The sequence below is a fragment of the Catellatospora aurea genome (assembly GCF_042663325.1).
Lineage (GTDB): Bacteria > Actinomycetota > Actinomycetes > Mycobacteriales > Micromonosporaceae > Catellatospora > Catellatospora aurea.
In genome coordinates, this window is the sequence record NZ_JBHTAC010000057.1 from 1 (window position 1) to 49,697 (window position 49,697).

A 49,697-nucleotide genomic window follows, 5' to 3' on the forward strand; every position below is an offset into this window, starting at 1 on the left:
AGGACTACGGCCGGCGGGCGCCCGGCGCGGGGAGGGGGTCCGCGCCGGGCGTCGCTCAGGTCAGAAGACCAGGCCGGCGCGGAAGCCGGCGGCCACCGCGTGGGCCCGGTCGCGTGCGCCGAGCTTGCGGAACAGCCGCCGGGCGTGGGTCTTGACGGTGTCCTCGGAGACGAACAGGTCGCGGCCGATCTCGGCGTTGCTCTGGCCGTCGGCCATGCCGCGCAGCACCTGCAGCTCGCGCTCGGTCAGCGTGACCGAACGCGCCGGGCGCACCACGCCGCCGGGCGGCGCCTCCCCCGGCAGGTCGCCGCGCTGAGCGGGCACCACCGCGGACGGTCCCGCGCCGGGGCTGCGGTTGGCGTACGGCACCGACATGCCCGGTCCCGCCGGAGGCATGGGCCGGCCGGGCCCGGCGGGCGCGCGGGACGCGCCTGCCATCACGCCGCTGACCGCGGGCCGCACGGCGTCGGCGGTCCGCGCGGCGGGCCTGCTGACCAGCAGCAGCGCCTTGGCGGCGGTGCTCACCGGATCGGGGTCGGTCCCGCCGATGAGCCCTCTGGCCCCGGCCCGGATGGCGGCCTGCGCGGCGGCGGGCTCCTCCGGGCCGAACAGCACCAGCTGGGCGTGTGGCACCGCGGTCATCACCTTTCGGGTGAATCCCACGGTATCGGGCCGAGTGAGCGCGGTGTCGGCCAGCACGATCCCGGCCGGGAACGCGGCAAGCTGCGCGATCGCCTCGGCGGCACTGGTCACGGTACGCACTCCAGCGGCCACGCCCAGCCGCTCGGCACACGAGGCGATGGTCGCGGCCGCAGCGGCGGTGCGGACGCATACGAGAACGGTCTGCACGGTGATCCCCCTCTCTCCTGCGAAGAAGACCACGAGACACCCAGATCATTACGCACTTTCCGGGGATTCCGTCGAAATCTCGGTCCAGCACTACCTGATCATCCACTGGATGGCGACAAGTGGACGTACGCGGAGTAACGTGCTGACGTTGCCTAAATCTCTTCGCTTGAACTCAAGCCTCCCATCCCCTAGGAGGTCAGATGGCTCACTTCCGCAGACTTCCCGGTCCGATAGCCGACGTTTGGGACTGGCAGCATCACGGCGCGTGCAAAGGCCGTGACAGCTTGCAGTTCTTCCACCCCGATGGTGAAAGAGGCTCATCTCGGGGACGCCGTGAAAGCGCGGCGAAACAGGTATGCGAACGCTGCCCGGTGCGGTCCGAATGCGCCGCGCATGCGCTTACCACCCGCGAGCCGTACGGCGTATGGGGTGGGTTCACCGAGAACGAGCGGCACCAGTTGTTGCAACTGGGCTGGCGCGAATGCGCCGACCGGCGCGGCGAGCGCGTCGACGTGCAACGGCTCGAAGCTCGGCTCTCCGAGGACGTCAGCGCACCTGCACGCTGATCGTGTGCCAGCCGGTCGCCCCGTCCGGGGCGGGATCGGCGCGGGCCTCCGTCTGGACCTGACCACTGGTGTCCGCCGCGCGCACGGCGAGCGTGTGCTCGCCCGGCGCGGCGTCCCAGCGGAACGTCCACTGCCGCCACGTGTCCGGTGACACGGTCCCGGCCAGGTCGGCGGGCTGCCACGGGCCGTCGTCGACGCGTACCTCCACCGCGGTGACCCCGCGGTGCTGGGCCCACGCGACCCCGGCCACGGTGACCGTGCCCGCGGTGACCGTGCCGCCCTCGCGCGGGGTGTCGATCCGGGACTCGGTCTTGATCGGCCCCTGCGCGGACCAGCCCCGGCGCACCCAGTACGCGTCGAAGTCGGCGAAGGAGCTCAGCTCCAGCTCGGTCACCCACTTGGTGGCGCTGACGTAGCCGTACAGGCCGGGGACCACCATGCGCACCGGGAAGCCGTGCTCGACCGGCAGCGGCTCGCCGTTCATCGCGACGGCGAGCATCGCGTCGCGCCCGTCGCGCAGCAGCGCGGTCGGCGTGCCGCAGTTCCAGCCGTCCACCGACCGGCTGACCACCTGGTCCGCGCCGTCCAGCGGACCCGCCTCGTCGAGCAGGTCCTTCAGCGGCACGCCGAGCCAGCGGGCATTGCCGATCAGGTCGCCGCCGACCTCGTTGGAGACGCAGGCCAGCGTCACGTACCGCTCGATCATGGGCCGGGCCAGCAGCTGCTCGAAGTTCAGCGTGATCGGCCGGGCCACCCGGCCATGGATGCGCAACTGCCACGTGGCCGGATCGACCTGCGGCACGACCAGCGCCGTGTCGATGCGGTAGAAGTCGCCGTTCGGCGTCACGTACTCGGACAGGCCCGCGACCGGCGGGTCCACCGTGCCGGGCAGGGCGGGCGCGGGGCTGGCCGGCTGCGGCAGGGCGACCGCCGCCCGAGCCTGCTGCACGTCCTTGCGGGCGGCCAGCGAGCGCCCGACGAAGCCGGCCACCGCCGCCGCCCCGATCCCGGCCACGCTCAGCCGCAGGAAGCGCCGCCGCCCCGCCGCGCGGGAGACCGCGGTCGCCGGGCTGTCCGGCAGGTCCTCGGTGCGGGCGGCCACGTCCAGCAGCGCGCCCAGCACACCCACCGCGGCGGCCGCGCCGACGGCGGCGGGCAGGAACGCGACAACCCCCGCGTTCGGGCGGGTCAGCGCCGCCGCGACCCCGATCAGGCCGAACAACCCGATCCCGGCCACACCCCAGCGGAAGTCCCGCCGCGCCGCCAGGCCCACCAGCGCGGCGAACACCACCAGCAGCAGCGACGTGCCGACAAGCAGAGCGATCTTGTCGTACACCCCGAAGACGCTGATCGCCGCGGCCTTGACCGGCTCGGGCACCAGGTCGATCACCGCACCGCCGACCGCGATCAGCGGCGCGCTGCGCGGCCCCGTCCACACCGCGACCAGCTCGCCCAGCCCCACCGCCACCGCGGCCGAGACCACGCCCGCGACCATCGCCCGTCCACGACTCACCACGCCCGCCAGTCTGCCCCGCATCACCCCGTCACGGCACGACCCGACGCCTTACCGTTCCCTTACCGCCGCCTACCCTGCATCCGCCTCGCCACAACGGGCCGCCCACCTCGCCGCCCCGCGGCCCCACGGCGGGGACGTCCTCGCCGCCCTGCAGTTTCCTTGAAAGTGCAGCCTGTTGCGGCCGCACCGGCCGCGGGAGCGGGCGCCGGATCACTGGAGCGGTTGGATGGGGATGTCGACGGCGATGTTGGGCGGTGCGTCGAAGCTGCCGTGGATGACGCTGAAGGACAGGCGCACCGAGTCGACGTGCGGGCCGAGCACGCCGTCGAAGACGATGACGCCGGTCGCCTCGCCGCCCGCGGGCACGGTCTCCGGCCAGGTGCTCGCGCCCGGGTCCGGCAGCAGCGTCTCGCCCGCGGCGGTGAGCTGGGCCCGGCCGAACGTCGGCAGCGTGAGCGCGTCGCCGCCGGTGTTCTCGCCCCGAATCTTGACCTTGGTGGCCTGGCTGGTGACCTCGACGCTCAGCACGGTGATGGTCAGCGGACCACCGGTCTCGGAGACCTCCGACGCCAGCCGTTCCTGGCCCGTCTCGTTGCGCTTGTTGATCCACGGCGGGGTGGCGAACTCGCTCAACTTCTGCACCCCGGCCTGTACCGCTGTGGTGGCCAGGTAACCGCCACCCGCGCACAGCCCGAGCAGCAGGATCGCGGTGAGCACCAGCCCGGCCCCGCCCCGCCGCGGCGGCGCACCGGTCGGCCGGGCGCTGCCTGGGCCGCCCGGGTATGGCGCGCTTCCGCCCGCCGGGTAAGGCGCGGCGTGGCCGCCCGGGTAGGCCGTGCTGCCGCCGGGAACGCCCTGACCTGCGGGATAGGCGGAGCCACTGCCGCCCGCGTGGCCGGGGGGCACCGCGTAGCCGCTCGGCGGGATCGCGCCCGGCCCCGCGCCGGCCGGTTCGGCGGTCGCGTTGCGGGAGTTGCCGCTCTTGGCCAGGTCGATCAGGCCGAGCAGCAGCGCCACGACCAGGCCGACGCCGCCGGAGATGGCCAGCGCCTTGGCCTTGCTCACCTCGGCCGCGGTCAGGTAGTCGGTCAGGCCGGTGCCCAGCGTCGCGACCAGGTAGGCCAGGCCCACCAGGCCGAAGTACCGCACCAAGCCGCGACCGGTCATGCGAGGACACTATCGACCGTGGTGCATGCCACAAAGGACGGAAAGGCGACAGCGGGCCCCGGCCGACGCCGGGACCCGCTGTCGAGGTCAGCCGCTCAGGCTCAGAAGCCCGGGCCGTGCTGGTGGCCGTGGCCGTGCGAGTGGCCGTGGCCGCCGTTGCCCGCGGGCTCGGCCTTGGCCGGCTTCTCGACCACCAGGGACTCGGTGGTGAGCAGCAGGCCCGCGATCGACGCGGCGTTGATGGCCGCGTTGCGGGTCACCTTCACCGGGTCGACGATGCCGGACTTGACCAGGTCGACGAACTCGCCCTTGGCCGCGTCGAGGCCGGTGCCCCAGTCGCTGCCCTGGACCTTCTGCACGATGACGTAGCCGTCGTGGCCGGCGTTCTGGGCGATCCAGCGCAGCGGCTCGACCAGCGCCTTGCGCACGATCGAGACACCGACCTTCTCCTCGCCGGTGAAGCCGAGGTCGTCGTCGAGCACGCTGACGATCTGCGCGAGCGCCGCGCCGCCGCCGGGCACGATGCCCTCCTCGACCGCCGCGCGGGTGGCCGCGATGGCGTCCTCGATGCGGTGCTTGCGCTCCTTCATCTCGACCTCGGTCGCGGCGCCGACCTTGATGACGGCGATGCCGCCGGACAGCTTGGCCAGGCGCTCGCCCAGCTTCTCCTTGTCCCAGTCGGAGTCCGAGGCCTCGATCTCCTTGCGGATCTGCGAGACCCGCGCGTTGACCTCGTCCTGCGACCCGGCACCGTCCACGATCGTGGTGGTGTCCTTGGTGATGACGGCACGGCGCGCCTGGCCGAGCTGCTCCAGGGTCACGCCGTCGAGCTTGTAGCCCAGCTCGGGGGCGATCAGCTCGCCGCCGGTGAGCACGGCGAGGTCCTGCAGCATCGCCTTGCGGCGGTCGCCGAAGCCGGGGGCCTTCACCGCGGCGACCTTGACGGTCTTGCGGATCGAGTTCACCACGAGGGTGCTCAGCGCCTGGCCGTCGACGTCCTCGGCCACGATCAGCAGCGGCTTGCTGGTCTGGAGAACCTTCTCCAGCAGCGGCAGCAGCTCCTCGATCGAGGAGATCTTGCTGGTGGTGATGAGGATGTACGGGTCGTCCAGCACCGCCTCGCCCGACTCGGGGTCGGTGACGAAGTGCGGCGAGATGAAGCCCTTGTCGAACTGCATGCCCTCGGTGATGTCGAGCTCGGTGGTCATCGTCGAGCCCTCTTCGACGGTGATGACACCGTCCCGGCCGACCTTGTCCATCGCCTCGGCGATCAGCTCACCGATGGTGGAGTCCTGCGCCGAGATCGTCGCGACCTGCGCGATGTCCGACTTGTCGGCCACCGGGGTGGCCTTGGCCAGCAGCGCGTCGCTGACCTTGGTGACGGCCGCGTCGATGCCGCGCTTGAGACCGGCCGGGTTGGTGCCCGCGGTCACGTTGCGCAGTCCCTCGCGGACCATCGCCTGGGCCAGCACGGTGGCCGTGGTGGTGCCGTCGCCCGCGACGTCGTTCGTCTTGGTCGCCACCTCCTTGACCAGCTGCGCGCCCAGGTTCTCGTACGGGCTCGACAGCTCGATCTCCTTGGCGATGGTCACGCCGTCGTTGGTGATCGTGGGCGCGCCGAACTTCTTGTCGAGCACCACGTTGCGGCCCTTCGGGCCGAGCGTGACCTTGACGGCGTCGGCGAGCGCGTTGACACCGTGCTCCAGCAGGTGCCGCGCGTCGTCGGAGAAGCTAAGGATCTTAGGCATCAATCGTCTCCCTTAAACGTCACGATGCCCCGGCTCACCCTCGCGGGCGGGCCGGGGCATCGCACGGATCACTTCTCGACGACCGCGAGGACGTCGCGGGCGGAGAGCAGCAGGTACTCCTCGCCGGCGTACTTGACCTCGGTGCCGCCGTACTTCGAGTAGATGACCTTGTCACCCACCTTGACGTCGACCGGGATGCGGTTGCCCTTGTCGTCGACGCGGCCGGGACCGACAGCCAGGACGGTGCCCTCCTGCGGCTTCTCCTTGGCGGTGTCGGGGATCACGAGGCCCGACGCGGTGGTGGTCTCAGCCTCGTTCGCCTGGACCAGGATCCGGTCCTCGAGCGGCTTGATCGCAACCTTCGTCGCGGTAGTCACGAGCATACCCTCCTGGGGTATAGCCCCGGGTTCTCGCGGCACGAGCCCCGGGTGTTGTCTTCTGGTCAAGTCTTCGCCCGAGCGCTGCCGTCGTCGCGGGTGTCGGCCTCGCCGGGCGGGTCATGCGTTAGCACTCTGCAGGGCAGGGTGCTAACTCCGAACATTATGCCGCGTCTAGCACTCAGTCAAGGAGAGTGCCAGCCGCCACTCGGTGAATTATCCGATTCACCAGGTGTCCAGCGCTCACCGGGGCGTGTCGCCGGGTCACTGTGACGTTCCCTGCCGCCACGAGCGGCGGGCGCGGCGAGCGCCGTCGGCCGCGACGCAGCCAGCACGGTCGCGCTGCGAGAATGGGGCCGTGGATCTCGATCAGCTGGCGCTGCTGCGTACCCCCGAAGGTGTCGCGGCGCTGGACCTGGCAGGTCAGCTGGCCGGGACCGACGAGCTGGCCGCCGCGTCGGCGCTGCGGGCCCGGGGCGTGCCGCCGGGCCTGGCCGCCGCCGCCCTCACCCAGGTCGCGCTGCGCGGCCGGGCCGCGGCCAAGTTCGGCGCGGACGCCGGGCGCGTCTTCCTCACCCGCGCGGGCCTGGAGCAGGCCACCCGCGAGATCGTCGCGGTACGCCGCGCGGCCCGCCTGCGCGCCGCCGGTGTCGCGGCCCTGGCCGACCTGGGCTGCGGCCTCGGCGCCGACCTGCGGGCCGTCGCCGCCACCGGCATCCGGGCGTACGGCGTCGACGCCGACCCGCTGACCGCCGCCTGCGCCGCGCTCAACGCCCCCGACGCGACCGTGACCTGCGGCGACGCCCAGGACTTCGACCTGAGCCTGGTCGACGCCGTGTTCTGCGACCCGGCCCGCCGCAGCGGCGGCCGCCGCGTGTTCCGCCCCGAGGACTACTCCCCACCCTGGGACTGGGTGGTCTCCCTCCCGCAGCGGATCCCGCACACGGTGCTCAAACTCGCCCCCGGCATCGACCAAGCACTACTGCCCGCGGGCTGCGAACTGGAACTGGTCTCCGTCGACGGCGACGTGGTCGAGGCCGCCGCCTGGTGCGGCCCGCTCGCGACCACGCCGCGCCGCGCGACCGTCTTCCGCGCCGGCGTCCCGCACGAGCTCACCGGCACCGGCGAGCAGTCCGCCCCGGTCGCCCCGCCCGGCCGCTACGTCACCGACCCCGACGGCGCCGTCGTCCGCGCCCACCTCGTCGCCGAGTTCGCCGCTGCCCACGACGGCTGGCTCGCCGACCCCAACATCGCCTACATCTGGTCCGACACCCCCATCGCCGCCCCCTTCGGCCGCTGCTTCACCGTCGACGAGGTCCTCCCCTTCTCCCTCAAACGCCTGCGCGCCACCCTCCGCGACCGCGGCGTCGGCCGACTGGAGATCCTCAAACGCGGCAGCGCCCTCGACGTCGAACAACTCCGCCGCGACCTCCGCCTCGCCGGCCCCAACCCCGCCTCCCTCCTCCTCACCCGCACCGCCACCACCCCCCTCGCCATCCTCGCCACCCCTTTCGAGCGTTGATCATGAACTTATGGCACGGTTCGGCGGCGTTTCGTGTCCAGAAGTCCCTGATCGATTCCGCCGCCCGCCACGGCGGTAGCATCGCGGCGTGGCCAGCCAGGGGACTCCCGCGACAGCACTGCTGACGAAGCAGAAGGTGAAGCACACGCTGCACACGTACGAGGTCTCGCCCGACTCCCCGAACTACGGCGCGCTGGTCGCCGACGCGATCGGGGCCGACCCGGCGCGCGTGTTCAAGACGCTGGTCACCGAGGTCGACGGCGCGCTCACCGTGGCCGTGGTGCCGGTGACCGGCGAGATCGACCTCAAGGCGCTCGCGGCGGCGGCCGGCGGCAAGAAGGCCGCGATGGCCGACCGCGACCTCGCCGAGAAGACCACCGGGTACGTCCGCGGCGGCATCAGCCCCCTCGGCCAGCGCAAACGCCTGCCTACGGTGATCGACCAGTCGGCGCTGGACGGCGACCTGATCTACGTCTCCGCCGGCAAGCGCGGTCTGCAACTCCGGCTCGCCCCAGCCGACCTGGTCCGCCTGACCTCCGCGACGCTGGCCGCCATCGCCCGCGCCTGACCCGCCCCAGGGCGGCCTACCCACGGCCGACTCCCAGCCGACCGATACCCGCCGCTTCCTTTCATGATCTGTTTTTGTGGACGCCCGGTGCCCCCATAGGGGCGTCCAGCGTCCACAAAAACGGATCTCCAAGCGGCAACCCACCCATATGTCCGCTTCGCCGCGACCGACACGCACCACTTGGCGCAACCGCTCGCCACACGACGCCAGACGATCCGGCTACCGGCTACCGCCCGAAGGCCCATCAGCGCACGCTCCGCACCCGCCGGCCCGCCACCACCAAGATCACGTTGATCTTGCGTGAACGGTTGTCCAATTGCCGGGATTGAGTGTGTCGTACCCACTGTTCGCGCAAGATCGGCGCGGCGGGAAAGAGCAGCGAGCGGGTGGGTTACGGGGACGTTGCTGAATTGTTATTGCCAACAACAAACCTTGGGCTTGCGCGTTTGCATTTGTTGCGCATACGTTGTCGCACACAACAAAACCCCGTGTGACCGGCCTCACGCACTGATGAACGCTGTTGGACTCGCCTGGTCCCGGAACCCGGCGGGGCCGCCCGCACCACCTGAATACACACCCCTGAATCCGAGAGGATTTGAGCAACGATGCGCAAAGGGATCCTGGCTGTAGCCATGACCGGCCTGATGGCCGTCACCGGCTTGGCCGCCTGTGCGGAAGACGCCCAGCCCGCCGACTCGAAGACGCCCTTCGTCGGCGTCATCCTGCCGGACAGCAAGTCCTCGGCCCGCTGGGAGACCGCGGACCGCAAGTACCTGGAGGAGGCCTTCAAGGCCGCCAACGTCAAGTACGACATCCAGAACGCCCAGGGTGACAAGACCCAGTTCCAGAGCATCGCGGACCAGATGATCACCAAGGGCGTCACCGTCCTGGTCATCGTCAACCTCGACTCCGGCACCGGCAAGGCCGTGCTGGACAAGGCTGCGGCGCAGGGCATCCCGACCATCGACTACGACCGGCTCACGCTGGGCGGCAACGCGAAGTACTACGTGTCCTTCGACAACGTCGCGGTCGGTCGCCTGCAGGGTGAGGGCCTGGTCAAGTGCCTCACCGAGAAGGGCGCCAAGAACCCGGCCATCGCGCAGCTGAACGGCTCGCCGACCGACAACAACGCGACCCTCTTCAAGGAGGGCGGCGTGTCGGTGCTGAAGCCGAAGTACGACGCCAAGGAGTACACCCTCGTCGATGACCAGGCCGTGCCGGACTGGGACAACGCGCAGGGCGGCGTTCTCTTCGAGCAGATGCTGACCAAGGCCAACGGCAAGATCGACGGCGTGCTCGCCGCGAACGACGGCCTGGGCAACGCGGCGATCTCGATCCTGAAGAAGAACAAGCTCAACGGCAAGGTCCCGGTCACCGGCCAGGACGCGACCGTGCAGGGCCTGCAGAACATCCTCCTCGGCGACCAGTGCATGACCGTGTACAAGGCCGTGAAGAAGGAGGCCACCGCGACCGCCGAGCTGGCGATCGCCCTGGCCAAGGGTGAGACCAAGTCCGTCTCGCAGACCACCAAGGACTCCGAGACCGGCAAGGACGTGCCCTCGGTCCTGCTGGAGCCGCAGGCGATCTACTTCGCGAACGTGAAGGACGTCGTCACCGACGGCTACGTCACCAAGGCAGAGCTGTGCACCGCCGACTTCGCGGCCAAGTGCACCGAGGCCGGCATCAGCTGACCTGATTGATCGACCGGAATGTGGTCCCTGGGGGTCGCAAGGCACCCAGGGACCACGTCTGTGGAACAGGCAGTAACCCCTCGAACGGAGCGCCCTGATGGGAACCCCTCTACTCGAACTGCGTGGAATCAACAAGAGCTTCGGCCCGGTGCAGGTGCTGCGGGACGTCGCCTTCCAGGTTCACCCAGGCGAGGTAACCGCACTCGTCGGCGACAACGGCGCCGGCAAGTCAACGCTGGTCAAGTGCATCGGCGGGATCTACCCCATCGACTCAGGCGAATACCTGATGGAGGGTAAGCAGGTCCACGTCCACAACCCCCGCGACGCCGCCAGCCACGGCGTCGAGATCGTGTACCAGGATCTCGCGCTCTGCGACAACCTGGACATCGTCCAGAACATGTTCCTGGGCCGCGAGAAGAAGAGCGGCATGATCCTCGACGAGCCGACGATGGAGCAGCTCGCCCAGCAGACCCTGGCCGGCCTGTCGGTGCGTACCGTCAAGTCGGTCCGCCAGCAGGTGTCCAGCCTCTCCGGCGGCCAGCGGCAGACCGTGGCGATCGCCAAGGCCGTGCTCTGGAACAGCAAGCTGGTCATCCTCGACGAGCCCACCGCCGCCCTCGGCGTGGCCCAGACCCAGCAGGTGCTGGAACTGGTCCGCCGCCTGGCTGACAACGGTCTGGCCGTTGTGCTGATCTCCCACAACATGAACGACGTGTTCGCTGTCTCCGACCGGATCGCCGCGCTGTACCTGGGACGGATGGCGGCCCAGGTCAAGACGTCGGATGTCACCCACTCGCAGGTGGTCGAGCTGATCACCTCCGGCCGCAGCGGCCAGCTGGGCCTCGTCGAGGAAGGAGCCGCAGCGTGAGCGCGACCACCACGAATTCGTACGAGGCGGCCAAGGTCGCCACCCCGGCCAAGGACGACGGCGGCCTCTGGGGCTACCTGCGCGGCTACGGGCAGCGGGTCCGCAGCGGCGACATGGGCGCGCTGCCGGCGGTGCTCGGCATCATCGTGCTGACGATCGTCTTCTCGGCCGCCCGGCCGTCCTTCCTCACCCCGCTGAACTTCGCCAACCTGCTGACGCAGGCCGGGCCCATCGTCGTGCTCGGCATGGGCCTGGTCTTCGTGCTGCTGCTCGGCGAGATCGACCTCAGCGCCGGTTTCGCGTCGGGCGTCTGCGCCGCGGTGCTCGCGATCATGCTGACCACGAACGGCTACCCCTGGTACGTCGGCGTGGCCGCGGCGGTCGTCACCGGTGTCGTGATCGGCCTGCTGCTGGGCTTCCTGGTGGCGAAGGTCGGCATCCCCTCCTTCGTGGTCACCCTCGCAGGCTTCCTGGCCTTCCAGGGCACCGTGCTGTGGCTGCTCAAGGAGGGCACCAACATCTCGGTCCGCGACGAGATCATCATCTCGCTGGAGAACGAGTACATGCCGCCGATGGTCGGCTGGGCGCTGGGCGCGCTGACCGTGCTCGGTTTCGCCGCCACGCAGCTGATCCAGCAGCGCAACCGCCGCCGCCGCGGGCTGCCCGCGATGCTGTGGCAGGTCGTCGCCTTCCGGGTGATCGGCCTGGCGGTGCTGGTGGGCGTCGCGGTCGCCGTGCTGAACGAGGAGCGCAGCCGCAACCCGCTGTTCTCGCTCAAGGGCGTGCCGATCGTGGTGCCCGTGATCGGAGTGCTCCTGCTGGTGTGGACGTTCGTGCTGCGCCGCACCGCCTTCGGCCGCCACATCTACGCCGTCGGCGGCAACCGCGAGGCGGCCCGCCGGGCCGGTATCGCCGTGGACCGCATCCGCATCTCCGCGTTCGTCATCTGCTCCGCGATGGCGGCCGTCAGCGGCATCCTGGCGGCCAGCATGGCGCGCTCCGTGGACCCGAACACCGGCGGCTCGAACGTGCTGCTGTACGGCGTCGCGGCGGCGGTCATCGGCGGCACCAGCCTCTTCGGCGGCAAGGGCCGCGTCCTGGACGCGGTGCTCGGCGGCCTGGTGATCACGATGATCATCAACGGCATGGGCCTGGTCGGCTGGAGCTCGGCGTACAAGTACGTCGCCACCGGCATCGTGCTCCTGCTGGCGGCGAGCGTGGACGCCTTCTCGCGCCGGCGCGCGGCCGCGAGCAGCTGACCGACGTACGCCTGTTTACGGGAGAATCATGCGAGCGGGACCGAGCCAGGAGGAGATCCGGCGGCAGAACCTCGGCGCGTTGCTGCGGTTCGTGCACGTGCGCGGCTCTATCTCCCGTGCCGAGCTCACCTCCGAACTCGGTCTCAACCGCTCCACCATCGGCGCTCTCACCGCTGACCTGGCCGCTGTCGGCCTGGTCAGCGAGGAGGCGCCGCGCGAGACCGGCCGGGCCGGCCGGCCGTCACTGGTGGTGCGCCCGTCCTCGGACCTGGTCTACGCCTACGCCGCGAGCGTGGAGGTGGACCGGATCCGGGTGGCGCGGGTCGGGCTGGGCGGCGTCATCCTGGATCAGCGGGAGGCGCCGCGCCCGCGCGGCGAGGCCATCGAGGCGGTACGTCCCGTGGCCGACTTCGTCGCGCAGATGGCCGAGCAGGTCAAGCCGCAGGCCCGGTGCATCGGGGCCGGCATCGCCGTGTGCGGGCTGGTCCGCCGCGAGGACGGCCTGGTCCGGCTCGGGCCGCACCTGGGCTGGCTGGACGAGCCGCTCGGGCACGCCCTGCAGGACCGGCTGCCGGACCTGCTGCCGCAGGTCGCCGTCGGCAACGTGGCGGACCTGTGCGCGCTGGCCGAGCACACCCGCGGGGTCGCCGTGGGCTGCGACAACATCATCTACATGTACGGCGACGTCGGCGTCGGCGCGGGCATCATCGCCGGCGGTCGCCGGGTCACCGGGCACGGCGGCTACGGCGGCGAGGTCGGCCACATGGTCGTCAATCCGCACGGCCGCGCCTGCGGTTGCGGCTCCCGCGGCTGCTGGGAGACCGAGATCGGCGAGCACGCGCTGCTGCACGCCGCGGGCCGCGACACCGCCCAGGGCGCGGAGGCGGTGCTGGCCGTAGTCGAGGCCGCCGCGCGCGGGGACGCCACCGCCCAGGTCGCCGTGCGCCAGGTCGGCGACTGGCTCGGCTTCGGCGTGGCGAACCTGGTCAACATCTTCAACCCGGAGCTGGTCATCTTCGGCGGCACGCTGCGCGACGTGTACCTGGCCGCGGCGGCGCAGGTGCGCAGCCGCCTGAACAGCATCGGCCTGCCCGCCACCCGCGAGCACGTCCGCCTGCGCACACCCAAGCTGGGCGGCGACGCGGCCCTGCTGGGCGCTGCGGAACTCGCCTTCGAGCAGCTGCTCGCCGACCCGCTGGGCTGATTGCCGACACCGACCCGCCAGGGTGAATACCGGCCGGTAGCCCAAACCATCCAGCACAATGGATGGTCGTGCCGGCCCCTTTCCCGCCCCGCCGCCTGCCCGGCCTCGCCGACGTGCCGCACGCGATCCCGTACCAGGGCAGCAAGCGGCAGCTCGCGCACGCGATCGTGCCGCTGCTGGCGCCGGACACCGCGCGCCTGCTGGAGCCGTTCGCCGGGTCGGCCGCCGTCGCCATCGCCGCCCGGCACCTGCGCATCGGCGAGACCGCCGAGATCAGCGACGTGAACGAGCCGCTGATGCGGCTGTGGCAGCGGGTGCTGGCCGAGCCGGTGGCGCTCGCCGACGACTACGAGCGGCTGTGGCACGAGCAGCTCACCGACCCGAGGGCGTACTACGACGCGGTGCGCACCCGCTTCAACGAGACCCACGAGCCGCACTGCCTGCTCTACCTGCTCGCCCGCTGCGTCAAGGCGGCGGTGCGCTACAACCGCGAGGGCGGCTTCAACCAGGGTCCGGACCGGCGGCGGCTGGGCGCGCGGCCCGCCGCGATGCGGGCCCGGCTGACCGCGACCGCCCGTGTGCTGGTCGGCTGCCGCGCGTACGCCGCCGACTACGCCGACGTGCTCGCCCAGGCCGGACCCGGCGACGTGGTCTACCTCGACCCGCCGTACGAGGGCGTGAGCCGGGCCCGGGACCACCGGTACATGGCCGGGATGCCGCGCGAGGCGTTCGTGGCACGGCTGCGCGAGGCGGTCGGCCGGGGCACCTCGTTCCTGCTGTCGTACGACGGGTTGTCCCGCGACCCCGCTGCGGGCGAGCGCAGCTACGGCGAGCCGCTGCCCGCCGACCTGGACCTGCTGCACCTGCACCTGGACGCGGGCACGTCGTCGCAGGGCACGCTCAACGGCCGGCCCGCCCGCACGATCGAGTCGCTGTACCTCTCCCCGGCCCTGGTCACCCGCCTCGGTGGCCCGGAGGCCGTACACGCCGCGCTGACCGGTGTGCCGGCACCGCCTCCCGACCTGTTAGACGTTGGCCTATCTCATCGAAAATCCGGCGCTCGGATTCGATGAGATAGGCCAACGTCGATGACAAGCGGGGCAGGCGGTCAGGACTGCCAGGAGCGCCAGAGAGCGGCGTAGGAACCGTCGGCGGCCACCAGTTCGTCGTGCGAGCCCAGCTCCGCGATCCGCCCGTCCTCGACCACCGCGACCCGGTCCGCGTCGTGCGCCGAGAACAGCCGGTGCGCGATCGCGATCACGGTCCGCCCGTCGAGCACCGCCGCCAGCGACCGCTCCAGGTGCCGGGCCGCCCGCGGGTCGATCAGCGACGTCGCCTCGTCCAGCACCAGCGTGTGCGGGTCGGCCAGCACCAGCCGGGCCAGCGCGAGCTGCTGCGCCTGCGCGGGCGAGACCTCGTGCCGCCCGCCGCCGACCTCGGTGGACAGGCCATCGGGCAGCTCGTCCACCCAGTCCAGCGCGTCCACGGCGGCCAGCGCCTCGCGCAGCCGCTCCTCGGACGCGTCCGGCCGGGCCAGCGCCAGGTTGTCGCGCAGCGTACCCACGAAGACGTGGTGCTCCTGGGTGACCAGCGCGACGTGCCCGCGCAGCTCCTCCAGCGGCAGCTCGACCAGCGGCGCGCCGCCGACGGCGACGGTGCCGGTGCGCGGGCCGTCGATGCCCGCCAGCAGCCGGCCCAGGGTCGACTTGCCCGCGCCGGACGGACCGACCATGGCCAGCCGCTCGCCGGGCGCGATGGACAGGTCGACGCCGTGCAGCACGTCCCGCCCCTCGGTGTACGCGTAGCGCACGTCCGTCGCGGTCAGCCGCTCCGAGTCGGGACGCGCGCCGGTGACCTCGCGGTCGTCGCCGATCTCGGCCACGCCAAGCAGCCGGGCCAGCGACGTCGCGCCGACCTGCAGCTCGTCGGCCCAGCCGAGCAGGCGGTCGATGGGCTCGATCAGCTGCTGCACGTAGAACACCGCGGTGACGACGACCGCCAGCGGCACCCAGCCCTGGATGTAGAACCAGCCGCCGAGGAACAGGGTGGCCGCCACCGGCAAGGTGAAGCCCAGGTCGACGAACGGCCAGAAGAACGTGCGCAGCCGCAGCGTGCCCCGCTCGGCCCGGTACTGCTCGCGCAGGTCGTGGTCGGTGCGGCCGATCCGGCGCGCGCCGGTGCGCAGTGCTTCGGTCGTGCGTGCGCCGTCGAAGGTCTCCGTGAGCCCGTCGATGACCTCGGAGGAGGCGGCGTTCTCGCGCAGGTAGGCCTTCGGCGCGCGGCGCAGGTACCAGCGGGCGCTGCCGATGATGATCGGCGCGCCGACCAGGCAGGGCAGCGCCATCAGCGGGGACAGCCAGACCAGTGCGGCGGCCGTCAGGATGAGCGTGACCAGGGCGATCAGCGTCTCCGGTACGCCGCGGCGCATGCTGTGCGACAGCTGCGCGACATCCCGGCTGGTACGGGTGACCAGGTCGCCGGTGCCCGCCCGCTCCACGGTCGACAGCGGGATGGCGAGCACCCGGTCGACGAACTCCTCACGCAGCTCGGCCAGCACCCGCTCGCCCAGCGTCGCCGACGAGAACGCCGCGAACCTGGTCAGCACCGCCTGCACCAGCACGAACGTCACCAGTCCGAGCGCGATGCCGTCGACCCCGGACACCGTCATGCCGTGCTGGATCCCGCCGATCAGCTTGCCCAGCAGGTACGGCGTGACCAGCCCGGCGAGCGCGGCGAGCCCGTGCAGCAGCACCACCCGCGCGAGCGCGCCCGGGTGCCGTCCGAGCAGTTGCCGGGCATACCGGCGCACCGCGGCCGCATCCGCGACCGGCAGCTGAACCCTGCTCATGCCTTCTCCTCCTCGCGTCGCTCGCTCACGCGTCCACGCTCCGGGTGACCACAGCGCGGTAGCGGGGTTCGGTGGCCAGCAGGTCGCGGTGGGTGCCCTCGGCGACGACCTTGCCGTCCTCGACGAAGGCGACGTGGTCGGCCTGATCCAGCAGCAGCGGGCTGGTGCCGGCGAGCAGGGTCGTGCGGCCCTGGCGCGCGGGGCCGATGCGGCGCGCGATGCGGGCCTCGGTGTGCGCGTCGACGGCGCTGGTCGGCTCGACCATGATCAGGATAGGCGGGTCGGCCAGCAGCGCGCGGGCCAGCCGCAGCCGCTGCTGCTGCCCGCCGGAGAACTCCCGCCCGCGCTCGGCGACGAACGCGCCGAGCCCGTCCGGCAGCGCGTCGATGACCTCCTCGGCGCTGGCCGTACGCAGCGCCGACATGATCTGCTCGTCGCCGGCCGTCCCGGTGGGGTCGAGTTCCTCGCGCAGCGGGCCGCTGAACAGCCGGGCGTTGTTGTCGGCGACCAGGATGCGGGCGCGCACGTCGTCGCGGGTGGCCGCGGCCAGCGGCACGCCGCCCAGCGTCACCTCGCCCTCGGCGTACCGGCCGAGCCGGTCGGCGATCTCGATCGCGTCCTCGGGCCGGTCCGCGGCCAGCACGGTGAGCACGCCGGGCCGCAGCGACAGGCCGGACTTCACGTCCACCAGCGTGCCGTGCTCGGGCAGCGGCAACGGCGACGCGGGCGCGGTGATCTCCGGTTCGAGCCGCAGCACCTGGAGCACCCGGCCCGCCGAGACGTGGCCGCGGGTCATCTTCTCCAGCATCTCCGCGAGCGTGCGCATCGGCATGACCAGGAACGCGGCGTACCCGTAGAAGCTGGCCAGCTCGCCGGGCCGGATCTCACCGGCCACCGCCAGGCGCGCCCCGAGCCAGGTGACCAGAGCGAGGAACAGTCCCGGCATCAGCACCTGGATGGACTCCAGCAGCGAGTCGATGCGCGCCGCCCGTACGCCGGCTTCGCGCAGCTGCTGCGACTGGGTCCGGTAGCGCTCGGCGAAGACCTGCTCGCCGCCGATGCCGCGCAGCACGCGCAGGCCGGCGACGATGTCGACGGCCCGGCCGGTGAGCGCGCCCTGCTGGTCGCGATAGGCCTGCTGGCGGCGGTGCAGCGGCTTGATGAGCAGGCTCACCACCGCCATCTGCACCGGCACGCCGAGCAGCACGACCAGGCCGAGCTTGACCGACGCGGTCAGCAGGATGACGGTGACCGTGACCAGGCTGACGATCGCGGCCGAGCCGCGGGCGGTGATGTCGAGCGCGTTGCCGATGTGGCTGGTGTCGGCCGCGCCGATGGCGACGACCTCGCCGGTGGCCATGCGTTTGGGCAACGTCGCGCCGAGGCGGTTGGCGTGCCGGACGACCGCCTGCACGGTGCGGAAGTTCGCCGACATCCAGTTGAACACCGCGTTGCGGTGCCGCATGATGCCGCTGCCCGCCTGCACCAGCCCCAACAGCAGGAACGCCCCGGCCCAGCGGGCCAGGGCGGACGTGTCCTTGGTGGTGATGCCGGCGTCGATCGCCTTGCCGATGACCATGGGGATCAGCGCGCCCACCAGCATCCAGGTGATGCCGAAGAACATGCCCAAGCCGATGGTCCGGGACTGGCGCGAGGCCAGCCACCACAGATACCGGATGGCTGACCTGGTGTCGGGGGTGCCGGGATCGGCCAAAGGTAAGGAACGCATAGCGGCGCTGAACTTACTAGGCCGCCCCGGCGAACGCCACCGGTTTTCCCGGCATTCAGGCAGCCAGCAGGGCCGGAAGGTCACCCAGACGGTCGACGGTCTCCCCGTGCCAACCCGGATCGCTGTCGGCATGCTCGACGGTGCGCACCACGCGCATGCCCAGCGCCGCCGCCGCGGCCAGCTCTCCCCCGTGCCCGTCGCCGACGTAGACACACTCCTGCGGCGTGACCCCCAGGTCGCCGCACACCTTGAGGAACAGCACCGGGTCGGGTTTGGTCACCCCGAGCAGGCAGGAGAAACCGGCCACGTCGAAACGCGGCGCCAGCGGCTGCTCCCGCCACAGCGTCACGGTCTCCGTCGAGCAGTTGGTGACCAGCCCCAGCGGATGGCCCGCGGCGCGCAGCCCGTCCAGCACCGACAGCACCCCGGGCGAGGGCCACAGCACCTCCCGGGTGAACCGCAGCCTGGCCACCTCCGCGAAGCGCACGGCCGTGTCCGTCGGCTCGCCGCCCAGCCGGTAGGCCAGGGTGCGGATGGTCTCGCTCAACGTGCCGAACTCGCCGCGCATCCGGGCCAGCATGGTGCCCCGGAACAGCGTGGCGAACCGGTCGGCGTCCACGCCCAGCGCAACGGCCATGCGCCGGCTGACCTCGTCGCGCTGGGCCGGTGTCCGATCCGGGATCAGGGTCTCGTAGAGGTCGAACAGGATCGCGCCCCGTCGTCGCGGCCTCCGGATGTCCAGCACGCGCAGAGGTTACCGGAGGGTGGGACGCTCGCGGCACCTCCGCAAGGCCGGGATCTCGTCACGGGCGTTCCGTCTCCGTCCACACCGTGTGGTCGGCCAGCTCCCTGGGTGCGAACGCCTGCGGGCCGGTGAACGGACGCAGGTAGCGCCGCTGCGGGCCGGGCACCCCGTCGGGGATCACGAAGCCCGCCTTGCGCTGGGCTGGCGCGCCGGCGCGGTGCACGTACGGCAGGGTCATGAAGTCGGCTGCCAGCTCGGCCGGGGTGACCGTGGCGCGCACGTAGCCGCGCTGGCCGTTGTAGAGGTGCAGGTGCTTGTTGTTGGCCAGGAACGGGTGCGTCGCCGGGTCCGAGTCGAAGCCGTCGCCGCCCGTGGTCAGCGAGGTGCAGATCAGCTCCGAGCCGACAACCGGCGCGTCCGGGTCGGCGAAGTCGAGTTTGACGTCGGCCGCCCAGTGCGCGTGCACGTCCCCGGTGAGCACCACCGCGTTGCGCACCTTCGCGTCGAGCCAGCCGCGCACCACCCGCTGCCGGGAGGCCGCGTACCCGTCCCAGGCGTCCTGGCTGGTGCTCAGCACCGGACCGGGGTCGCGGTCGCGCTGCGCGAAGAAGACCTGCTGGGCCAGGACGTCCCAGGTCGCGCCGCTGCGCCGGAAGCCGTCGAGCAGCCACTTCTCCTGCGGCGCGCCGAGGATGGAGCGGGCCGGGTCCGCGGCCGCAGGGCAGTCCCGGTAGCCGTCGCCGCAGCCCTGGTCGTCGCGGTACTGCCGGGTGTCGAGCAGGTGGAAGGTGGCCAGCCTGCCCCAGCGCACGCGGCGGTGCAGCGGCAGCGCCGTGCCGCGCGGCTGGCGGGCGTACCGCAGCGGCATGTTCTCCCAGTACGCCCGCATGGCCGCGGTGCGCCGCCGGTCGAAGCGCGGGTTGGGCCGCTCCGGCACCGGCCCCGCCCAGTTGTTGTCGACCTCGTGGTCGTCGAAGACCACCAGCCACGGCGCGACCGCGTGCGCCGCCTGCAGATCCGGGTCCAGCTTGTACTGTGCGAAGCGCTGCCGGTAGTTGGCCAGCGTCTGCGTCTCCGGGCCGGCATGGTCGCGCACGTTGCCGCTCGGGGCGTTGTAGACGTGCGCCGCGTACTCGTAGACGTAGTCGCCCAGATGCACGATCAGCTCCGGTTCGGACTCCGCGATCCGGCGGTAGCCGGTGAAGAAGCCGTGCTCGTACTGCGCGCAGGACAGGAAGGCCAGGTTCAGGGCCGGCGGCAGGGTGGGCCGGGCCGGGGCGGTGCGGGTGCGGCCCACCGGGGAGACCCAGCGGTCGACGCCGAAGCGGTAGAAGTACTCCCGGCCGGGTTCCAGGCCCGTCGGCTCGGCGTGCACGCTGTGCGCCCAGGACGGTTCCGCCCAGCTCATACCGGACGCGACCGGCCGGGTGAAGCGCTCGTCGGGCGACACCTGCCACCAGACCTCGTACGCCCGGTCGGCCATGCCCCCGCGGCCGTCCTCGGCCATCGGTGTCACCGCGAGCCTGGTCCAGAGCACGAAGCCGTCCGGGGTCGGGTCCCCCGAGGCGACACCCAGCGTGAACGGATCGCTCGCCGGACCGGTCGCGCTCGCCGGCCGCCCGAACAGCCCGGCCACGACCACGGCACCGCCGCCGAGCAGCACGCCACGACGCGAGACCATACGCACCCCTAAATGCCGGGGGTGGCCCTCATCGTCGCCGCGAGCGCCGGGCGCACCGCGACGCCACGCCGATGGCGCGGGGTCAGCGGTCGACGGGGGCGAAGTCCCAGACGTGGGGCGAGCGGGCGGCCAGGCCCTCGGGCGGGTCGGCCAGCGGGCGGGGCTCGCCGCGCCAGCGCGAGATCACCACGACGCGCAGGTCGGTCGAGGAGAACACCTCGCTCGCGATGTGCAGCGGCTCGACCTCCAGCCGCGGCACCGCCTCCTCGCACACCCAGTCCAGCAGCTCGGTGAAGGTGCGCGGATAGGCGCGCACCTCCCACATACGCACGATCACGTCGTCGCCCTCAGCACCGGGCAAAGCTACACCCCGACAAGCGTGAGCGGCATCGCGGAGTCGGCCGCGAAGTCCAGCTTGGACGGTGCGGTGCCGGCGGCGACCAGATGCGACCCGAGCGCGGCCACCATGGCCCCGTTGTCGGTGCACAGCTTGGGCCGCGGCACCCGCACGGTGATGCCGTACGCCGCCGCTCGCTCGGCCGCCATCGCCTTGAGCCGTGAGTTCGCCGCGACGCCGCCGCCGATGACCAGCGTCTCGATGCCCTGGCTCCGGCAGGCGTCGAGGGCCTTGCGGGTCAGCACGTCGCAGACCGCGTCCTGGAAGCTCGCCGCGACGTCGTTGACCGGCACCGGCTCGCCGGAGCGCTCCCGGGCCTCGACCCAGCGCGCCACGGCCGTCTTCAGCCCGGAGAACGAGAAGTCGAACCGGTGCTCGACCAGGTCCTTCGGCCCGGTCAGGCCGCGCGGGAAAGTGATCGACAGCGGGTCGCCGTCGCGGGCGGCCTTGTCGATCGGCGGGCCGCCCGGGAACGGCATGCCCAGCAGCCGGGCCACCTTGTCGAAGGCCTCCCCGGCGGCGTCGTCGATGGTCGCGCCGAGCGGGGTCACCCCGCGAGCCAGGTCGTCGACCCGCAGCAGGGACGAGTGCCCGCCGGAGACCAGCAGCGCGATCGCGGGCTCGGGCAGCGGGCCGTGCTCCAGGGTGTCCACGGCGACGTGCGCCGCCAGGTGGTTCACGCCGTAGATCGGCTTCTCGGCGGCCAGCGCCAGGCCCTTGGCTCCGGCGACGCCGACCAGCAGCGCCCCGGCCAGGCCGGGTCCGGCGGTGACGGCGATGGCGTCGATGTCGGCCAGGGTCACCCCGGCCTCGTCCAGCGCCCGGTGCAGCGTCGGCACCAGCGCCTGCAGGTGTGCCCGGCTGGCCACCTCGGGCACCACGCCGCCGAAGCGGGCGTGCTCGTCCACGCTGGACGCCAGCGCGTCGGCCAGCAGGGTGTGCCCCCGCACGATGCCGACGCCGGTCTCATCGCAGCTGCTCTCGATCCCCAGAACCAGGGGTTCGCTGGCGCTCACGCCTTCTCCTCGCTGCGCTCGTCGGCGGCCTGAGCTTCCCCGTGCCCCATGGTTCGCTCGCTGCGCTCGCTCATGTTCTCTCCTCGCGCCGCATCACCAGTGCGTCGGCGTTGCTGGGTTGGTAGTAGCCCTTGCGGATGCCGATGACCTCGAAGCCGTAGGCGGCGTACAGCCGCTGCGCGGGCGCGTTGTCTGCGGCGACCTCCAGCAGCACCTGCTTCACCTGGTGCCGCCGGCCCTCGGCGAGCAGCGCCTCCAGCAGGGCCCGGCCGATGCCGCGCCGCTGCGCGTCCCGGCGTACCGCGATGTTGTTGACCCAGCCCTCGCCCTGGCCGACGGCCAGCCCGGCGTAGCCGAGCACGGTGCCGTCGTCCTCGGTCGCGATCAGGTAGTGGTGGCCGTTGGCCAGCTCGTTCCAGAACATCGCCGCGGTCCACGCCTCCGCGCCGAACAGGTCGGCCTCGACCGGCAGCAGATCCTCGATCTGCCACCAGCGCAGCCGCTCGATCTTCATCGCTCGCTCGCGGACAGGGCCGGTTTGCGGGCGGACGGCTCGACCGCGTCGGGGCGGCGCAGGTAGAGCGGGGTCAGCGGCTCGCTCGGGGCGCCCTCGCGCACCCGCTGCGCGGCCAGCTCGACCAGCGCCGACGGGTCCGGGTAGAGCTGCTCCCCGGCGGGCAGGCCGAGCACGTCGGCGTACTTCGCCGCACCCTCGCCGACGGCGGCGGTCACCGCGAACTCCGCGAGGCGCGGCGCGACATCGGCGGGCTTGTCCACGGCCGGGCCGGTCAGCGGGCTGCCGTCGGTGTACACCGCCCAGTAGACCTCGCGCCGCCGCGCGTCCGTGGCCACCAGGGCCCGGCCCGCGGTGCGCAGACCCAGCGCGTCGAGCGTGCAGACGCCGTACGCCGGGATGTTCAGGGCCATGGTCAGCGACGCCGCGGTGACCAGGCCGACGCGCAGCCCGGTGAACGGACCCGGCCCGACCCCGGCGACCACCGCGGCCAGGTCGCGGGGTTTGACCCCGGCCTCGGCCAGCAGCGCGTCGATCTGCGGGGCGAGCAGCTCGCCGTGCGCGCGGCCGTCCACCGTCGCCCGCTGCGCCAGCACCGCGTGTCCCGACGACTCCACCTCGGCCAGCGCGGCCGTCACCGCAGGCGTGGCCGTATCCAACACCAGCACCAACACGCCCTCCACCCTACTGTGCCCCCCGCCCCACCCTGATGATCATGAACCTATGGCACGGTTCAGCGGCGTGTCGCCGGCACAACTTCATGATCGATTTGGGTGGGGTTTGGGACCGGGCGCGGCCCTCGGGGGTCCTCGGCGTACTGCTGGGTAGGCTGGGACTCATGTGGCAGGCCGACGCTCATTCGCAGGTCGTGGTGGACCTCGACGCGATCCGCGCCAACGTGCGCACCCTGCGGTCGAGCACCAGCGCCCAGGTCATGGCCGTGGTCAAGGGCGACGGGTACGGGCACGGCATGATCCCCGCCGCCCGCGCGGCACTGTCCGGCGGCGCGACCTGGCTCGGCGTCTGCACCCTGGACGAGGCCTTCGGGCTGCGCGACGCGGGCCTGAGCGCACCGGTGCTGGCCTGGCTCTGGCTGCCCGGCCAGCCGGTGGCCCGAGCGATCGCCGGTGACGTGGATCTCAGCGTGGCCAGCCTGTCGCAGCTCACGGCGGTGACCGCCGGGGCACGCGAGGCCGGGCGGGCCGCACGCGTCCACCTCAAGATCGACACAGGGCTGTCCCGCGGCGGCGCGGCCGCCCCCGAGTGGCCGCAGCTCGCCGAGGCCGCCGGCAAGGCCCAGGCCGACGGGTACGCCGAAGTCGTCGGCGTGTGGAGCCACTTCGCCTGCGCCGACGCGCCCGGCCACGAGACCGTCGACCGCCAGCTCGCCGCCTTCACCGACGCCCTCGGCACCGCCCAGCGCCTCGGCATCGAGCCGCAGGTGCGCCACCTGGCCAACTCCGCGGCCACGCTCACCCGGCCCGACACCCACTTCGACCTGGTCCGCCCCGGGATCGCGATATACGGCCTGTCGCCGCTGGACGACCCCGCGGTGCGCGCCACGCTGCGCCCCGCGATGACCGCCCGTGCCCGGGTGCTGCTGACCAAGCGCCTACCCGCCGGCCAGGGCGTCTCCTACGGGCACACCTACGTCACGCAGCGGGAGTCGACCGTGGCGCTCGTGCCGCTCGGCTACGCCGACGGCGTTCCCCGGCACGCCTCCAACAGCGGTCCGGTGCTGCTCAACGGCGGCCGGTTCACCGTCGCCGGGCGGGTCTGCATGGACCAGTTCGTGCTGGACGTCGGCGACGCCGAGGTCGGCGAAGGCGACGAAGTGATCCTGTTCGGCTCCGGCGACCAGGGCGAACCCACCGCCGACGACTGGGCCGACGCCGTCGGCACCATCAACTACGAGATCGTGACGCGCTTCGGCAGCGCCCGAGTGCCGCGGGTCTACCGCGGTGATGTCGCGTGAGCGAGCGGCACGGGCGGCCGGTCCCGGCCGAGCACGGCATACGGCACATCGACGGGGTGATCTCGTGAGCGACACGGCGGCCGGCGACAAGGCCGTGGCCAAGGACAAACCGGCGGGCACCCGGCGCAAGGCCGGGCTGATCGGCGCCGTCATCGGTGTCGCCGCCGCCGGCGTCGCCGCCGGGGTCGCCGTCGAGCGCCTGGTCGTCAAGCGCAGCCGCCGCACCGACACCGACCCGTACGCCGACGAGCCCTTCGGCCGCCTGCCCTACGACGAGACGCTCACCGTCAGCACCGACGACGGCGTGCAGCTGCACGTCGAGATCGTCGAGCCGGTGGACGGGATCGCGGTCGAGTTCGGCAAGCCCGGCCCGCCCGAGCCGACCATCATCTTCGTCCACGGGTTCTGCCTCGACCAGGGCACCTTCCACTTCCAGCGCAAGGCCCTCGACGCGCTCGGCGAGCACCGCATGGTCTTCTACGACCAGCCTGGCCACGGCCTGTCCAGCGCCCTGCACGAGGGCGAGTACGAGCTGCCCGCGCTCGGCGACGCCCTCTACGACGTCATCAAGGCCACCACCCCGGTGGGCCCGATCGTGCTGGTCGGCCACTCGATGGGCGGCATGGCCATCATGGCCTGCGCCGAGCAGCACCCCGACCTGTTCGCCGACCGGGTCGCCGGGGCCGTGCTCATCGCGACCTCGGGCGGCCAGCTCGACGGCATCAGCTACGGCAACCTGCCCGAGATCCTCAACCGCACCAGCGGGCCGCTGCTCGCCCTGCTCACCGGTGCGGCCCGGTTCACCGGCCCGATGATCGACAAGGCCCGGCAGGCCAGCACCGACCTCGCCTGGCTGCTGACCCGGCGGTACGGCTTCGGCGGCGACCAGCCCAGCCCAGCGCTCGTGTCGTACGTGGAGCAGATGAACTCACGCACCACCACCGAGACCGTCGCCCGCTACCTGCGCACCATCAACAGCCACGCCCGCTACCCGGCCCTGCGCGCCCTGAACCAGGTGCCCGTCATGGTCGTCGTCGGCGACGCCGACCTGATCACCCCCGTGTCCCACTCCGAGGAGATCTGCCGGCTGCTGCCGCACGCCAAGATGGTGCTGGTCCCGGACAGCGGGCACGTGGTGATGCTGGAGCACGCCGACGAGGTCAACCAGGCCCTCATCACCTTCCTGGACGAGCTGGAGCTGCTGTGATCCTCAAGACGGTCGACGACACCCGCGACTTCGGCTCCCGCCTGGCCGGGGTGCTGCGCGCCGGTGACCTCCTCGTGCTGAGCGGTCCGCTCGGGGCCGGCAAGACCGCGCTCGCCCAGGGCATCGGGCGCGGGCTGCGGGTGCTCGGTGACGTGACCTCCCCGACGTTCGTCATCGCGCGGGTGCACCGCCCCGACCGCACCGCGGGCGGCACGGTGCCGATGGTGCACGTGGACGCGTACCGGCTGGGCAACGTCACCGATCCCCGCGCCCAGGTCGACGACCTGGACCTGGACGCGTCCGTCGAGGACTCGGTGACCCTGGTCGAGTGGGGCGAGGGCATGGTCGAGCAGCTCTCCGACGCGTACCTCGAGGTCCGCATCGACCGCCGCGACGACGACTCCCGCACCATCGCCCTGATCCCCCACCACGGCGACTGGCCCGACCGCATCGCCCCCCTCTCCGAAGCCACCGCCGACCGCGCCTGACCCCCTTCGCGAGTCCGGGCGGGCATCCTGCTCCTTCATGGAATGTGCGGAAAAGCCTGGCCTGGTGGAGTCAGGTGGGGCGGACGGGGGCCGTGCCGGTGGGCATGCGGGTGAGGGAGGCTACGGCGGGGCGGAGGGATGCCGCCACGTCGACGGCGGTGACCGGGCCGGACTCGGCTGCGATGCGGCCGGCGAGGCCGTGCACGTAGGCTGCCGCGACCGCCGCCCGGATCGCCGGGAGGCCCGCCGCGAGCAGGGAGCCGAGCAGGCCGGACAGCACGTCGCCGGTGCCGCCGGTGGCCAGCGCCGGGGTGCCGGTCGGGTTGACCCAGGCCTCGCCCGACGGTCCGGCCACGACGGTGCGGTCGCCCTTGAGCAGCACCACCGACCGGGTCCACGAGGCCAGTTTCTGGGCGGCGGCGACCCGGTCCGGGCCGGGGTCCTGCCCGGCGAGGCGGGCGTACTCCCGGTCGTGCGGGGTGAGCACCGTCGGCGCGTCCCGGCTGCGCAGCTCGTTCGCCATGGAGCCGTCGACGAGCAGGGTGATCGCGTCCGCGTCGAGCAGCGCGGGCACGGGGGCGGCCAGCACGCCCCGCACCTCGGCGGCGGCCCGCTCGTCGGTGCCCAGGCCGCTGCCGCAGACCCAGGCCTGCACGCGTCCCGCCTCGGCCAGCCGCGGCGCGGCGATGACGCTGGGATGCGCGGGCACCACGATCTCGTGCGCCGACCCGGCGTAGCGGACCAGCCCGGCCGGGCCGGCGAGCGCGCCGGACAGGGAGAGCAGGGCCGCGCCGGGGTAACCGGCCGAGCCGGTGGCCACGCCGACGACGCCGCGGGTGTACTTGTCCGAGACCGGTCCGGGCTGCGGCCACCAGGCGGCGATGTCGGCGGTGTCCGCGACGCGCAGCGCGGGGTCGCCGACCAGGTGCGGGACGATGCCGATGTCGACGAGTTCGACCTGCCCGGCCAGGACCGCGGCCGGGCCGACCACGTGGGCGGGCTTGAGGCAGCCGAACGCGACGGTGACGTCGGCGCGGATCGCGGTGCCGGGCACGTCGCCGGTGTCCACGGCGACCCCGGACGGCACGTCCACCGCGATCACGGGCGGGCGCGGGGACAGCGCGGCGAGCTGCTCGGCCAGTGTCAGCGCGGAGCCGCGCAGCGCGCCGGTCGCGCCGATGCCGAGCAGCCCGTCGACGACCAGGTCGAGCCGTTTCGGCCAGTCGCTCAGCACCCGGCCGCCCGCGCCGCGCAGCGCGGCCAGGCCCTCGGCGTGGGCCCGCTCGGGATCGCTCAGCAGTGCCCCGACCTGGACTCCCTGCCGCGCCAGCAGCGCTCCCGCGAAAAGCGCGTCGCCGCCGTTGTCGCCGGGACCGACCAGGAGCACCACGCGGGAGGCGTACACCCTGCCGAGCCCGCGCAGGGTGACCGCGCAGCGGCGGGCGAGCCCCGCGGCGGCGCGCTGCATCAGCGTGCCCGCGGGCAGCGTCGCCATCAGCGCGGACTCGGCGGCCCGCACCTGCGCCACCCGGTAGACCGACCTCATACGCAGAACTCCGTCCCGCTCGTCTGTGCCTGAGTCTCGCCTGCCGTGCCCGCCGCGCGTGGCCGAACCCCGCTCACCGGCCCGCTTCGGCGATGACGACGGCCGACGCGATGCCGCCGTCGTGCGACAGCGACAGGTGCCAGCGCTCGACGCCGCGTTCGGCGGCGACCGCGGCGACGGTGCCGGAGACGGTCAGCCAGGGCCGGCCGTCGGCGTCGACGACGATCTCGCAGTCGTGCCACTGCATGCCGGCCGGCGCGCCCAGCGCCTTGGCGACGGCCTCCTTGGCCGCGAACCGGGCCGCCAGCGATTCGGGCGAGCGCGGGTTGCCGCTGCGGGTGGTGCGCTCGGCCTCGGTGAACAGGCGCTCCGTCAGCATCGGGGTGCGCCGCAGCGCCGCAGCGAAACGGTCGACCAGGACGACGTCGTTGCCCACCGAGACAATCACGTGTTGACCTTAAGGTCTCAGGTGTGGATCTGGTACTTCGCTCGGGCAACGTGTACGGGTCGCCGGGTGCGACCGCGGTGGCCGTCGACCGCGGGGTGATCGCCGCGATGGGCTCCGACGCCGAGATGAAAGAGCTGGTCACCGGGCGTACGGAGGTCGTGGACCTGGCCGGGCGGCTGCTGCTGCCGGGCTTCCAGGACGCGCACGTGCACCCGGTGTTCGCCGGGCTGAACCTGCTGCGCTGCGAGCTGACCGAGCAGCACGACGCGGCGGGTTACCTGGGCGAGGTGGCCCGGTATGCCCACGCCCATCCCGACCGGGCCTGGGTGATGGGCGCGGGCTGGTCCTACGACGCCTTCGGCGGCGGCCAGCCGGACCGGGACATGCTGGACCGGGTCGTCCCCGACCGCCCGGTCTACCTGGCCGTACGCGACGCGCACAGCGCCTGGTGCAACTCCCGCGCGCTGGCGCTGGCCGGGATCGACCGGCACACCCCCGACCCCGAGGGCGGCCGGATCGAGCGCGACGCCGCCGGCGAACCCACCGGGGTGCTGCACGAGAGCGCGATGGAGCTGGTCAGCGGGGTGGCGCCGCGGCCGGACGCGGCCGAGATCCGGCGGGCGCTGCTGCTGGCCCAGTCCCGGCTGCACGCGCTCGGCGTGACGGCCTGGCAGGACGCGATCGTGGGCGACTACGGCGGCTGGCCGGACGCGTTCGAGGCGTACCTGGCCGCGGACGCCGCCGGGCTGCTGACCGCGCGGGTACGGGGTGCGCTGTGGTGGGAGCCGTCGCGCGGCCCGGAGCAGCTCGACGAACTGGTGGAGCGCCGGGAGCGGGCCCGGACCGCGGGCGGGGCGAACTTCCGCGCCGAAACCGTCAAGATCATGCAGGACGGGGTGGCGGAGAACTTCACCGCCGCGATGATCGAGCCCTACCTGGACGGCTGCGGCTGCGCCACCGACCGCCGCGGCATCTCCCGGGTCGCGCCGGCCGACCTGAACGAGGTCGTGTCGGCCCTGGACGCGGCGGGTTTCCAGGTCCACTTCCACGCCATCGGCGACCGGGCCACCCGGGAGGTGCTGGACGCCGTGGAGCGCGTCGCCGGTTCGCCGCGGCGTCACCACGTGGCGCACGTCCAGGTCGTACACCCCGCCGACGTGCCCCGCTTCGCCCGGCTCGGGCTGACCGTGACCATGCAGGCGCTGTGGGCCGCGCACGAGCCCGCCATGGACGAGCTGACCATCCCGTTCCTCGGCGCGGAGCGCGCGACCTGGCAGTACCCGTTCGGGGCGGTGCACCGCGGCGGTGGCCGGCTGGCCGCGGGCAGTGACTGGCCGGTGTCCGACCCCGACCCGATGCGGGCGATCCACGTGGCGGTGAACCGGGTCGGCTACCGGTTCGACGAGTCGCCGCTCGGCCCCGAGCAGGCGATCGATCTGGACACGGCGCTGGCGGCGTACACGGCCGGGTCGGCGTACGTGAACCACTTCGACGACTCCGGGCGGATCGCGCCCGGCCTGCGCGCCGATCTGACCGTGCTGGACCGCGACCCGTTCGCGGGACCGCCGAAGGAGATCGGGGCGGCCCGCGCCGAACTCACCTGGGCAGCCGGCCGCCTGGTGCACGGCGGCTGACTCCTCGGTCTTTGTCCACAGGCCCTCTACCAGGGCGGTCACCTGTGGACAAGGGCTGTGGACAACCTGCGGGCGGGCGGGCTCCGAGTTATCCACAAGGCTGGCCGGGGGCGGCTCAGGGCGGGAAGCATCGTCGGCATGGACGCCGAGAATCCTTCCGGGACAGTGCCCGAGCCGGTGCACGTCGAGCCGGACGAGCTGATCAGACTGGGTGGCGGGCTGCAGCGGCTGGCCGACGCGGTCGCGCGCGAGGTGCCGTACGCCAACGGGCTCACCAGCGGGCCGTCGGGCTGGGCGGTGAGCGGCGCGCAGGTCCGGCTGGCCCACGAGGTGGGCACGTACCTGGTCGGCTTCGCCGAGGACCTGGGCGTCTTCGGGCAGCGGCTGTGCCTGGCCGGGGCGAGCTACGCCGACCGTGACTCGGGCCTGGCCCGCAAGATCGCCGCGATGGCGGTGCGCCGATGACCGTCACGTACGCGATGGTGCTGGCCGCCGATCCCGCGCGCTGGGTCGACAGTGCTGTCGCCTGGCGGCGGCTGAGCCGGGCGCTGGACGAGCACCACGACGAGCTGGCCCATCGGCTGCGCCGTCAGGAGCAGGTCTGGCACGGCGGCACCGCGGCCGTCGCGGGCCGGGAGTCCGGCGCGGCGCTGGCCCGGCGGCTCGCCACCGCCCCGCCCGCGCTGCTGGAGGTCGACCAGCTGCTGTGGCGGCACGCCGACCGCATCCGGCTGCTACAGCGGCGGCTCGCCGAGGCACTGGCCGCGACGCGGGGCACCGCCGTGCAGGTGTCCGCGGACGGCCACGTGAGCGTCGTCGTGCCCGACATCGCCCGGGGCGGCCCGCCCGGCGCTCCCGGCGGCCAGGGCGGCGTCCCCGCCGGCACCGGTGGCGGCCAGGGCAGCGTTCCGGCTGGTACGGGTGGCGGCCAGGGCAGCGTTCCGGCGGGGCTCGTCGGGTGGGCCGGAGCTGCGCCGGGCGGCGCGGCGCAGCCGGTTCCGTTCGGTGTGCCGGCTCCCGGGGCGTCCGACGTGGCGCTGGCGGTGCGGGTCTCCGCCGAGATCGACGCGGTGGTGCGGGAGGCCCGAGCGAGCGACGAGGACACCGCCCGCCGCCTCACCGCGCTGGCCAAGGCGGCCGCCCAGGCGTGGTCCGGCACGCCCGTTCCGCTGCCCGCGAGCGGCACCCCGGCAGACGTCGCGCGCTGGTGGGCCGGGCTGACCGAGGCAGAGCGGGCCTGGCTGGTGGCGCTGCGGCCGGAGGATCTGGGCAGGCTCGACGGGGTGCCCGCAGCCGTGCGCGACCGCGCCAATCGCGAACTGCTCGACCGGGAACTCGACCGGCTGCGCGACGCCGCCGCGGCCCACCCGCCGGCAGCGGGCGCGCAGGAGCGGCTGACCGCGCTGACCGGCCTGGCGGCGCGGCTCGACCAGGCCGACCCGCGGGCGTACCTGCTGCGGCTGGATCCGAGCGGGGACGGCCGGCTGGTGGTGGCCTTCGGCGACCCCGACGGCAGCGACCACGTGGCCACCTACGTGCCGGGCGTGGGCACCTCGCTGGACGGGTTCGCCGTCGAGGTGGACCGGGCTGCGGCGTTGCAGGCTCGAGCGGCGGAGCTGGCCCCGGACACCACGACGGCGACGGTGATGTGGCTGGGGTACGACCCGCCCGACGGGCTCGACGCGGCGAGCGACCGCGCCGCGCTGGCCGCGCGCGGCGACCTCAGCTCGTTCCAGGCCGGGCTGGTCGTCGCGCACCAGGGCGAACCCGCGCACCTGAGCCTGATCGGCCACTCCTACGGCAGCCTCATGGTCGGGGTCACCGAGCGGGACGGCACGGTCGCCGCCGACGAGATCGTCGCGCTGGGCAGCCCCGGCATGGGCGTGGGCAGCGCCGCCGAGCTGGCCCGGCCGGGGCACGTGTGGGCGTCCACGGCTCCCAACGACATCGTGCTGAACGCGCCCTCGAAAGGCGAGCTGGCGCTGAACGCGCTCGGCGGACCGGCCTACATGTTCGCCGGCTCGACCGTGGACGCGGTGGTGCGCGGCAACGCCGATCTGTGGCACGGCGTGGACCCGTCGTCGGAGCAGTTCGGCGCGCGGGTGTTCCCGTCGAGCCGGGGCGCCGACCCGTTCCAGGCGCACGGCCTGTACTTCGACGAGCACAGCCCGGCCCTGCAGCGCATGGCCGAGATCGTGACCGGCGAGCACGGAACGGCGAACGGCCCCGTGCCGTGACCGCTGCCGGAGGCCGCGCAGCAGACGGCCCCGGCGGCCCGCGGTAGGTGCGGGCGGCCGGGGCCGGTGATGCGGACTACTCGACCGTGACGGACTTGGCCAGGTTGCGGGGCTGGTCGACGTCGTGCCCGCGGGCGTCGGCGATCGCCGCGGCGAGCACCTGCAGCGGCACGGTCGTCACGAACGGGGCCAGCAGCGTGGGCGTGCGCGGCACCCGCACCAGCACGTCGGCGTACGGGACGACGGCCTCGTCGCCCTCCTCCGCGATGACGATGGTGTGCGCGCCCCGGGCCCGCACCTCCTGGATGTTGCTGACGATCTTGTCGTGCAGCAGGCCGCGCCCGGCCGGCGAGGGCACGATGCAGACCACCGGCGTGCCGTGGCCGACCGGAGTGCCGGAGACCGGGTCCTCGGACGGGCCGCCGATCAGCGCGATCGGGCCGTGCTTGAGCTCGCCCGCGGCGAAGCCCTCGGCGTGCATGTACGCCAGTTCCTTGAGCTTCAGCGCGCCCTCCAGCGCCACCGGGTAGCCCACGTGGCGGCCGATGAACAGCACCGTGGTCGCCTTCGCCTCGGCCAGCTCGCGGCCCAGCTCCCGGACCGGGTCCATGCCCGCCAGCACCTTCTCGATCTTGCCGGGCATCTCCTGCAGCTGCGCGACGACCGCGGCCACCTCGTCGGCGTACTTCACGCCGCGCACCTGGGCCAGGTGCAGGCCGACCAGGAAGCAGGCGGCGAGCTGGGTCAGGAACGCCTTGGTGGAGGCGACGGCGATCTCGGGGCCGCCGTGGGTGTAGAGCACGGCGTCGGACTCGCGCGGGATGGTGGAGCCGTTGGTGTTGCAGATGGCCAGCACCCGGGCCTTCTGCTCCTTGGCGTGCCGCAGCGCCATCAGGGTGTCCATGGTCTCGCCGGACTGCGAGATGACCACGACCAGCGTGGACCGGTCGAGCACCGGGTCGCGGTAGCGGAACTCGCTGGCCAGCTCGACCTCGCACGGGATGCGTGTCCAGTGCTCGATCGCGTACTTGGCGACCAGCCCGGCGTGGTACGACGTGCCGCAGGAGACGATGAAGACCTTGTCGACGTCGCGCAGGTCCTGGTCGGTGAGCCGGACCTCGTCGAGCATGATCTCGCCGGTCTCGCCGATGCGGCCGCGCAGCGTGTCGGCCACGGCCTGCGGCTGCTCGGCGATCTCCTTGAGCATGAACCAGGCGTGGCCGTCCTTCTCGGCGGCGCGGGCGTCCCAGTCCACGTGGTAGTCACGACCCTCGGCCGGGTTGCCGAAGAAGTCGGTGATCTCGATGGCGTCGGCCGTGATCAGCACGACCTGGTCCTGGCCCAGCTCGATCGCCTCGCGGGTGTGCTCGATGAACGCGCTGACGTCACTGGCCATGAAGTTCTCGCCGTTGCCGCGGCCCACCACCAGCGGGGAGTTGCGGCGCGCGCCGACCACCGCGCCGGGCGCCTGCGCGTCGACGGCGAGCAGGGTGAACGCGCCCTCCAGGCGACCGCAGACCCGGCGCATCGCGTCGGCCAGTGCCTGCGGGCTGCCCGCGATGCCGGCCAGCTCGGCGGCCAGCAGGTGCGCGACGCACTCGGTGTCGGTGTCGCTGGCGAACTCGATGCCTTCGGCCTGCAATTCGGCCCGCAGCTTCGCGAAGTTCTCGATAATGCCGTTGTGGATCACCGCGATGCGGCCGTCGGCCGACAGGTGCGGGTGGGCGTTGCGATCGGTGGGACCGCCGTGGGTGGCCCAGCGGGTGTGACCGATGCCCGTGGTTCCCGCGCGCAGGTCCGCCTCGGCGGCCTCGGCCAGCATCTTCTCCAGATTCGACAGCTTGCCGGCCTTCTTGGCCAGCAGCAGCCGGCTGTCCGCCAGCACGGCGACGCCGGCGGAGTCGTAACCCCGGTATTCCAGCCGCCGCAGCCCGTCCAACACCACTCCGAGCGCCTGCTGGCCGCCCACGTATCCCACGATCCCGCACATGCCCGTTACCTTAGCGGAGTTTCGCTCACATTGCATGTTCGGAACCCGGTCAATCACGCACCACGTTTGATTGCAACCTGGACGGACCTGGGCCTGCCCGATAAGTGACGGATTGCTGCCAGCACATGCCCCCGATGAGCGCGCGGGGCCTACCATCCGCGGGTGAGTGAGCAGCGCGGGTCCCCTGCCCGTCGCGCCGTCTCCCCCGCCGATGAGTGCAGCCAGGAGAAGAACGCATGAGCTACCCCCCGCCGTACGACCCGAACCAGGCGCAGCCCCCCGCCTACAACCCGAACCAGCCCCCACCGCCGCCGTACAACCCCAACCAGCCTCCGGCGTACAGCGCCGCGGGATACGGCTCGCCGGTGCAGCCGCCGAAGAAGAGCAAGACCGGCCTGATCGTGGGCATCATCCTCGGCGTCGTGCTGCTGCTGTGCGCGGTCTGCGGCGTCGGCGGCTACTACCTCTTCTACAAGGCCGGCGAGGCGATCGAGGACCTGCCGGACATGATCCCCAGCGTCGGCGTGGCCACCGGGGACCCCACCGGCTCGCACTCGGTGCGCTACGCGGTCGAGGGCACCGGGCAGGCGATGATCACGTACTCGGAGGGGCCCGGCAACACGCAGACCGAGACGGTCACCCTGCCGTGGACCAAGAACTTCACCCTGAACAGCGACTCGTTCGGCCTGTCGGTGATCGCGTTCCGCTCGCCGGGCGGCGACGGGAACGTGACCGGCTGCTCCATCTCCGTCGACGGCACCGAGCGGCAGAAGCGGGACGGCTCGGGCGGCGCGGCCACCTGCATCAGCGTGTTCGTGGCCGGCTGACACCACAGAACGCGAAAGGGCGTCCCGCAGCCGCGGGACGCCCTTTCTCATGTCTTGTCGGTGCCTCACACCGCCGGGCTGGCCGCCCGTACGTCGGCGGCGATGTCCTCGGCGATCTTCTGCGCGATGTCCTCGCTCGCAGCCTCGACCATCACCCGGACCAGCTGCTCGGTGCCCGACGGGCGCAGCAGCACCCGTCCGCTGCCGTGCAGCTGCGCCTCGGCCGCGGCGACCACGGCCAGGATCTCCGGTGCGCGGGCCACGGCCTTGTCGGCCACCCGCACGTTGATCAGCACCTGGGGCAGCCGGTTCACCACGGCGGCCAGCTCGGCCAGCGGCTTGCCGGTCTGCGCCACCCGGGCCAGCAGGCGCAGGCCCGTCAGCACACCGTCACCCGTGGTCGCGTGCTCGGTGAAGACGACGTGGCCGCTCTGCTCCCCGCCCAGGCTGAAGCCCCCGGCGCGCAGCTCCTCCAGCACGTACCGGTCGCCGACCTTGGTCTCGACCAGGGTGATGCCCGCCTCGCGCATGGCGATGCGCAGCCCGAGGTTGCTCATCACGGTCGCGACCAGGGTGTCGTTCGCCAGCGCGCCCGCGTCGCGCATGGCCAGCGCGAGGATCGCCATGATCTGGTCGCCGTCCACCTCGGCGCCGGACGCGTCGACCGCCAGGCACCGGTCGGCGTCGCCGTCGACCGCGATGCCCAGGTGCGCGCCGTGCTCGACCACGGCCGCCTTCAGCGGCCCCAGGTGGGTCGCGCCGCACTCGTCGTTGATGTTGAGACCGTCGGGCTCGGCGTTGATGGCGATGACCTCGGCCCCGGCCTCGCGGAACGCCTCGGGCGCCACGTCGCTGGCCGCGCCGTGCGCGCAGTCGACGACGACCTTGAGCCCGGCGAGCGGGTGGCCGGTCGCCTGCACCAGGTGCGTGGTGTAGTGCTCGGCCCCGTCCAGCAGGTCGTGCACCCGCCCGACCTGGGCTCCGGTGGGACGCGTCCAGGTCGCGCCGAGCGCGGCCTCGATGGCGTCCTCCTGCTCGTCGGTCAGCTTGTGCCCGCCGGCGGCGAAGAACTTGATGCCGTTGTCCGGCATCGGGTTGTGGCTGGCGGAGATCATCACGCCGAAGTCGGCCCGCACCTCGGCGGTCAGGTATGCCACGCCGGGCGTCGGCAGCACGCCGACCCGCACCACGTTGGCCCCGGCGCTGGCCAGGCCCGCGACCACCGCCGCCTCCAGCATCTCGCCGCTGGCCCGGGGGTCGCGACCGACCACCACCAGGGGCGGCTGCTCCCGATCAGGGTCGGGCAGGGTGTGCGCCGCGGCGACGGCCAGCGAGAGAGCGAGCTCGGGGCTGAGGTCCGCGTTGGCCAGACCGCGTACGCCGTCGGTGCCGAAAAGGCGTGCCATCCGGGTGGCCCTTTCTGTGGGGTGCGAAAGGAGGGGTTCGAGACGACCCGGCCCGCAGGGTGAGGGGCCAAAGTCGAAAGGCCGGGCACGCCATCCCGCCGTGAAGCAGGAGCGTGCCCGGCCGATCAGAAGGCAGCGATCAACGCTTGGAGTACTGCGGGGCCTTACGGGCCTTCTTGAGACCGTACTTCTTGCTCTCGGTGACGCGAGCGTCACGGGTGAGGAAGCCGGCCTTCTTCAGCGCCGGGCGGTCGTCGATGTCGAGCTCGCACAGGGCGCGCGCGATGGCCAGGCGCAGCGCGCCGGCCTGACCGCTGATGCCGCCGCCGCGCAGGTTCGCGACGACGTCGAGGGTCTCGCCCTTCTCCGCGAGCACGAGCGGCTCCCGCACCGACTGCTGCGCGACCTTGCTGGGGAGGTACTTCTCCAGCTCCCGGCCGTTGCAGGTGATCTTGCCGGTGCCCGGGATCAGACGCACCCGGACGACGGCCTGCTTGCGGCGGCCAACGGTCTGGATCGGGCGGTCGCCCTTGAACTTCGGGGTGGCCGGCTTGGCAGCAACGACGACCGAGGCCTCAGCCTCAGCCTCGACCACGGCCTGGGTCGGCACGGAAGTGTCGGTCATGGTGATTCCTTCGTCCGCGCTCACTGCGCGATCTGCTTGATCTCGAACGGCACCGGCTGCTGAGCGGCGTGCGGGTGCTCCGCGCCAGCGTAGACCTTCAGCTTCGACAGAATCTGACGGCCCAGCTTGTTGTGGGGGATCATGCCCTTGACGGCCAGCTCGATCGCCTTCTCGGGGCGCTTGGTGAGCAGCTCCTCGTAGCCGACCTGCTTCAGACCACCGGGGTAGCCGGAGTGCCGGTAAGCGATCTTGGTCGCGCGCTTGTTGCCGGTGAGGGCAACCTTGCCGGCGTTGATGATGACCACAAAGTCGCCGGTGTCGACGTGCGGCGCGAAAGTCGGCTTGTGCTTACCGCGCAGGAGATTGGCGGTGTGGGTGGCGAGCCGGCCCAGCACGACGTCAGAAGCGTCGATAACGTGCCACTGACGCTCGATCTCACCCGGCTTCGGGCTGTACGTACGCACAGGTCTACCTTGTCTCGTCGTAGGTCTGTGTGACCGCGGGCGAACCTGCCCACGACCAACGGATTCTGCGATGCCGGCCGGTCGCAAACGGACCGGCGCGCGAACGACAAGCCTACCTGAGCATCAGGACTACCGGCTCGACGCCACCTCTCGCACAACAGCCGCTAACGATACCCGGTGCCTCCCGGCGAGGTCAAAACGGCCTGCTTGCCCTGTGGTATGCCGTTCGATGTCCGGTTTCCCGCCGCCGGCTCACAGCGATCGAGGTCGCGCGGTGCGGCAGGGTTCACACCACGGGTACGCGCATCGGAACAACATGGCAATCACATGTTCGTAATTTGCTGGTCATGACCGCCATCGCGCCTGCGCCGCCGGCATCGAAGCCCGCCGCGATCAGCAACTGGGACCCCGAGGACCCGCAGTTCTGGGCCTCCACCGGCCGCCGAGTCGCCCGGCGGAACCTGGTGTTCTCCATCTTCGCCGAGCACCTGGGCTTCTCCGTGTGGACGCTCTGGAGCGTCGTGGTGGTGGCGATGCCGGCCGCCGCCTTCCCGTTCACCGTCGACCAGAAGTTCTGGCTGGTCGCGCTGCCGAACCTGATCGGGGCGCTGATGCGCATCCCGTACACCTTCGCGGTTACCCGGTTCGGCGGGCGCACCTGGACCATGATCAGCGCACTGCTGCTGCTGATCCCGATCGCGGGCATGGTGTTCGCGGTCACGGCCAGGCCGCCGTACTGGGCGGTGCTGCTCGTCGCCGCGACGGCCGGCCTCGGCGGCGGCAACTTCGCCTCCTCCATGACCAACATCTCCTTCTTCTACCCGGAGAAGGAGAAGGGCGTCGCGCTCGGCCTGAACGCGGCCGGCGGCAACCTCGGCATCAGCGTGATGCAGCTGGTGGTGCCGATCGCGCTGTCCTTCGGCCTGGTGTACGGCGGGCTGATGTGGCTGCCGCTGGTGCTGGCCGCCGCGCTCTGCGCCCGCCTGTTCATGAACAACCTCGAAGTGGCGAAGTCGCCGCTGAAGGCCCAGTTCGCCACGGTCAAGCGGGCGCACACGTGGATCATGTCCTTCCTCTACATCGGCACCTTCGGCTCGTTCCTGGGCTACTCCGCCGCCTTCCCGCTCGTGCTCAAGCTGCAGTTCCCGCAGGCCCCGACCGCCCACCTGGGCGCGGCGACGATCACCCTGGCCTTCACCGGCCCGCTGGTCGGCTCGCTGGCCCGCCCGTTCGGCGGCTGGCTGTCGGACAAGGTCGGCGGAGCCAGGGTCACCGCAGCCTGCTTCATGATCATGGGCGTCGGCTCGTACGGCGTCGTCATGGCGGTCCAGGCCAAGAGCATGGGCGGTTTCCTCGCCGCGTTCCTGCTGCTGTTCACGGCCGCCGGCGCGGGCAACGGCTCGACTTACCGCATGATCCCGGCGATCTTCGCGGCCACCTCGAAGGACCTGACCACCGCGAAGCGGGAGTCTGCGGCCACGCTGGGCATCGCCGGGGCCGTCGGCGCGCTCGGCGGCTTCTACCTGCCCCGGGCCATCAGCGACTCGATCAACGCGACCGGCGGCATCGGCACCGCCTTCGGCTGGTTCGCCGTGATGTACGGCACCTGCCTCGCCGTCACCTGGTGGTGCTACCTGCGCCGCCGCGTCCTGGTCACCCAGGCCCCCAGCCTCGCCCACGCGGGCGTCTGACCGCCCCTCCCCCACCCTTCCTCTGTCGCAACTCTTAAAGAGTCGCGGTCTCAGGTCACCCCTGAGACCGCGACTCTTTAAGAGTTGTCGCTGGTCGGCGCTGGGATGGGTGTCGGGTACGCCACAGCGTTGGTGCTTGCGAAATAGTTGAAGTTTCACCAAAGTTGGTGACAGGTGGCTGACACGGCCAGACCGACTTCGGAGGAAAGACAATGTCGCTCGTTCTCGACAACCACGCGCAGGACCTGCTGTTCCGTAGCGCGCGCACCGCCAACACGTTCACCGATGAGCCGGTGACCGACGAGCAGGTGCGGGCGATCTACGACCTGGTCAAGTACGCGCCCACCTCGCTGAACATGCAGCCGCTGCGGGTGGTGCTGGTGCGTTCCGAGCAGGCCCGTGAGCGCCTGGTCGAGCAGATGGCCGACGGCAACAAGGAGAAGACCGGCAAGGCTCCGCTGGTGGCCATCCTCGCCGCGGACACGAACTTCCACGACCGCCTGCCCGACCTGTTCCCGCACGCCCCCGGCATCCGTGACTGGTTCACCGGCGACGACGCCGCCCGCGCCCACACCGCGCAGTTCAACGCCGCGCTGCAGGTGGGCTACTTCATCCTGGGCGTGCGCGCGGCCGGGCTGGCCGCCGGCCCGATGACCGGCTTCGACGCGACCGGCATCGAGAAGGAGTTCTTCGCCGACGGGCAGCACCGGGTGCTGGCCGTGGTGAACATCGGCAAGCCGGGCGAGGGCGCCTGGTACGACCGCAACCCCCGGCTCTCGTACGACGATGTCGTAAAGACGGCCTGATAGAGACGATGAGGGGTGGGGGCAGGTGTCCCCACCCCTCTAGGGTGTGATGCATGGTGACCATCGCGACGCAGACGGAAGAGGTCTCCTGGCTCAACGACCAGGAGCAGGAGGCGTGGCGCAGTTTCATCTTCACCGCGAAGCTCGTGCTGGCCGAGCTGGAGCGGGGGATGGCACAGCACGACCTCTCCGGGACCGACTACGGGGTGCTGGTGAGCCTCTCCGAGGCGCCCGACCGGCGCCTGCGCATGTCGGAGCTGGCCCAGGTGATGCTGCTGGAGAAGAGCCGGCTGTCACACCAGATCACCCGGATGGAGCGCGCCGGGCTGGTGCGCCGGCAGAGCTGCCCGTCCGATCGGCGTGGGCAGTTCGCCGTGCTCACCGACGAGGGGTGGGAGACGATCCGGCGGGTCGCGCCGTATCACGTCGAGCTGGTGCGCTCGATCTTCATCGACCGGTTGACCCCGCGGCAGCTGGTGCAGCTGACGGAGCTGTTCGCCCCGCTGCACACCTCGATGCGGGAGCAGTGCCCCAAGGACGACGGGGAAAGTTAAAGGTCCTGGATGATGCGCAAGGCCCGGCCGACCTTGCGCATCGTGTCGGTGTCGACGACGTCCACCATGTCGGTGAACCACTTCTTCATGGGTGACGACACCCGGTCGGGCATGATGATCAGCTCGCCCATCGGCACCGCCAGCGGCGAGTCGCGGAGCTCGTCCTCCTCGACGACCTCCGCGACGATGACGATCGGCACATCGGTGCTGTTGTACACATCCGAGCTGATGACCAGGCCGAGCCTTTCGCGGGCCCCGTCGATCCGCCAGATCTCGCCTCTACGCAGCACGCCGCCCCCGTCCTGACAGTTCCAGGCGTACCAATTCGACTTCGCGCTCATCGTCCAGCGCGTTCTTCTCCAGCCGGTCGACGCCCGCCCGGCGCACCACGTCCGCGTGCGCGGTGAACAGTTCCCGCAGGGCCTTCTCCCGCGCGGCTTGGTCCATCCAAGCCGACAGCGACAGCCCGTCGCGCTCGGCGTACCGACGCGCTTCCTCAATCGTCTCGTCCGTGAAGGACAGCGTTACTTTGGCAGTCATGCCGATTAGATTACGCCCGGTGTGACCACGAGTCATCCTGTTCTTCATGCCAGATCCGTGAGTGAAAATCACCCATTCTGAGCACTTTTACGCACTGTGACGTCATCGTAACCGTAAGCGCCCGGATGGGATAATCGACCATTCGGACGATCATCACGGTCACTGGACGGCTGACCCCGCAAAACGCCCCCCTCCGGTCGGCCCCGCGCCGGGCGCAACGTCACCAACAGCGGTTTCGCGCGCGACGTGCGCCGCTCTTAGCAGGTTGGAAACACGGGGGACGTCCCGGCGAAACTCCCGGACCGCAGGATTTCGCACATGACGCCCTCGGCCCCACCCGCCACTCGAGCCACGGCACTGCCGTTGCTCGGGTCGCCGCGTGAGGTCGCCACCCACTGCCCGTACTGCGCCCTGCAGTGCGGGATGACCCTGCGCGAGACGCCGGAGGGGCGGGTCGAGGTCGCCGCACGCGACTTCCCCACCAACCGCGGCGGGCTCTGCCAGAAGGGCTGGACATCGGCCGAGCTGCTGGACCACCCCGAGCGGCTGACCACCCCGCTGATCAAGGGAAAGCCGGCGACCTGGGACGAGGCGTACGGCGTCATCGTCGACGGCATCCGCCGGGTGCAGGAGACACACGGGCGCGACGCGGTCGCGGTGTTCGGCGGCGGCGGGCTCACCAATGAGAAGGCATACGCGCTGGGCAAGTTCGCCCGGGTGGCGCTGCGCACCGCCAACATCGACTACAACGGCCGCTTCTGCATGAGCTCGGCGGCGGCCGCCGGCAACCGCGCGTTCGGCATCGACCGCGGGCTGCCGTTCCCGATGGCGGACATCGCCGAGGCCGACACCCTGCTGCTGATCGGCGCGAACGTCGCCGAGACCATGCCGCCCTTCGCCCGATACCTCACCGAGCAGCGCCAGCGCGGCGGCACCCAGATCGTCGTGGACCCGCGGGCCACCCCGACGGCGCGCGCCGCCACCCTGCACCTGCAGCCCACCCCCGGCACCGACCTGGCGCTCGCGCTGGGCCTGCTGCACATCGTGGTCGCCGAGGGCCTGACCGACCAGGCCTACCTGGCCGAGCGCACCACCGGCTGGGACGCGGTCCGCCAGACCGTCGCGGGCTACTGGCCCGCCCGGGTGGAGCTGCTCACCGGGGTGCCCGTGGCCGACCTGGAGGCCACCGCGCGGGCGCTGGCGAGCGCCGACCGCGCGATCATCCTGACCGCGCGCGGCGCCGAGCAGCACGCCAAGGGCGTGGACACGGTCACCGCGTTCATCAACCTGGCCCTGGCCCTCGGGCTGCCCGGCCGCCCCGGCTCCGGTTACGGCTGCCTCACCGGGCAGGGCAACGGCCAGGGCGGGCGCGAGCACGGTCAGAAAGCCGACCAACTGCCCGGGTACCGGAAGATCGACGACCCGGCCGCGCGGGCGCACGTCGCCGGTGTGTGGGGTGTCGACCCGGACAGCCTGCCCGGTCCCGGCCTGTCCGCGTACGAGCTGCTCGACGCGTTGGGGCAGCCTGGCGGCCCGAAGGCGATGCTGGTGTTCGGCTCCAACCCGGTGGTCTCCGCGCCCCGCGCGGCCCGGATCACCGAGCGACTCCGGTCGCTGGATCTGTTAATTGTCTGTGACTTCGTGCTGAGCGAGACCGCGGCCATCGCCGATGTGGTGCTTCCCGTGGCACAGTGGGCGGAGGAAGACGGCACCATGACCAATTTGGAGGGCCGGGTGCTGCGGCGCCGCGCCCTCCGCAAGCCACCGCCAGGGACAGGGACGGATCTGGCGGTGATGGCCGAGCTGGCCTCCCGGCTCGGCCGAACCGGGGACGGTCGCTCCGTCGCCGGTGGCGAGCAGTCCGGCGGGTTCTCCGCCGAGCCGCGCGCCGTCTTCGAAGAGCTGCGGCGGGCCACCGCCGGAGGGGTCGCCGATTACGCAGGCGTCACGTGGGAGCGGGTGGACGCCGAGAACGGCGTTTTCTGGCCGTGCCCCGCGGCGGACCGGGCAGGCACGCCGCGGCTCTTCGAAGAAGGCTTCCCGACCCCGGACGGTCGCGCCCGCTTGATCGCGGTGGAGCACCGGCCGGTGGCCGAGGAGATCGACGCCGAGTACCCGCTCTACCTCACCACGGGGCGGGTGCTGGCGCAGTACCAGTCCGGCGCGCAGACCCGCCGCATCGCGGCGCTGCCCGGCGGGCCGTTCGTCGAGCTGAACCCGGATCTGGCCGAGCGGCTCGGCATCGACGACGGTGACACGGTACGGGTGGTCAGCCGCCGCGGCGAGATGATCGCGCCCGCCCGGCTGGTCACCACGATCCGACCCGACACCCTCTTCGCGCCCTTCCACTACTCCGGCATGGGCCGGGCCAACTCGCTCACCGGCGACGCGTTGGACCCGATCTCGCGGATGCCGGAGTTCAAGGTCTGTGCCGTACGAATCGAGCCGGTGACACCATGAACCCTGGCAACACCGCGCGGCATGGCTCTGCCCTGCCGCCTGCCGAGCGACCCCGCACCTCCCCCCACCACGTGATCGTCATCGGGTACGGCATGGCCGGCGCCCGGCTGGCGACCGAACTGTCGGCCGCGTCCGGCGTCGAGGTCACCGTGCTCGGCGCCGAGCCGCACCGGGCCTACAACCGCATCCTGCTGTCCAGCGTGCTGGCCGGCAAGCACGGCGAAACCGACATCACGCTGACCGAGGCCGCCGGGCACGGGGTGAAGACCCGCACGGGAGTCACCGTCACCGGCGTCGACCGCGCCGCGCGCACCGTCACCCTCGACGACGGCGAGCAGCTCGGTTACGACCACCTGGTGCTGGCCACCGGATCGCAGGCGATCGTGCCGCCGATCCCGGGACTGGCACAGCCGCACCCGCGCGTCGCCACGTTCCGCACGCTGGCGGACTGCCGCCGCATCCTCGACGCCGCGCAGGGCGCGCGCAGCGCACTCGTGCTCGGCGGCGGGCTGCTCGGTCTGGAGGCCGCGCGCGGGCTGGCCGGCCGCGGGCTGGCGGTCGAGGTCGTGCACGGCGTGGGCCACCTGATGGAGCGGCAGCTCGACCCGGGCGCCAGCGCGGTGCTGGTGCGCACGCTCGCCGAGCACGGCGTGGCCGTGCACCTGGCGTCGTCGGCGACCGGGGTCAGCGCCGACGACGACGGCGTGACGTTGCGGCTCAACGATCGCAACCTGCGCGCCGACCTGCTGGTGCTGGCGTGCGGGGTGCGCGCCGAGACGGGCCTGGCCCGCGCGGCGGGGCTGCGCGTGGAGCGGGGCATCGTCATCGACCGGCGCCTGGCCACCTCCGACCGGCGTATCTCGGCCATCGGTGACTGCGCGCAGTTCGGCGAGGTCGTCGGCGGGCTGGTCGCGCCCGCCTGGGAGCAGGCCAAGGTGCTGGCCGCCCGGCTCACCGGAGCCGACCCCGACGCGGTGTACGTGCCGAGTTCGCCGGTCACCCGGCTCAAGGCCTCCGGCATCGACCTGGCCGCGATGGGCAGCCTGCAACCGGACGCCGCCTGCGAGGACGTCAGTTTCGCCGACCCGGCCCGGGGCACGTACGCCCGCCTGGTCATCCGCGACGATCGGCTGACCGGCGCGGTGATGCTGGGCGACAACCCCAGCGTCGGCCAGGTCATCCAGCTCTTCGACCGCAAGGGCGTGGTGCCGCGCGACCGGCGCGCGCTGCTGCTCGGCCGGTCGCTGGGCGGCGCGGAGGCGCCGGTCGCCACGACCACGCCCGCGCTCATGCCCGACAACGCCACCGTGTGCCAGTGCAACACGGTCACCAAGGGCGCGCTGGTGCGCTGCTGGCGCTCCGGCGCCCGCTCGCTCGACGACGTCGTCGCCCAGACTCGCGCCACCACCGGCTGCGGCAGCTGCAAGGACGCGGTTGACGGCATCGTCGGGTGGCTGTCGACCTCGGACAGTGTGGGGGTGTCCTAATGAGCGAACGCAGTGAGCTCATCATGCGGCTCGAAGAACATGACGGAGCCGAGCGCAGCGAGGTGACGGCATGAAGAAACTCGTCGTCGCCGGGTACGGCATGGTGGCGCAGCGATTCCTGGAGGCGTTCGCGGAGCGGGCCGCCGAGGGCTGGTCGGTGACCGTGCTGGCCGAGGAGGACCGCCCGGCGTACGACCGGGTCCGGTTGTCGGCCTGGTTCGACGACTACGACGCCGGGGCGCTGCACCTGGGCGGCGCACCCGACGGGGTCGCCGTGCGGCTGAACGAGGCCGTCACCGGGATCGACCGGGAGCGCAGGGTCGTGCACAGCGCGTCCGGCGAGACACCGTACGACGCGCTGGTGCTGGCCACCGGCTCGCGGGCGTTCGTGCCACCGATCGCGGGCAGCGACCTGCCCGGTGTCTTCGTCTACCGCACCCTCGACGACCTGGCCGCGCTGAAGGACTGGGCGACCGCCGGCGGCCGCCGGGTCGGCGCGGTGCTCGGCGGCGGGCTGCTCGGCCTGGAGGCCGCGAACGCGCTGAAGCTGCTGGGCATCACCACGCACGTCGTCGAGTTCGCGCCGCGGCTGATGCCGCTGCAGGTGGACGAGGGCGGCGGCGCGGTGCTGAAGCGGCACATCGAGGCGCTGGACGTCACCGTGCACACCGGGCGCGGCTGCGCGGGCCTGGAGGGCGACGCGGACGGCGTACGCCGGATGCTGTTCAACGACGGCGGCTCGCTCGACGTGGACGTGGTCGTCGTGGCCGCGGGCATCCGGCCGCGCGACGAGCTGGCCGAGCCGTCCGGCCTGGCCCGCGGCCCGCGCGGCGGCTTCACGGTCGACGCCTCGTGCGCCACGGCCGACCCGGCGGTGTGGGCGATCGGCGAGTGCGCCGCGCTGTCGGTCGACTCCGGTGACGGGGTCTGCTACGGCCTGGTCGCGCCCGGGTACGCGATGGCCGAGGTCGTCGCCGACCGGCTGACCGGCGGCGAGGCGACGATGGCCCGCCCCGACACCTCCACCAAGCTCAAGCTGCTCGGCGTGGACGTGGCCAGCTTCGGCACGCCGTTCGCCGACGGGCTCGACGTGGTCGTCACCGACCAGGTCACCGGCGTGTACGCGAAGCTGCTGCTCACCGACGACGCGAAGACCCTGCTCGGCGGCATCCTGGTCGGCGACGCCAGCGCGTACCCGACGCTGCGGGCCTCACTCGGCGGGCCGCTGCCCGCGCCGCCGCTGGCGCTGCTCGCCCCGGCCGGGGACGGGTCGCCGAAGGCCGAACTGCCGGGCACCGCGCAGGTGTGCTCCTGCCACGCGGTGACCAAGGACCACGTCACCGACGCCATCGCCGGCGGCTGCACCGACGTGCCGGGGCTGAAGGCCTGCACCAAGGCGGGCACCGGCTGCGGCTCCTGCATCCCGCTGCTCAAGCAGCTGCTGGCCGCGGGCGGGGTGGCGCAGTCCAAGGCGCTGTGCGAGCACTTCGCCTACTCGCGCCAGGAACTGTTCGACATCATCCGGGTGCGCGGCATCCGCTCGTTCAGCGAGCTGGTGGCGGCGCACGGCACCGGCCGGGGCTGCGACATCTGCAAGCCCGCGATCGCGTCGATCCTGGCCGTGACCAACAGCGGCTACATCCTCGACGGCGAGGAAGCCGCCCTGCAGGACACCAACGACCACTTCCTCGCCAACATCCAGCGCGACGGCACGTACTCGGTGGTGCCGCGCATCCCCGGCGGTGAGATCACCCCGGAGAAGCTGATCGTGATCGGCGAGGTGGCCCGCGACTTCGGGCTCTACACGAAGATCACGGGTGGCCAGCGCATCGACCTGTTCGGCGCGCGGGTCGAGCAGCTGCCGCAGATCTGGCACCGCCTGGTGGACGCGGGCTTCGAGTCCGGGCACGCGTACGGCAAGGCGCTGCGCACGGTGAAGAGCTGCGTCGGCGAGACCTGGTGCCGGTACGGCGTGCAGGACTCGGTCGGCCTGGCCATCGAGCTGGAGCTGCGCTACCGAGGGCTGCGCGCCCCGCACAAGCTCAAGTCGGCGGTGAGCGGCTGCGCCCGCGAGTGCGCCGAGGCCCGCAGCAAGGACTTCGGCATCATCGCCACGGAGCAGGGCTGGAACCTCTACGTCGCCGGCAACGGCGGCTTCCGCCCCCGGCACGCGGACCTGTTCCTCACCGACGTCAGCACCGAGGAGCTGATCCGCACCATCGACCGGTTCCTCATGTACTACATCCGCACCGCCGACCGGCTGCAGCGCACCGCCGCCTGGCTGGAGGCGATGGAGGGCGGTCTGGACCACCTGCGTGCCGTCATCGTCGACGACGCGCTGGGACTGTGCGAGGAGCTCGACGCGCAGATGGCCCGCCACGTCGGGTCGTACGCCGACGAGTGGCAGGCCACGCTGCAGGACCCGCAGCGCCTCGCGCGCTTCGTCTCGTTCGTCAACGCGCCGGGCACGCCCGATCCCGACATCAGCTTCGAGGTCGAGCGCGGGCAGAAGATCCCTGCCCGCGGTCCGGTGCCGGTAACCCTGGGAGGTGCCCGATGACCACGACGACCCTGACCGTCACCTGGACGGCGATCTGCTCGTACAGCCGGCTGGAGGCGGAACGCGGTGTGGCCGCGCTCGTCGACGGCGTTCAGCTCGCGATCTTCCGGACCTACGAAGGCGAGCTGTTCGCCATCGGCAACCGCGACCCGATCGCGGGGGCGCAGGTGATGTCGCGCGGCATCGTCGGCACCCGCGGCGACGCCCCGACCGTCGCGTCCCCGCTGCACAAGCAGGTCTATGACCTGCGTACCGGCAAGTGCCTGGACGTGAGCGGGGTGGCCGTGCCGACGTACCCGATCCGCCGCAACGGCGACACGGTCGAAGTGGCTGTGGATACACCATGACCGAGCGCAGCGGGGCAGGGCGCGGCGGGCTGACGGGGAAGGCCGGGTCATGACCGAACTCGCGGGTTTCACCGTCGGGGTCACCGCCGACCGGCGGCGCGACGAGCTCGCCGCGCTGCTGGAGCGGCGCGGCGCGCGGGTCGTCATCGCCCCCGCGCTGCGCATCGTGCCGCTGCACGACGACTCCCAGCTGCGCGAGGCGACCCGGCGCTGCCTGGACACACCGCCCGACATCGTGGTCGCCAACACCGGCATCGGCATGCGCGGCTGGCTGGAGGCCGCCGAGGGCTGGGGCCTGGCCGACCCGCTGCGGACGGTGCTGGCCGAGGCGTACATCGTGGCCCGCGGCCCGAAGGCCCGCGGCGCGGTGCGTGCCGCCGGCCTGCACGACCAGTGGTCGCCGGACTCCGAGAGCTGCGACGAGTGCCTGGCCCACCTGCTCAAGCGGGGCGTGGCCGGGCAGACGGTGGCGGTGCAGCTGCACGGCGACCAGCAACCGGAGTTCTGCGCGTCGCTGCGCGCGGCCGGCGCCGAGGTCATCGAGGTGCCCGTGTACCGCTGGGCGCCGCCGCTGGACTCGGCACCGCTGCACCGCCTGGTCGATCTCGTGTCGAACCGGCTGGTCGACGCCATCACCTTCACCTCGGCCCCGGCCGTCGGCGCGCTGCTGGCGGCGGCCGGGCCGGGCGGGGACGCGGTGCTGGAGGCGCTGCGGGCCGACGTCGTCGCCGCGTGCGTCGGGCCGGTGACGGCCGCCCCGCTGATCAGGCACGGCATCCCGGTCATCGCCCCGGCGCGGGCCCGGCTCGGCGCGCTGGTCCGCGCCATCGCCGACGAGCTGCCCCGGCGGGCGGTGACCCTGCAGGTCGCCGAGCACCAGCTGACCCTGCGCGGGCACGCGGCGATGGTCGACGGCGAACTGCGCCCGCTCGCCCCGGCTCCGATGGCCGTGCTGCGCGCGCTGGCCGCCATGCCGGGCAAGGTGCGCTCCCGGGCCTCGCTGCTGCCTGCGCTGCCGCGCGGCGCGGACGAGCACGCCGTCGAGATGGCCGTGGCCAGGCTGCGTGCCGGTCTGGGTGATCCCGCCTTCGTCCAGACGGTGGTCAAAAGGGGCTACCGGCTGCCGGTGGACTGAAACCGCCATCGGACGTATGGTCCCCGCGTGATGCGTTTCTGGGGCAGGCTGCTGGCAGCGGCGTTCGGCATGGCGGCGCTGGTCGGGGCAGCCCAGTTCGGCGTCGTTTATGGACTCGACGTGTTGCGGCTGGACCGTGAGTTCGTCGCGGGCACCGACAACGACTGGAACCTGCAGCTCACCTGGGTGGTGTGGTTCACCATCGTGGCGGTGGCCGGCGGGGCGACCTTCGCGGCCGGGCTGGCCCAGCGCGACCGCCGCCGCATCGGCGCGGCCGTGCGTATCGTCACCGCGGTGGCCGCGGCGCTGGGCGCGGCGGCGGCCGCCTTCCCGCTGACGTTGCAGCCCGCGCGGTATGCCCGGCTCAGCGCGGCGTTCGACCCGGAACTGACCGCCGCCATCGCGGTGGCCGCCGGGGTCGTCGCGGGCCTGTTCGTGGCGCTGCTGGCGGTCGGCCGGATGCCGCTGTCGGCGAACCTGTGGGCCTGCACTGGCGCGGTGTGGCTGCTGGCGATCCTGTCCTACCTGGACACCACCGGGTTCTCCCGCAACCGCGACGCGCTGGGCGAGTACTACGACCCGATGCGGCTGGGCGTGCTCGACATCAGCAGCCTGCAGCCGATCCCACGCGCCTCGTTCTCGATGCCCGTGATCGCGCTGCTGGTGGCGCTGGCCTGCGCCCTGACCGCCCGGCACGTGGGCCGCTCGCGGCTGCTGATCGCACTGTCCGGGGCGATCGGCCCGCTGCCGGTCGCGATGGCGTACGTCATCGGCGGCCCCGGCATCTCCCGCGCCCTGACCGACCAGGCCGACGCCTACCTCGGCGCGATGATCGCCGTGGTGGTCGGCCTGATCGCCTCATCCATCGTCGCCCTGGCCCCCCGCCGCCCCGGCGTCCTCTGACCCGCCCCACCCACTCCCACCCGGCGCGCTCCGCGCGCCGCGCGCCGCCTCACCCCTGGCGCAACTCTTAAAGACTCGCGGCCTCACGTCATACGTGAGGCC

Annotated in this window: 45 protein-coding genes; 24 read left to right on the top strand and 21 right to left on the bottom strand. The window is 72.4% G+C overall.

The genetic code is table 11. The features are described 5' to 3' along the window. Window positions 1–60 precede the first annotated feature (60 nt). Entirely contained in the window at window positions 61–849 is a 789-nt protein-coding gene (locus tag ACFQO7_RS33750) for a helix-turn-helix transcriptional regulator (protein WP_360539546.1), read from the bottom strand. A gap of 200 nt (window positions 850–1,049) precedes the next feature. Between ACFQO7_RS33750 and ACFQO7_RS33755 the strand changes: the two genes are divergently transcribed. Continuing rightward, window positions 1,050–1,415: a WhiB family transcriptional regulator gene (locus ACFQO7_RS33755; protein ID WP_360539544.1), complete on the top strand. Its 366-nt coding sequence runs from the start codon at window positions 1,050–1,052 to the stop codon at window positions 1,413–1,415. On the opposite strand, the gene ACFQO7_RS33760 is transcribed toward ACFQO7_RS33755, so the two are convergent. The 4 genes from ACFQO7_RS33760 to groES all read right to left on the bottom strand — a co-directional run bounded on the left by ACFQO7_RS33760 (window position 1,396) and on the right by groES (window position 6,229). Next, entirely contained in the window at window positions 1,396–2,952 is a 1,557-nt protein-coding gene (locus ACFQO7_RS33760; RefSeq protein ID WP_376810186.1) for a molybdopterin-dependent oxidoreductase, read from the bottom strand. The genes ACFQO7_RS33755 and ACFQO7_RS33760 overlap by 20 nt on opposite strands. A 189-nt stretch (window positions 2,953–3,141) precedes the next feature. Next, window positions 3,142–4,098, bottom strand: a complete 957-nt coding sequence (locus tag ACFQO7_RS33765) for a ribosomal eL19 family protein (RefSeq protein ID WP_376810187.1) — start codon at window positions 4,096–4,098, stop codon at window positions 3,142–3,144. 101 nt (window positions 4,099–4,199) lie between these two features. Then, window positions 4,200–5,846 (bottom strand): chaperonin GroEL, encoded by a 1,647-nt coding sequence (gene groL / locus ACFQO7_RS33770; RefSeq protein WP_376810188.1) that lies wholly within the window; start codon window positions 5,844–5,846, stop codon window positions 4,200–4,202. Between the two features lie 68 nt (window positions 5,847–5,914). Next, on the bottom strand, window positions 5,915–6,229 hold the full coding sequence (groES, locus tag ACFQO7_RS33775; RefSeq protein ID WP_203692166.1) for a co-chaperone GroES: 315 nt from the start codon (window positions 6,227–6,229) through the stop codon (window positions 5,915–5,917). Between the two features lie 352 nt (window positions 6,230–6,581). On the opposite strand from groES, the gene ACFQO7_RS33780 reads away from it, so the two are divergent. The 7 genes from ACFQO7_RS33780 (at window position 6,582) to ACFQO7_RS33810 (ending at window position 14,408) form a co-directional block, all read left to right on the top strand. Beyond that, window positions 6,582–7,745 carry a class I SAM-dependent methyltransferase gene (locus tag ACFQO7_RS33780; protein ID WP_376810189.1) on the top strand — a complete coding sequence of 388 codons (1,164 nt, stop codon included), beginning with the start codon at window positions 6,582–6,584 and terminating at the stop codon, window positions 7,743–7,745. 88 nt (window positions 7,746–7,833) lie between these two features. Then, window positions 7,834–8,313 (top strand): Cys-tRNA(Pro) deacylase, encoded by a 480-nt coding sequence (gene ybaK, locus ACFQO7_RS33785; protein ID WP_376810190.1) that lies wholly within the window; start codon window positions 7,834–7,836, stop codon window positions 8,311–8,313. Between the two features lie 605 nt (window positions 8,314–8,918). Next, window positions 8,919–10,004 (top strand): sugar ABC transporter substrate-binding protein, encoded by a 1,086-nt coding sequence (locus ACFQO7_RS33790; protein WP_376810191.1) that lies wholly within the window; start codon window positions 8,919–8,921, stop codon window positions 10,002–10,004. A 94-nt stretch (window positions 10,005–10,098) separates the two neighbouring features. Next, on the top strand, window positions 10,099–10,872 hold the full coding sequence (locus ACFQO7_RS33795; RefSeq protein ID WP_376810219.1) for an ATP-binding cassette domain-containing protein: 774 nt from the start codon (window positions 10,099–10,101) through the stop codon (window positions 10,870–10,872). After that, complete coding sequence (locus ACFQO7_RS33800) at window positions 10,869–12,131, top strand: sugar ABC transporter permease (RefSeq protein WP_376810192.1); 1,263 nt, start codon at window positions 10,869–10,871, stop codon at window positions 12,129–12,131. Before ACFQO7_RS33795 ends, ACFQO7_RS33800 begins: the two co-directional genes overlap by 4 nt. Before the next feature lie 28 nt (window positions 12,132–12,159). Next, window positions 12,160–13,335, top strand: a complete 1,176-nt coding sequence (locus tag ACFQO7_RS33805) for an ROK family transcriptional regulator (protein ID WP_203692170.1) — start codon at window positions 12,160–12,162, stop codon at window positions 13,333–13,335. Window positions 13,336–13,403: 68 nt separating this feature from the next. Beyond that, the gene (locus tag ACFQO7_RS33810) at window positions 13,404–14,408 is read left to right on the top strand and encodes a DNA adenine methylase (protein ID WP_376810193.1); all 1,005 of its coding nucleotides are present in this window, start codon (window positions 13,404–13,406) and stop codon (window positions 14,406–14,408) included. Window positions 14,409–14,443: 35 nt separating this feature from the next. Here ACFQO7_RS33810 and ACFQO7_RS33815 read toward each other — a convergent pair whose 3' ends face one another. From ACFQO7_RS33815 to tsaB, 8 genes are all read right to left on the bottom strand, one after another. Next, entirely contained in the window at window positions 14,444–16,183 is a 1,740-nt protein-coding gene (locus tag ACFQO7_RS33815; RefSeq protein ID WP_376810194.1) for an ABC transporter ATP-binding protein, read from the bottom strand. Between the two features lie 25 nt (window positions 16,184–16,208). Then, complete coding sequence (locus tag ACFQO7_RS33820) at window positions 16,209–17,912, bottom strand: ABC transporter ATP-binding protein (RefSeq protein WP_376810195.1); 1,704 nt, start codon at window positions 17,910–17,912, stop codon at window positions 16,209–16,211. Window positions 17,913–17,967: 55 nt separating this feature from the next. After that, window positions 17,968–18,657 (bottom strand): HAD family hydrolase, encoded by a 690-nt coding sequence (locus ACFQO7_RS33825; protein ID WP_376810196.1) that lies wholly within the window; start codon window positions 18,655–18,657, stop codon window positions 17,968–17,970. A gap of 58 nt (window positions 18,658–18,715) precedes the next feature. After that, entirely contained in the window at window positions 18,716–20,338 is a 1,623-nt protein-coding gene (locus tag ACFQO7_RS33830; RefSeq protein WP_376810197.1) for an alkaline phosphatase D family protein, read from the bottom strand. Between the two features lie 82 nt (window positions 20,339–20,420). Beyond that, a complete protein-coding gene (locus tag ACFQO7_RS33835; RefSeq protein WP_360539522.1) occupies window positions 20,421–20,675 on the bottom strand; it encodes a hypothetical protein in 255 nt (84 codons plus the stop codon). 26 nt (window positions 20,676–20,701) lie between these two features. Further along, entirely contained in the window at window positions 20,702–21,751 is a 1,050-nt protein-coding gene (gene tsaD / locus ACFQO7_RS33840; RefSeq protein ID WP_376810198.1) for a tRNA (adenosine(37)-N6)-threonylcarbamoyltransferase complex transferase subunit TsaD, read from the bottom strand. A gap of 70 nt (window positions 21,752–21,821) precedes the next feature. Further along, window positions 21,822–22,265, bottom strand: a complete 444-nt coding sequence (gene rimI, locus ACFQO7_RS33845; RefSeq protein WP_376810199.1) for a ribosomal protein S18-alanine N-acetyltransferase — start codon at window positions 22,263–22,265, stop codon at window positions 21,822–21,824. After that, entirely contained in the window at window positions 22,262–22,939 is a 678-nt protein-coding gene (gene tsaB, locus ACFQO7_RS33850) for a tRNA (adenosine(37)-N6)-threonylcarbamoyltransferase complex dimerization subunit type 1 TsaB (protein ID WP_376810200.1), read from the bottom strand. The genes rimI and tsaB overlap by 4 nt, the downstream gene beginning before the upstream one ends. Before the next feature lie 164 nt (window positions 22,940–23,103). Here tsaB and alr point away from each other — a divergent pair, with 164 nt between their 5' ends. The 3 genes from alr to tsaE all read left to right on the top strand — a co-directional run bounded on the left by alr (window position 23,104) and on the right by tsaE (window position 25,935). Continuing rightward, window positions 23,104–24,240, top strand: coding sequence for an alanine racemase (gene alr / locus ACFQO7_RS33855; RefSeq protein WP_376810201.1), 1,137 nt, complete (start codon window positions 23,104–23,106; stop codon window positions 24,238–24,240). 94 nt (window positions 24,241–24,334) lie between these two features. Beyond that, window positions 24,335–25,447 carry an alpha/beta fold hydrolase gene (locus ACFQO7_RS33860; protein WP_376810220.1) on the top strand — a complete coding sequence of 371 codons (1,113 nt, stop codon included), beginning with the start codon at window positions 24,335–24,337 and terminating at the stop codon, window positions 25,445–25,447. Continuing rightward, on the top strand, window positions 25,444–25,935 hold the full coding sequence (tsaE, locus tag ACFQO7_RS33865; RefSeq protein ID WP_376810202.1) for a tRNA (adenosine(37)-N6)-threonylcarbamoyltransferase complex ATPase subunit type 1 TsaE: 492 nt from the start codon (window positions 25,444–25,446) through the stop codon (window positions 25,933–25,935). Before ACFQO7_RS33860 ends, tsaE begins: the two co-directional genes overlap by 4 nt. A 70-nt stretch (window positions 25,936–26,005) precedes the next feature. Here tsaE and ACFQO7_RS33870 read toward each other — a convergent pair whose 3' ends face one another. After that, a complete protein-coding gene (locus ACFQO7_RS33870; protein ID WP_376810203.1) occupies window positions 26,006–27,481 on the bottom strand; it encodes an NAD(P)H-hydrate dehydratase in 1,476 nt (491 codons plus the stop codon). Window positions 27,482–27,554: 73 nt separating this feature from the next. Beyond that, window positions 27,555–27,929 (bottom strand): holo-ACP synthase, encoded by a 375-nt coding sequence (locus tag ACFQO7_RS33875; RefSeq protein WP_203692182.1) that lies wholly within the window; start codon window positions 27,927–27,929, stop codon window positions 27,555–27,557. Between the two features lie 23 nt (window positions 27,930–27,952). On the opposite strand from ACFQO7_RS33875, the gene ACFQO7_RS33880 reads away from it, so the two are divergent. The 3 genes from ACFQO7_RS33880 to ACFQO7_RS33890 all read left to right on the top strand — a co-directional run bounded on the left by ACFQO7_RS33880 (window position 27,953) and on the right by ACFQO7_RS33890 (window position 31,800). Then, complete coding sequence (locus tag ACFQO7_RS33880; RefSeq protein ID WP_376810204.1) at window positions 27,953–29,563, top strand: amidohydrolase; 1,611 nt, start codon at window positions 27,953–27,955, stop codon at window positions 29,561–29,563. Window positions 29,564–29,701: 138 nt separating this feature from the next. Continuing rightward, window positions 29,702–30,028, top strand: coding sequence for a hypothetical protein (locus tag ACFQO7_RS33885; protein WP_360539503.1), 327 nt, complete (start codon window positions 29,702–29,704; stop codon window positions 30,026–30,028). Then, window positions 30,025–31,800 (top strand): alpha/beta hydrolase, encoded by a 1,776-nt coding sequence (locus ACFQO7_RS33890; RefSeq protein WP_376810205.1) that lies wholly within the window; start codon window positions 30,025–30,027, stop codon window positions 31,798–31,800. The genes ACFQO7_RS33885 and ACFQO7_RS33890 overlap by 4 nt, the downstream gene beginning before the upstream one ends. 76 nt (window positions 31,801–31,876) lie before the next feature. Here ACFQO7_RS33890 and glmS read toward each other — a convergent pair whose 3' ends face one another. Beyond that, window positions 31,877–33,790: a glutamine--fructose-6-phosphate transaminase (isomerizing) gene (glmS, locus tag ACFQO7_RS33895; protein ID WP_376810206.1), complete on the bottom strand. Its 1,914-nt coding sequence runs from the start codon at window positions 33,788–33,790 to the stop codon at window positions 31,877–31,879. A gap of 236 nt (window positions 33,791–34,026) precedes the next feature. Between glmS and ACFQO7_RS33900 the strand changes: the two genes are divergently transcribed. After that, complete coding sequence (locus ACFQO7_RS33900; RefSeq protein WP_376810207.1) at window positions 34,027–34,617, top strand: hypothetical protein; 591 nt, start codon at window positions 34,027–34,029, stop codon at window positions 34,615–34,617. 65 nt (window positions 34,618–34,682) lie between these two features. On the opposite strand, the gene glmM is transcribed toward ACFQO7_RS33900, so the two are convergent. The 3 genes from glmM to rplM form a co-directional block, all read right to left on the bottom strand. Next, the gene (gene glmM / locus ACFQO7_RS33905; RefSeq protein WP_376810208.1) at window positions 34,683–36,023 is read right to left on the bottom strand and encodes a phosphoglucosamine mutase; all 1,341 of its coding nucleotides are present in this window, start codon (window positions 36,021–36,023) and stop codon (window positions 34,683–34,685) included. A 139-nt stretch (window positions 36,024–36,162) separates the two neighbouring features. Next, a complete protein-coding gene (gene rpsI / locus ACFQO7_RS33910) occupies window positions 36,163–36,648 on the bottom strand; it encodes a 30S ribosomal protein S9 (protein WP_376810209.1) in 486 nt (161 codons plus the stop codon). Window positions 36,649–36,668: 20 nt separating this feature from the next. Continuing rightward, the gene (gene rplM / locus ACFQO7_RS33915; protein WP_360539493.1) at window positions 36,669–37,112 is read right to left on the bottom strand and encodes a 50S ribosomal protein L13; all 444 of its coding nucleotides are present in this window, start codon (window positions 37,110–37,112) and stop codon (window positions 36,669–36,671) included. Between the two features lie 347 nt (window positions 37,113–37,459). On the opposite strand from rplM, the gene ACFQO7_RS33920 reads away from it, so the two are divergent. The 3 genes from ACFQO7_RS33920 (at window position 37,460) to ACFQO7_RS33930 (ending at window position 40,163) form a co-directional block, all read left to right on the top strand. Beyond that, on the top strand, window positions 37,460–38,803 hold the full coding sequence (locus tag ACFQO7_RS33920; RefSeq protein ID WP_376810210.1) for an MFS transporter: 1,344 nt from the start codon (window positions 37,460–37,462) through the stop codon (window positions 38,801–38,803). A gap of 212 nt (window positions 38,804–39,015) precedes the next feature. Further along, a complete protein-coding gene (locus tag ACFQO7_RS33925) occupies window positions 39,016–39,609 on the top strand; it encodes a malonic semialdehyde reductase (protein WP_376810211.1) in 594 nt (197 codons plus the stop codon). Window positions 39,610–39,662: 53 nt separating this feature from the next. Further along, on the top strand, window positions 39,663–40,163 hold the full coding sequence (locus tag ACFQO7_RS33930) for a MarR family winged helix-turn-helix transcriptional regulator (RefSeq protein ID WP_376810212.1): 501 nt from the start codon (window positions 39,663–39,665) through the stop codon (window positions 40,161–40,163). On the opposite strand, the gene ACFQO7_RS33935 is transcribed toward ACFQO7_RS33930, so the two are convergent. Both ACFQO7_RS33935 and ACFQO7_RS33940 read right to left on the bottom strand, forming a co-directional pair. Next, window positions 40,160–40,453, bottom strand: coding sequence for a type II toxin-antitoxin system PemK/MazF family toxin (locus ACFQO7_RS33935; protein WP_144121783.1), 294 nt, complete (start codon window positions 40,451–40,453; stop codon window positions 40,160–40,162). The genes ACFQO7_RS33930 and ACFQO7_RS33935 overlap by 4 nt on opposite strands. Next, window positions 40,443–40,703 (bottom strand): DUF6364 family protein, encoded by a 261-nt coding sequence (locus tag ACFQO7_RS33940; RefSeq protein ID WP_155374111.1) that lies wholly within the window; start codon window positions 40,701–40,703, stop codon window positions 40,443–40,445. Before ACFQO7_RS33940 ends, ACFQO7_RS33935 begins: the two co-directional genes overlap by 11 nt. Before the next feature lie 318 nt (window positions 40,704–41,021). Here ACFQO7_RS33940 and ACFQO7_RS33945 point away from each other — a divergent pair, with 318 nt between their 5' ends. The 6 genes from ACFQO7_RS33945 to ACFQO7_RS33970 all read left to right on the top strand — a co-directional run bounded on the left by ACFQO7_RS33945 (window position 41,022) and on the right by ACFQO7_RS33970 (window position 49,595). Then, the gene (locus tag ACFQO7_RS33945; protein WP_376810213.1) at window positions 41,022–43,163 is read left to right on the top strand and encodes a molybdopterin oxidoreductase family protein; all 2,142 of its coding nucleotides are present in this window, start codon (window positions 41,022–41,024) and stop codon (window positions 43,161–43,163) included. Next, window positions 43,160–44,650 (top strand): FAD-dependent oxidoreductase, encoded by a 1,491-nt coding sequence (locus tag ACFQO7_RS33950; protein WP_376810214.1) that lies wholly within the window; start codon window positions 43,160–43,162, stop codon window positions 44,648–44,650. Before ACFQO7_RS33945 ends, ACFQO7_RS33950 begins: the two co-directional genes overlap by 4 nt. A 70-nt stretch (window positions 44,651–44,720) precedes the next feature. After that, window positions 44,721–47,210, top strand: coding sequence for a nitrite reductase large subunit NirB (gene nirB, locus ACFQO7_RS33955; protein WP_376810215.1), 2,490 nt, complete (start codon window positions 44,721–44,723; stop codon window positions 47,208–47,210). Continuing rightward, window positions 47,207–47,557, top strand: coding sequence for a nitrite reductase small subunit NirD (gene nirD, locus ACFQO7_RS33960; protein WP_376810216.1), 351 nt, complete (start codon window positions 47,207–47,209; stop codon window positions 47,555–47,557). The genes nirB and nirD overlap by 4 nt, the downstream gene beginning before the upstream one ends. A gap of 49 nt (window positions 47,558–47,606) precedes the next feature. Next, window positions 47,607–48,692: a uroporphyrinogen-III synthase gene (locus tag ACFQO7_RS33965; RefSeq protein WP_376810217.1), complete on the top strand. Its 1,086-nt coding sequence runs from the start codon at window positions 47,607–47,609 to the stop codon at window positions 48,690–48,692. Between the two features lie 27 nt (window positions 48,693–48,719). Next, window positions 48,720–49,595 carry a hypothetical protein gene (locus ACFQO7_RS33970; RefSeq protein ID WP_376810218.1) on the top strand — a complete coding sequence of 292 codons (876 nt, stop codon included), beginning with the start codon at window positions 48,720–48,722 and terminating at the stop codon, window positions 49,593–49,595. Window positions 49,596–49,697 lie beyond the last annotated feature (102 nt).

Coding starts and splice junctions, on each gene's coding strand:
- ACFQO7_RS33820 (WP_376810195.1), bottom strand. CDS start 17,912: ATGCGTTCCTTACCTTTGGCCGATCCCGGCACCCCCGACACCAGGTCA.
- ACFQO7_RS33930 (WP_376810212.1), top strand. CDS start 39,663: ATGGTGACCATCGCGACGCAGACGGAAGAGGTCTCCTGGCTCAACGAC.
- ACFQO7_RS33925 (WP_376810211.1), top strand. CDS start 39,016: ATGTCGCTCGTTCTCGACAACCACGCGCAGGACCTGCTGTTCCGTAGC.
- ACFQO7_RS33945 (WP_376810213.1), top strand. CDS start 41,022: ATGACGCCCTCGGCCCCACCCGCCACTCGAGCCACGGCACTGCCGTTG.
- ACFQO7_RS33920 (WP_376810210.1), top strand. CDS start 37,460: ATGACCGCCATCGCGCCTGCGCCGCCGGCATCGAAGCCCGCCGCGATC.
- ACFQO7_RS33790 (WP_376810191.1), top strand. CDS start 8,919: ATGCGCAAAGGGATCCTGGCTGTAGCCATGACCGGCCTGATGGCCGTC.
- nirD (WP_376810216.1), top strand. CDS start 47,207: ATGACCACGACGACCCTGACCGTCACCTGGACGGCGATCTGCTCGTAC.
- ACFQO7_RS33950 (WP_376810214.1), top strand. CDS start 43,160: ATGAACCCTGGCAACACCGCGCGGCATGGCTCTGCCCTGCCGCCTGCC.
- ACFQO7_RS33965 (WP_376810217.1), top strand. CDS start 47,607: ATGACCGAACTCGCGGGTTTCACCGTCGGGGTCACCGCCGACCGGCGG.
- ACFQO7_RS33900 (WP_376810207.1), top strand. CDS start 34,027: ATGAGCTACCCCCCGCCGTACGACCCGAACCAGGCGCAGCCCCCCGCC.
- rpsI (WP_376810209.1), bottom strand. CDS start 36,648: ATGACCGACACTTCCGTGCCGACCCAGGCCGTGGTCGAGGCTGAGGCT.
- ACFQO7_RS33890 (WP_376810205.1), top strand. CDS start 30,025: ATGACCGTCACGTACGCGATGGTGCTGGCCGCCGATCCCGCGCGCTGG.
- glmM (WP_376810208.1), bottom strand. CDS start 36,023: ATGGCACGCCTTTTCGGCACCGACGGCGTACGCGGTCTGGCCAACGCG.
- groES (WP_203692166.1), bottom strand. CDS start 6,229: ATGCTCGTGACTACCGCGACGAAGGTTGCGATCAAGCCGCTCGAGGAC.
- ACFQO7_RS33870 (WP_376810203.1), bottom strand. CDS start 27,481: ATGAGGTCGGTCTACCGGGTGGCGCAGGTGCGGGCCGCCGAGTCCGCG.
- ACFQO7_RS33830 (WP_376810197.1), bottom strand. CDS start 20,338: ATGGTCTCGCGTCGTGGCGTGCTGCTCGGCGGCGGTGCCGTGGTCGTG.
- ACFQO7_RS33755 (WP_360539544.1), top strand. CDS start 1,050: ATGGCTCACTTCCGCAGACTTCCCGGTCCGATAGCCGACGTTTGGGAC.
- groL (WP_376810188.1), bottom strand. CDS start 5,846: ATGCCTAAGATCCTTAGCTTCTCCGACGACGCGCGGCACCTGCTGGAG.
- ACFQO7_RS33815 (WP_376810194.1), bottom strand. CDS start 16,183: ATGAGCAGGGTTCAGCTGCCGGTCGCGGATGCGGCCGCGGTGCGCCGG.
- glmS (WP_376810206.1), bottom strand. CDS start 33,790: ATGTGCGGGATCGTGGGATACGTGGGCGGCCAGCAGGCGCTCGGAGTG.
- nirB (WP_376810215.1), top strand. CDS start 44,721: ATGAAGAAACTCGTCGTCGCCGGGTACGGCATGGTGGCGCAGCGATTC.
- ACFQO7_RS33805 (WP_203692170.1), top strand. CDS start 12,160: ATGCGAGCGGGACCGAGCCAGGAGGAGATCCGGCGGCAGAACCTCGGC.
- ACFQO7_RS33885 (WP_360539503.1), top strand. CDS start 29,702: ATGGACGCCGAGAATCCTTCCGGGACAGTGCCCGAGCCGGTGCACGTC.
- alr (WP_376810201.1), top strand. CDS start 23,104: ATGTGGCAGGCCGACGCTCATTCGCAGGTCGTGGTGGACCTCGACGCG.
- ACFQO7_RS33765 (WP_376810187.1), bottom strand. CDS start 4,098: ATGACCGGTCGCGGCTTGGTGCGGTACTTCGGCCTGGTGGGCCTGGCC.
- ACFQO7_RS33940 (WP_155374111.1), bottom strand. CDS start 40,703: ATGACTGCCAAAGTAACGCTGTCCTTCACGGACGAGACGATTGAGGAA.
- rimI (WP_376810199.1), bottom strand. CDS start 22,265: ATGAAGATCGAGCGGCTGCGCTGGTGGCAGATCGAGGATCTGCTGCCG.
- ACFQO7_RS33760 (WP_376810186.1), bottom strand. CDS start 2,952: ATGCGGGGCAGACTGGCGGGCGTGGTGAGTCGTGGACGGGCGATGGTC.